Source organism: Ralstonia sp. Ralssp110 (assembly GCF_047325135.1).
GTDB lineage: Bacteria > Pseudomonadota > Gammaproteobacteria > Burkholderiales > Burkholderiaceae > Ralstonia > Ralstonia mojiangensis.
This window is the reverse complement of the sequence record NZ_CP168609.1, coordinates 515,334-572,324: the sequence shown is the minus strand read 5'-3', so window position 1 is coordinate 572,324 and position 56,991 is coordinate 515,334. Positions and strand designations below refer to the sequence as shown.

At 62.7% G+C, this 56,991-nt stretch carries 47 protein-coding genes, 2 tRNA genes and 3 rRNA genes (1 of these 52 cut by a window edge); 38 read left to right on the top strand and 14 right to left on the bottom strand.

Going from position 1 to position 56,991, the window contains the following annotated elements; all coding sequences use genetic code 11:
* Positions 1–83: 83 nt before the first annotated feature.
* From ACEN9T_RS03190 to ACEN9T_RS03180, 3 genes are read right to left on the bottom strand one after another with little or no spacing between them, the layout of a single operon-like run.
* Complete coding sequence (locus tag ACEN9T_RS03190; RefSeq protein ID WP_045206515.1) at positions 84–293, bottom strand: DUF2783 domain-containing protein; 210 nt, start codon at positions 291–293, stop codon at positions 84–86.
* 17 nt (positions 294–310) lie between these two features.
* Entirely contained in the window at positions 311–1,990 is a 1,680-nt protein-coding gene (locus ACEN9T_RS03185; RefSeq protein ID WP_413706408.1) for an FAD-dependent oxidoreductase, read from the bottom strand.
* 2 nt (positions 1,991–1,992) lie between these two features.
* Positions 1,993–2,952 carry an MBL fold metallo-hydrolase gene (locus ACEN9T_RS03180; RefSeq protein WP_092971290.1) on the bottom strand — a complete coding sequence of 320 codons (960 nt, stop codon included), beginning with the start codon at positions 2,950–2,952 and terminating at the stop codon, positions 1,993–1,995.
* 278 nt (positions 2,953–3,230) lie between these two features.
* Here ACEN9T_RS03180 and ACEN9T_RS03175 point away from each other — a divergent pair, with 278 nt between their 5' ends.
* The 4 genes from ACEN9T_RS03175 (at position 3,231) to ACEN9T_RS03160 (ending at position 7,868) form a co-directional block, all read left to right on the top strand.
* Positions 3,231–4,115 (top strand): IclR family transcriptional regulator, encoded by an 885-nt coding sequence (locus tag ACEN9T_RS03175; RefSeq protein WP_413706407.1) that lies wholly within the window; start codon positions 3,231–3,233, stop codon positions 4,113–4,115.
* A 114-nt stretch (positions 4,116–4,229) separates the two neighbouring features.
* Complete coding sequence (locus tag ACEN9T_RS03170) at positions 4,230–5,282, top strand: branched-chain amino acid ABC transporter permease (RefSeq protein ID WP_413706406.1); 1,053 nt, start codon at positions 4,230–4,232, stop codon at positions 5,280–5,282.
* A 4-nt stretch (positions 5,283–5,286) separates the two neighbouring features.
* Positions 5,287–7,113, top strand: coding sequence for an ABC transporter permease subunit (locus ACEN9T_RS03165; RefSeq protein WP_413706405.1), 1,827 nt, complete (start codon positions 5,287–5,289; stop codon positions 7,111–7,113).
* Positions 7,114–7,124: 11 nt separating this feature from the next.
* Positions 7,125–7,868 (top strand): ABC transporter ATP-binding protein, encoded by a 744-nt coding sequence (locus ACEN9T_RS03160; RefSeq protein ID WP_413706404.1) that lies wholly within the window; start codon positions 7,125–7,127, stop codon positions 7,866–7,868.
* Between the two features lie 18 nt (positions 7,869–7,886).
* Here the strand turns inward: ACEN9T_RS03160 and ACEN9T_RS03155 are convergent, their stop codons facing one another.
* Positions 7,887–8,228, bottom strand: a complete 342-nt coding sequence (locus ACEN9T_RS03155; protein ID WP_092971295.1) for a hypothetical protein — start codon at positions 8,226–8,228, stop codon at positions 7,887–7,889.
* 104 nt (positions 8,229–8,332) lie between these two features.
* Complete coding sequence (locus ACEN9T_RS03150) at positions 8,333–8,842, bottom strand: GNAT family N-acetyltransferase (RefSeq protein WP_413706403.1); 510 nt, start codon at positions 8,840–8,842, stop codon at positions 8,333–8,335.
* A gap of 165 nt (positions 8,843–9,007) precedes the next feature.
* Here ACEN9T_RS03150 and ACEN9T_RS03145 point away from each other — a divergent pair, with 165 nt between their 5' ends.
* On the top strand, positions 9,008–9,880 hold the full coding sequence (locus ACEN9T_RS03145) for a D-amino-acid transaminase (RefSeq protein WP_092971297.1): 873 nt from the start codon (positions 9,008–9,010) through the stop codon (positions 9,878–9,880).
* A gap of 65 nt (positions 9,881–9,945) precedes the next feature.
* On the top strand, positions 9,946–10,500 hold the full coding sequence (locus ACEN9T_RS03140) for a surface-adhesin E family protein (protein ID WP_413706402.1): 555 nt from the start codon (positions 9,946–9,948) through the stop codon (positions 10,498–10,500).
* A gap of 41 nt (positions 10,501–10,541) precedes the next feature.
* Here ACEN9T_RS03140 and ACEN9T_RS03135 read toward each other — a convergent pair whose 3' ends face one another.
* From ACEN9T_RS03135 to ACEN9T_RS03125, 3 genes are all read right to left on the bottom strand, one after another.
* A complete protein-coding gene (locus ACEN9T_RS03135; protein WP_413706401.1) occupies positions 10,542–10,850 on the bottom strand; it encodes a hypothetical protein in 309 nt (102 codons plus the stop codon).
* A gap of 87 nt (positions 10,851–10,937) precedes the next feature.
* Complete coding sequence (locus ACEN9T_RS03130) at positions 10,938–11,888, bottom strand: alpha/beta fold hydrolase (protein WP_413706400.1); 951 nt, start codon at positions 11,886–11,888, stop codon at positions 10,938–10,940.
* An 81-nt stretch (positions 11,889–11,969) separates the two neighbouring features.
* Positions 11,970–12,890, bottom strand: a complete 921-nt coding sequence (locus ACEN9T_RS03125) for a LysR family transcriptional regulator (protein WP_413706399.1) — start codon at positions 12,888–12,890, stop codon at positions 11,970–11,972.
* 106 nt (positions 12,891–12,996) lie between these two features.
* Here ACEN9T_RS03125 and ACEN9T_RS03120 point away from each other — a divergent pair, with 106 nt between their 5' ends.
* The 4 genes from ACEN9T_RS03120 to ACEN9T_RS03105 all read left to right on the top strand — a co-directional run bounded on the left by ACEN9T_RS03120 (position 12,997) and on the right by ACEN9T_RS03105 (position 20,739).
* A complete protein-coding gene (locus ACEN9T_RS03120) occupies positions 12,997–13,248 on the top strand; it encodes a DUF2798 domain-containing protein (protein ID WP_092971301.1) in 252 nt (83 codons plus the stop codon).
* Between the two features lie 401 nt (positions 13,249–13,649).
* Positions 13,650–14,633: a hypothetical protein gene (locus ACEN9T_RS03115; RefSeq protein WP_413706398.1), complete on the top strand. Its 984-nt coding sequence runs from the start codon at positions 13,650–13,652 to the stop codon at positions 14,631–14,633.
* A 79-nt stretch (positions 14,634–14,712) separates the two neighbouring features.
* Positions 14,713–15,180 (top strand): N-acetyltransferase family protein, encoded by a 468-nt coding sequence (locus ACEN9T_RS03110; RefSeq protein ID WP_413706397.1) that lies wholly within the window; start codon positions 14,713–14,715, stop codon positions 15,178–15,180.
* 150 nt (positions 15,181–15,330) lie between these two features.
* On the top strand, positions 15,331–20,739 hold the full coding sequence (locus tag ACEN9T_RS03105) for a PIG-L family deacetylase (protein WP_413706396.1): 5,409 nt from the start codon (positions 15,331–15,333) through the stop codon (positions 20,737–20,739).
* Between the two features lie 31 nt (positions 20,740–20,770).
* Here the strand turns inward: ACEN9T_RS03105 and ACEN9T_RS03100 are convergent, their stop codons facing one another.
* Positions 20,771–21,307, bottom strand: coding sequence for a hypothetical protein (locus tag ACEN9T_RS03100; protein WP_092971305.1), 537 nt, complete (start codon positions 21,305–21,307; stop codon positions 20,771–20,773).
* A 293-nt stretch (positions 21,308–21,600) separates the two neighbouring features.
* Between ACEN9T_RS03100 and ACEN9T_RS03095 the strand changes: the two genes are divergently transcribed.
* The 14 genes from ACEN9T_RS03095 (at position 21,601) to ACEN9T_RS03030 (ending at position 35,852) form a co-directional block, all read left to right on the top strand.
* On the top strand, positions 21,601–21,906 hold the full coding sequence (locus tag ACEN9T_RS03095; RefSeq protein WP_316874325.1) for a recombinase-like helix-turn-helix domain-containing protein: 306 nt from the start codon (positions 21,601–21,603) through the stop codon (positions 21,904–21,906).
* A 79-nt stretch (positions 21,907–21,985) separates the two neighbouring features.
* Positions 21,986–23,053, top strand: a complete 1,068-nt coding sequence (locus tag ACEN9T_RS03090; RefSeq protein ID WP_413706395.1) for a Rieske 2Fe-2S domain-containing protein — start codon at positions 21,986–21,988, stop codon at positions 23,051–23,053.
* Positions 23,046–23,819, top strand: a complete 774-nt coding sequence (locus ACEN9T_RS03085) for an SDR family oxidoreductase (RefSeq protein WP_413706394.1) — start codon at positions 23,046–23,048, stop codon at positions 23,817–23,819. The genes ACEN9T_RS03090 and ACEN9T_RS03085 overlap by 8 nt, the downstream gene beginning before the upstream one ends.
* A gap of 32 nt (positions 23,820–23,851) precedes the next feature.
* Positions 23,852–24,388: a cupin domain-containing protein gene (locus ACEN9T_RS03080; protein WP_004634817.1), complete on the top strand. Its 537-nt coding sequence runs from the start codon at positions 23,852–23,854 to the stop codon at positions 24,386–24,388.
* A gap of 4 nt (positions 24,389–24,392) precedes the next feature.
* Positions 24,393–25,295 carry an alpha/beta fold hydrolase gene (locus ACEN9T_RS03075; RefSeq protein WP_413706393.1) on the top strand — a complete coding sequence of 301 codons (903 nt, stop codon included), beginning with the start codon at positions 24,393–24,395 and terminating at the stop codon, positions 25,293–25,295.
* A gap of 12 nt (positions 25,296–25,307) precedes the next feature.
* On the top strand, positions 25,308–26,135 hold the full coding sequence (locus ACEN9T_RS03070) for an IclR family transcriptional regulator (protein WP_092971309.1): 828 nt from the start codon (positions 25,308–25,310) through the stop codon (positions 26,133–26,135).
* 2 nt (positions 26,136–26,137) lie between these two features.
* Positions 26,138–26,941, top strand: coding sequence for an SDR family oxidoreductase (locus ACEN9T_RS03065; protein WP_413706392.1), 804 nt, complete (start codon positions 26,138–26,140; stop codon positions 26,939–26,941).
* Positions 26,934–28,661 carry a thiamine pyrophosphate-binding protein gene (locus ACEN9T_RS03060; protein WP_413706391.1) on the top strand — a complete coding sequence of 576 codons (1,728 nt, stop codon included), beginning with the start codon at positions 26,934–26,936 and terminating at the stop codon, positions 28,659–28,661. Before ACEN9T_RS03065 ends, ACEN9T_RS03060 begins: the two co-directional genes overlap by 8 nt.
* A 32-nt stretch (positions 28,662–28,693) precedes the next feature.
* Entirely contained in the window at positions 28,694–29,497 is an 804-nt protein-coding gene (locus ACEN9T_RS03055; protein ID WP_092971312.1) for an aspartate dehydrogenase, read from the top strand.
* Between the two features lie 16 nt (positions 29,498–29,513).
* Complete coding sequence (locus ACEN9T_RS03050) at positions 29,514–31,016, top strand: aldehyde dehydrogenase (RefSeq protein WP_092971313.1); 1,503 nt, start codon at positions 29,514–29,516, stop codon at positions 31,014–31,016.
* Between the two features lie 149 nt (positions 31,017–31,165).
* The gene (locus tag ACEN9T_RS03045) at positions 31,166–32,128 is read left to right on the top strand and encodes a VOC family protein (protein ID WP_413706390.1); all 963 of its coding nucleotides are present in this window, start codon (positions 31,166–31,168) and stop codon (positions 32,126–32,128) included.
* 21 nt (positions 32,129–32,149) lie between these two features.
* Positions 32,150–33,100: a PDR/VanB family oxidoreductase gene (locus tag ACEN9T_RS03040; protein WP_413706389.1), complete on the top strand. Its 951-nt coding sequence runs from the start codon at positions 32,150–32,152 to the stop codon at positions 33,098–33,100.
* A gap of 176 nt (positions 33,101–33,276) precedes the next feature.
* Positions 33,277–34,377 carry a porin gene (locus tag ACEN9T_RS03035; RefSeq protein ID WP_413706388.1) on the top strand — a complete coding sequence of 367 codons (1,101 nt, stop codon included), beginning with the start codon at positions 33,277–33,279 and terminating at the stop codon, positions 34,375–34,377.
* 71 nt (positions 34,378–34,448) lie between these two features.
* Complete coding sequence (locus ACEN9T_RS03030; RefSeq protein ID WP_413706387.1) at positions 34,449–35,852, top strand: MFS transporter; 1,404 nt, start codon at positions 34,449–34,451, stop codon at positions 35,850–35,852.
* Positions 35,853–35,919: 67 nt separating this feature from the next.
* Here ACEN9T_RS03030 and ACEN9T_RS03025 read toward each other — a convergent pair whose 3' ends face one another.
* Positions 35,920–36,798, bottom strand: coding sequence for a 2-hydroxy-3-oxopropionate reductase (locus ACEN9T_RS03025; RefSeq protein ID WP_413706386.1), 879 nt, complete (start codon positions 36,796–36,798; stop codon positions 35,920–35,922).
* A gap of 301 nt (positions 36,799–37,099) precedes the next feature.
* Between ACEN9T_RS03025 and ACEN9T_RS03020 the strand changes: the two genes are divergently transcribed.
* The gene (locus ACEN9T_RS03020) at positions 37,100–37,231 is read left to right on the top strand and encodes a hypothetical protein (RefSeq protein WP_302848162.1); all 132 of its coding nucleotides are present in this window, start codon (positions 37,100–37,102) and stop codon (positions 37,229–37,231) included.
* Here the strand turns inward: ACEN9T_RS03020 and ACEN9T_RS03015 are convergent, their stop codons facing one another.
* A complete protein-coding gene (locus ACEN9T_RS03015; protein ID WP_092971319.1) occupies positions 37,232–37,750 on the bottom strand; it encodes a cupin domain-containing protein in 519 nt (172 codons plus the stop codon). It lies immediately after the preceding gene.
* A 17-nt stretch (positions 37,751–37,767) separates the two neighbouring features.
* Complete coding sequence (locus ACEN9T_RS03010) at positions 37,768–38,973, bottom strand: sterol desaturase family protein (protein ID WP_092971320.1); 1,206 nt, start codon at positions 38,971–38,973, stop codon at positions 37,768–37,770.
* A 300-nt stretch (positions 38,974–39,273) separates the two neighbouring features.
* Between ACEN9T_RS03010 and ACEN9T_RS03005 the strand changes: the two genes are divergently transcribed.
* The 12 genes from ACEN9T_RS03005 to ACEN9T_RS02950 all read left to right on the top strand — a co-directional run bounded on the left by ACEN9T_RS03005 (position 39,274) and on the right by ACEN9T_RS02950 (position 54,886).
* A complete protein-coding gene (locus ACEN9T_RS03005; RefSeq protein WP_092971321.1) occupies positions 39,274–39,846 on the top strand; it encodes a DUF4337 domain-containing protein in 573 nt (190 codons plus the stop codon).
* Positions 39,847–39,973: 127 nt separating this feature from the next.
* Complete coding sequence (locus ACEN9T_RS03000) at positions 39,974–40,675, top strand: hypothetical protein (RefSeq protein ID WP_413706592.1); 702 nt, start codon at positions 39,974–39,976, stop codon at positions 40,673–40,675.
* A gap of 631 nt (positions 40,676–41,306) precedes the next feature.
* A 16S ribosomal RNA gene (locus tag ACEN9T_RS02995) occupies positions 41,307–42,844 on the top strand.
* Between the two features lie 60 nt (positions 42,845–42,904).
* Positions 42,905–42,981, top strand: a tRNA-Ile gene (locus tag ACEN9T_RS02990).
* A 36-nt stretch (positions 42,982–43,017) separates the two neighbouring features.
* Positions 43,018–43,093 (top strand) — tRNA-Ala (locus tag ACEN9T_RS02985).
* 264 nt (positions 43,094–43,357) lie between these two features.
* Positions 43,358–46,236, top strand: a 23S ribosomal RNA gene (locus tag ACEN9T_RS02980).
* Positions 46,237–46,353: 117 nt separating this feature from the next.
* A 5S ribosomal RNA gene (rrf, locus tag ACEN9T_RS02975) occupies positions 46,354–46,466 on the top strand.
* Together the 16S, 23S and 5S rRNA genes with 2 tRNA genes alongside form the textbook arrangement of a ribosomal RNA operon.
* Before the next feature lie 326 nt (positions 46,467–46,792).
* The gene (imuA, locus tag ACEN9T_RS02970) at positions 46,793–47,749 is read left to right on the top strand and encodes a translesion DNA synthesis-associated protein ImuA (RefSeq protein ID WP_413706385.1); all 957 of its coding nucleotides are present in this window, start codon (positions 46,793–46,795) and stop codon (positions 47,747–47,749) included.
* Positions 47,682–49,277 carry a Y-family DNA polymerase gene (locus ACEN9T_RS02965; protein WP_413706384.1) on the top strand — a complete coding sequence of 532 codons (1,596 nt, stop codon included), beginning with the start codon at positions 47,682–47,684 and terminating at the stop codon, positions 49,275–49,277. Before imuA ends, ACEN9T_RS02965 begins: the two co-directional genes overlap by 68 nt.
* A 7-nt stretch (positions 49,278–49,284) precedes the next feature.
* The gene (locus ACEN9T_RS02960; protein ID WP_413706383.1) at positions 49,285–52,524 is read left to right on the top strand and encodes an error-prone DNA polymerase; all 3,240 of its coding nucleotides are present in this window, start codon (positions 49,285–49,287) and stop codon (positions 52,522–52,524) included.
* A gap of 525 nt (positions 52,525–53,049) precedes the next feature.
* Complete coding sequence (locus tag ACEN9T_RS02955; RefSeq protein ID WP_413706382.1) at positions 53,050–53,583, top strand: helix-turn-helix domain-containing protein; 534 nt, start codon at positions 53,050–53,052, stop codon at positions 53,581–53,583.
* Between the two features lie 145 nt (positions 53,584–53,728).
* On the top strand, positions 53,729–54,886 hold the full coding sequence (locus ACEN9T_RS02950) for an SLC13 family permease (protein ID WP_413706381.1): 1,158 nt from the start codon (positions 53,729–53,731) through the stop codon (positions 54,884–54,886).
* Here ACEN9T_RS02950 and ACEN9T_RS02945 read toward each other — a convergent pair.
* The gene (locus tag ACEN9T_RS02945) at positions 54,883–55,716 is read right to left on the bottom strand and encodes an aldo/keto reductase (RefSeq protein ID WP_413706380.1); all 834 of its coding nucleotides are present in this window, start codon (positions 55,714–55,716) and stop codon (positions 54,883–54,885) included. The genes ACEN9T_RS02950 and ACEN9T_RS02945 overlap by 4 nt on opposite strands.
* Before the next feature lie 131 nt (positions 55,717–55,847).
* Between ACEN9T_RS02945 and ACEN9T_RS02940 the strand changes: the two genes are divergently transcribed.
* On the top strand, positions 55,848–56,753 hold the full coding sequence (locus ACEN9T_RS02940; protein WP_092975535.1) for a LysR family transcriptional regulator: 906 nt from the start codon (positions 55,848–55,850) through the stop codon (positions 56,751–56,753).
* Between the two features lie 56 nt (positions 56,754–56,809).
* On the opposite strand, the gene fusA is transcribed toward ACEN9T_RS02940, so the two are convergent.
* Positions 56,810–56,991: the 3' portion of an elongation factor G gene (fusA, locus tag ACEN9T_RS02935; protein ID WP_092975533.1), read on the bottom strand. 1,921 nt of this gene lie beyond the right edge of the window; only the last 182 of its 2,103 coding nucleotides appear in the window; its start codon lies beyond the right edge, outside the window; it ends in the stop codon at positions 56,810–56,812.

Sequence of the window (56,991 nt, the reverse complement as noted above, 5' to 3'; positions counted from 1 at the left end):
GCGGGGCGGATACTAGCACCGCGCTTTGCGCACTCGCAAGTACGATCAAACGTAAGTGTTGGATTGTTGAAACGCGATGGCGCTCAGGTTGCTGTTGCCGCCGGCAATGCAAGTCGCGCCGCCGCCAGCGCTTCACGCAATACCGCCATGTCGCCGATATGGTTTGCGAGCAGCAGGATGAGCTGTGCATTGAGCATCGCGCTGTGCTCGTCGTCCAGGTTGCGATGCGCGTCGATCAGCGCTTCGTAAAAATCATCGGGGCGCGGCAGATTGGGTTGCGTGTTCAGCGGCATGGCGGTCGGTATTCAGCTCAGGCGGAGACAGTGGCGTGCGGCGTTGCCGCAGGCGCGGTTTGCCCGGTGGCACGAAGCAACGCAGCGGCCAGCTTGGCAGGCTCAAGCGTGCGCCAGCGTGCGCAGACGTGCTGATCTGGGCGGATCAGGTAGGTGGTGCCGGGGCGCGCGTCATAGCGTTGCGCGACCAGGCCGTCGATGTCTTCCAGCGCGGTCACGTTGGCAGAGACCATGCCCATGCCGCCAACCGGGAAGATTGCCAGCGTGGGCAGCGGCAGCGCATCGACGTGCTCTCCCGCACCGCAGAAACGTAGCGCCATGAAGCCGCCGTGCAGATGACTGAGGAGCCAATCGGCGCGGCCATCGGCATTGCGCACCGGCGCGTCAAGTGCGACCGCGCCGGGCACGAGTGCGCAGGCGAAGGGCGCTTCATCTTCTGTCAGCAATTCAGAGCCTTCCAGCACGGTCGGCATGGACAGCCGACCGCTGTTGACCAGCGTCCGCGCAAACGGATAGTGCTTGGCCAAGCGCAGCGTGGCATCGCGAAAAAGCCGGCTCACTGCGCTCTTGGGTGTGATGAAGTCGGTCGAGCGGGTGGAGTGACGGATGTTGTCGTCGGCGGCGAACTCGCGCTCGCTCGCGTAGGTGTCGAGCAGCGCGTCGGGCGCATCGCCGTCGAGCACCATGCGCAACTTCCACGCGAGGTTCTCGGCATCCTGCAAGCCGCTGTTGGCGCCGCGCGCGCCGAACGGCGACACTCGATGTGCCGCGTCGCCGATGAAGAGCACGCGGCCGTGGCGGAAGCGGTCCATGCGTTCGCACGAGAACGTATAGACGCTGACCCATTCCAGCTCGAAATCGACGCCTTCCCCCAACAGCGCGCGCACGCGCGGGATGACGCGCTCGGGTTGCTTCTCGGCCACGGGGTCGGCGTCCCATCCGAGCTGGAAATCGATGCGCCAGACGTTGTCGGGCTGATGGTGCAGCAACACCGATTGATTCGGATGGAACGGCGGATCAAACCAGAACCAGCGCTCGCTCGGGAAGGACGCATCCATGCGCACGTCGGCGATCAGGAAGCGGTCTTTGAACGTCTGGCCGCGGGCTTCGAGGCCCATCATGTGCCGCACTGGGCTGCGCGAGCCGTCGGCGGCGACCACGTATTGCGCGCGCTGCTCATACGTGCCGTCGGGCGTCTCGATGCTGAGCGTCACGCCATCGGCATCCTGCGTGAGGCCCGTCACCTTGTTCTTCCAGCGTAGCTCGATGTTCGGCAAGGCTTGCGCGCGTTCGACAAGAAAGCCTTCCACGTAGTACTGCTGCAGGTTGATGAATGCCGGCCGGCGGTGTCCGGTTTCGGGCAGCAGGTCAAAGCTGTAGAGCAGCTCGTTCTTCAGGTAGACCTTGCCGACGTTCCAACTCACGCCTTTGTCGACCATGCAATCGCCGCAGCCGAGTCGATCAAAAATCTCCAATGAACGCTTGGAGAAGCAGATCGCGCGCGAGCCGGTAGACAGCGTGCAATCGTCGTCGACAACGACCACGGCCACGTCCTGCTGTGCGAGATCGATGGCCGTGGCCAACCCCACCGGCCCTGCGCCGACGATAACGACGGGGCGAGCTTCAGTTGCCGCTCCGGGTTGCTGTTCGGCGCACGGCGTGTACGGGAAGACGCGGTTCTGGAAGTCGGGGTTCATGTTCAGCCTTGCAGGGCGGCCCACATTTCCTTGTCGCGCTCGGCTGTCCAGATGCGCGGGTGCTTGATGCCGCTGGCCTCATCAAAGGCGCGCGTCACGTCAAACGGCAGGCAGTGCTCGTAGATGAAGACGCTGCCGAATTTCGGGTCCATGGCCGCGCGGGTGTGCGCCATGGCGGCTTTCAGGTCCATCTTCTGCGCGACAGCTTCCTTGCCGCGCTGGAGCAAGGTAGACACGAAATCGCGTGTATAGGCGAGACCCTTGTCGACTTCGACCGGATTGAGCAGCGCCGGCCCGCGTCCGGGCACAAGCTTGTCGGCGCCGAGCGCGCGCAGCGCGTCGAGTGTGGCGGGCCATTCTTCGAGCTGGGCATCGCCGCAGTAGCAGGCGGCGTCGTATTCGACGAGATCGCCGGAGAAGAGCACTTTCTGTGAGGGAATCCACACCACGGTGTCGCCCTTCGTGTGGCCGGGGCCGAGGTGCAGGATCTTCACTTCCAGCTTGCCCAGGAACAGTGTCAGCTCGCGCTCGAACACCAGCGTGGGCCACGTCAGGCCCGGCACGGTTTCCACGCCCGCGAACAGGCGCGGAAAGCGTTCGATTTCAGACTTCATATCCGCTTCACCGCGCTCGACGATCATCTCGTACGTGCCGCGGCTGGCAATGACGTTCTGCGCGCCTTCGGCAAAGTAGGCCGACGCGCCGAGCACGCGCACGGCGTGATAGTGCGAAAGCACCACGTGCTTGATCGGCTTGTCGGTGATGGCGCGGATGCGTGCGATCAGGTCTTGCGCCATTGCCGGCGTGGCGGTGGTGTCGACGATCAGCACCGAGTCGTCGCCGATGATGACGCCGGAGTTGGGGTCGCCCTCGGCGGTGTAGGCGTACGCGTTGGGGGAGAGCTGGGTGAAGGTGACTTGTTTGGCCTCGAGGTCGGCTTGCGAGGCGAAGGCTTTGGCCATTCTGTCACTCCTGGTGTAGTGAGTTACGGTTGGGGAAATTTTTATTGAGCGTGCTCAGGCTGAAAAGCTTGGGCTGGGGCGTGCTGATACCAAGCCATGCCGAACGCTGGCAATCATAGACCGCAGGGTCTGGGGATGCGCCTAGGGTATACGTGAATTATGATTAGAAGCATTGTTTCTACAATGCATAAAAATCAAAAACTGGCCGTCGAGGCGAAGCTGCGTGCTACGCTCGCAGCACTTTGTCGGCTCAGCCCCAGCCAATGCGCCCCCAAGACATGGAGACTCCGGAAGTCGAAGACGACCTGCCACCCGACGGCGATGCAGAAGACGCGCGTGCAAGCCGTGACCGCTCGGGCATCCAATCCATCGAAGTCGGCTCTCAATTACTGGTGGCGCTGACGCGTGCCATGCGGGCGATGGCGCTGGGTGATTTGGCGCGTGCGGCGGGCATGCATCCGTCCAAGGCGCATCGCTACCTGGTGAGCCTGCAGCGCGTGGGCGCGGTCTCTCAAGACCCGCTGACCGGGCGTTACGAATTGGGCCCGTTTGCGCTGCGCCTGGGTCTGGCCAGCCTCAACCGTTCCGATGCCATTGTCCGCACGCGGCCGTTGCTTGCCGGCTTGCGAGACCAGACCGGTCACACGATTGGCATTGCCGTCTGGAGCGATCGTGGCCCGACCGTTGTGCATTGGGAGAAGGCCGGTGGTGCGCCTGGCGTGAACCTGCGCATTGGCGACGTCTTGCCGATGCTCAATTCCGCCACTGGCCGCCTGTTCGGCGCCTATCAACCGATGGAGCAGACGCTGCCGCTCGTTGAACGCGAACTGCACGAGCGTGCCAGCGACGACCTGCCCGGCCTGCCGCGTTCCCTTACCGATTACTACCGTCTGTGTGAAGACGTCCGGACCGAAGGCGCATCGTGGGTCACGGGTAGCCTGCTGCCGGGGGTGAATGCCCTGTCGCTGCCGGTGTTCGGTGCGCGCGGGCAGCTTGTGCTGGTGTTGATCGCGCTGAACTTGCAACCGCTGTTTCACGCGCAGCGCGGTGGCGAGCTGGAGCACACGCTGCGCACGTTCGTGATGCGCCTGTCTGCCATGTTGCAGGCGCCCGCGATCAGCCCCGCCAAGGCCAGCAACCGGCGGAGCAGGGCGACGCGTTAGGGTTGTCGCCAATTTCATCCTGTCGTAAGAAATTTACTATCTCGTAACTCGTGGCGCCCCCTCGCCCGGTTCACATCCGGCGCGAACTCCACGACTACAAGAACGAGGAGCTTCATGGACTTGTCGATTGCCGCCATCCTGGCGCAAGACGGCGTGACATCGGGCGCGATCTACGCGCTGCTGGCACTGGCGCTCGTGCTGGTGTTTTCTGTCACGCGCGTGATCTTCATCCCGCAGGGCGAATTCGTCGCGTATGGCGCGCTCACGCTGGCGGCCATCCAGGCCAACAAGGCGCCGCTCTCGGCCAGCATGCTCGTCGCGCTGGGCGTGCTGACGTTCCTCGTCGAGATGGGACGCACGTTGCTGCAACCTGAACTGCGTCTGCATGCGCTGCGCACGGGTGCCATCTATGCGGGCAAATACCTTGTCTTTCCGGTTGCCGTGTACATCGCCGCCCGCATGCTCGCCCCGATGACGCTGCCGATGATTGCGCAGGTCGCGTTGACGCTGCTGATCGTCATTCCCATGGGCCCGATGATCTACCGCCTGGCCTATGAGCCGTTGGCCGAAGCCACTACGCTGGTGCTGCTGATCGTTTCGGTGGGCGTGCACTTTGCGATGGTGGGCCTCGGTCTTGTGATGTTCGGCGCGGAAGGCTCGCGTACGGATGCGTTTTCCGATGCGCGCTTTGACCTGGGCGCGCTCAGCGTGTCAGGCCAGAGCCTGTGGGTGGTGGCCGTGTCCGTGTTGATGATCGTGGCGCTGTACTTCTACTTTGGCCGTACGGTGTCGGGCAAGGCGCTGCGTGCAACGGCGGTGAACCGGTTGGGTGCGCGGCTTGTTGGCATCGGGACCACGCAGGCGGGGCGATTGGCTTTCACGCTGGCGGCGGCGTTGGGCGCGCTGTGCGGCATCCTGATTGCGCCGCTCACCACGGTCTACTACGAGTCCGGTTTCCTGATCGGCCTGAAGGGCTTCGTGGGCGCGATCGTGGGCGGGCTCGTGAGCTATCCGGTGGCGGCGCTGGGTGCACTGCTGGTGGGGCTGCTGGAGTCGTATTCGTCGTTCTGGGCGTCGGCGTTCAAGGAGGTGATCGTGTTCACGCTCATCATTCCCGTGCTGCTGTGGCGATCGCTCACCACCAAGCATGTCGAGGAAGAGGAATAAGCCGATGAACACGCTGACCAAATCTTCCGAGGGCACGGCGCAGCGCAGCTGGCTTTCGCGCAATCGCGTGCTGACCGCCTTGTTTGTGGTTGTGCTTGCATTGATTCCGATCGTGCCCACGCCCGAGTTCTGGATCACGCTGCTGAACTACATCGGGCTCTATAGCCTCGTCGCGCTGGGGCTGGTGCTGCTGACGGGGGTGGGTGGGCTGACCTCGTTCGGGCAAGCGGCGTTCGTTGGGCTGGGCGCGTACAGCACTGCGTACCTGACGACGCAGTACGGTGTTTCGCCGTGGATCGGCTTGCTGGCCGGGCTGGTGATCACGGTGGTCAGTGCCTATGTGATCGGCCTGATCACGATGCGCATGTCGGGCCACTACCTGCCGCTGGCGACGATTGCGTGGGGCCTCTCGTTGTTCTTCCTGTTTGGCAACCTTGAATTTCTGGGCAAGTACGACGGGCTGAACGGCATTCCTGTGCTGAACGTGCTCGGTAAATCGCTGCAGACCGGGCGCGAGATGTTCTACCTGATCTGGGCCGTCGTCGTCGTGGCTGTGCTGGCCGTGCAGAACCTGCTGAATTCGCGCCCGGGCCGCGCCATCCGCGCGCTCAAGGGCGGCGGCACGATGGCCGAGGCGATGGGCGTGAACACGGCGTGGATGAAGGTGGTGATCTTCGTGTTTGCGGCGGTGCTGGCGTGCATTTCGGGCTTTCTCTATGCGCATCTGCAGCGCGCTGTGAACCCGACGCCGTTCGGCCTGAACTACGGCATCGAATACCTGTTCATGGCGGTGGTCGGTGGTGTGGGCCACGTGTGGGGCGCGGTGCTTGGCGCGGGTTTGCTGACCATCCTGAAAGACAGCCTGCAGAGCATCCTGCCGAAGTTGCTGGGCTCCAATGGCAACTTCGAGATCATCGTGTTCGGCGTGCTGCTGGTGCTGTTGCTGCAGTACGCGCGTGATGGCGTCTGGCCGTTCATCCGCAAGCTGTTTCCGTCGGCCCCGACGGCGCGTGCTCCCGACGACGCACCGGCACTCAAGCAGCGCGAGAAGCCGCAAGCTGGCGAGCTGATCCTCGACGTACGCTCCGCGCGCAAGGAGTTTGGTGGCCTTGTTGCCGTGAATGACGTCAGCTTTCAAGTGAAAGCCGGCGAGATCATCGGCCTGATCGGCCCCAATGGCGCGGGCAAGTCGACCACCTTCAACCTCGTGACAGGCGTGCTGCCAGTCACGCGTGGTGAGGTGCTCTACCGTGGCGAGCACATCAGCGGCAAGCCGTCGCGTGAGATCGTCAAACGCGGTATCGGCCGCACCTTCCAGCATGTGCAATTGCTGTCGGGCATGACCGTGCTGGAAAACGTAGCGCTCGGCGCCCACCTGCGCGGCGACTTCGCGGCGCAGGGCGGCGTGCTTGCCAGCGTGGTGCGCATGAACCAAGCCGAAGAGCAGAAGCTGCTGTTTGAAGCGCGCCGCCAACTGGAGCGCGTGGGCTTGGCCGATTGCATGTACCAGGAAGCCGGCAGCCTGGCACTGGGCCAGCAACGCATTTTGGAAATCGCCCGTGCGCTGTGTTGCGACCCGGCGCTGCTGCTGCTCGATGAGCCGGCCGCCGGCCTGCGCTACAAGGAAAAGCAGGCGCTTGCAGCGCTGCTCACCAAGTTGAAAGCCGAAGGCATGAGCGTGCTGCTGGTGGAGCACGACATGGACTTCGTCATGAACCTCACCGATCGGCTGGTCGTCATGGAATTCGGCACGAAGATCGCCGAAGGGCTGCCGCAGGAAGTGCAGCAGAATCCCGCGGTGCTGGAAGCCTACCTTGGCGGCGTGGAATAAGGAGAGCGCGCATGTCGATCATCCTCGAAGTGAAGGACCTGCACGTCCGCTACGGCAAGGTGGAGGCGCTGCACGGCGCCAACCTGAAGGTGGGGGCGGGCCAGATCGTGACCGTCATCGGCCCGAACGGCGCGGGCAAATCGACCATGCTGGGCGCCATCATGGGCGCGCTGCCGACCATCGGGTCGGCCAGCGGCGTGGTCTCATACCTCGGTCACAACCTGACCGGTCTGCCGGTGGAAAAGCGCGTGGCACGCGGCATGTGCCTAGTGCCGGAAAAGCGCGAGCTGTTTGCCACCATGAGCGTGGAAGACAACCTCGTGCTTGGCGCGTACCGCCGCAAGCGGGCGGGTGAGCGCAACTACCTCGATCAGATGGAGGTGGTATACGACCTGTTCCCGCGCCTGAAAGAGCGTCGTGCGCAGGAAGCCGGCACGCTTTCCGGCGGCGAGCGCCAGATGCTCGCCGTGGGCCGCGCGTTGATGGCCAAGCCCCAGTTGCTGATGCTGGATGAGCCGAGCCTGGGTCTCGCGCCGCTCATCGTCAAAGAGATCTTCCACATCATCAGCGACCTGCGCAAAACCGGCGTGGCAACGCTGCTGATCGAGCAGAACGCACGTGCCGCTCTGCAAGTGGCCGACTATGGTTACGTGCTGGAGACCGGCGATATGACGCTCGAAGGCCCCGCGCAGGAGTTGGCCGTCAACCCGCGTGTGATCGAGACCTATCTGGGCCTGGCAAAAAAGGCCGCGTGAGCGCAGCCGGGTGCAAGATCAATCGTCGTAGTCGTGACGATGGTGCCTGCGCCATTCACGCTCACGCCAGCGCTGTTCGCGCCATTGGCGTTCCTGCCACTCGCGGCCGCGGCCATCGTCGTAGTAGCCAGGCGCAACGATGACCGGCTGCGGCGCGACATAGACCGGTGGCGGCGCGTAGTAGGCCGGCGGCGGGGGCGGTGCGTACACGGGAGCGGGGGCATAGACCGGCGCCGGCTCGACATAAACGGGCGCGACAGGCACGCCGATTCCAATGTCGACATTGACGCGGGCGAGGGCCGCCTGCGACGACAGCGCCGCTACGGCTGCCAGCACGTACAGCGCGAAGTTCTTATGCATGTGGAAATTCCTCAAGACGACGCACTGTAGTTGAACGGGGCGCGCGCAGTCTTACAGAAGATATACGGGTGTTGCAAATTGTAACGGAGTGACGCGATGGCCGCTCACGGCAATGCACGTTCCATCAATTCAGCATCCTCGCCGTAGATGGCGCGCAGGGCTCCCAACGCGGCGCTATCCATGTCAACGGACTGATAACCCAGGCGGCGCCAGAAGACATCCGCGCCTTGCACCGCTACCAGCCGGGATTGGTCCAGCCCTTGCGTCTGGGCGCGGGCGCACGCCATGGCGTAAAGCCGCTCGCCCAAACGCTGGCCGCGGCCCTCCGGCGCGATAGCCATGTCGTGCACGAACCAGAGAACATCGACTGCATCCGTGTCGGGCAGCGGCACGTGCAATTTGGGCGGCGTCCATGCGTGCCACGCATGCGAGAGCAGGTACCCCACTACTTCAGACCCACGCAGTGCGACCAGGCACATGGCCGGGCTGCGCGCCCAGCGGCTGGCAAGCGCATCGCCCGGTTCCAGGAACCCGCCGCCGTAGCACGCCTGCTGCACGGCGAGGATGCCGGGCAGGTCGTCTGCAACGATCGGACGGATGGTGAGTTCGGACATAGGCGCGCGACTGGCCGAGAAACGACAGAGTTTACCGGACGTGTCCCGCGCATCATGCTGTTTTCGCATAATGTGGGCACACATCGGTATTCGCGGCATGGCGCACGTATCCTGTAAATTCGTTGGCGGGGCAGTCCCGCCCGCACCTGAATTCCTTCTCTCAGCATGTCCCGAATCATCTTCCTGAACGGCCAATACGTGCCGGCCGCCGAAGCCACCGTCTCCGTCATGGATCGTGGCTTTACCTTTGCCGATGGCATCTATGAAGTGACCGCCGTGGCGCGCGGCAAGCTTGTCGACAACGATGCGCACCTCGCCCGCTTGACCCGCTCGCTTTCGGAGATCAGCATCGACAACCCATACACCGCTGCCGAATGGACGCGTGTGTGCGAAGAGCTGGTGGCGCGCAATGGGTTGGAAGAGGGCGTGGTCTACATGCAGGTCACGCGGGGCGTGGCCGAGCGTGATTTCGGCATCCCGGCAGACATCACGCCGACGGCCGTGGCCTTCACGCAGGTCAAGTCCATCGTCAACAGCCCGCTCGCAAAGAAGGGCGCAGCCGTGGTGACGGTGCCCGATCTGCGCTGGAAGCGTTGCGATATCAAAAGCGTGGGCCTATTGCCGCAGGTGATGGCCAAGCAGATCGCCGCCCGCGCTGGCGCGCACGAAGCCTGGATGACCGATGGCGACCGCGTGACCGAAGGCGCGTCGTCAACCGCGTTCATCATCACCGCCGATAAACGCTTGATTACGCGTCCGCTGTCGAACGCTGTGCTGCCAGGCATCACGCGCGTGTCGATCCTGGCGCTGGCGCGCGAACATGGCCTGACGCTGGAGGAGCGCACCTTTACCGTGGCCGAAGCCCAGCAAGCGGCCGAAGCGTTCTACACGAGCGCGTCGACGTTCGTGATGCCGGTGGTGTCGATTGACGGCGAGCAGATCGGCAACGGTCAGCCGGGCCCGCTCACGCAGGCACTGCGCACCTTGTATCTGCGCTTTGCCGGCGTGGACGTTGCCGAGCCCGTCGGCCAGATGTGATGTAAGCGGTTGCGCCAGCACGGTAGAATCGCCCGCTGAGTTTTTGTAGCAAGGCGAGACATCCCATGAAAACAGGAGGCTGGCGCTGGCAAAGCGCCATCGCGGCGACCGCTCTGGTCGCCGCGCAGTGGGCAGCGATTCCCGTATCCGCACAAACCGTGTCTGCGTCGGCCGCTGTGCCGACAGCGTCCGCGCAAGCCGTTACGGGCGGCGCGGCGCCCGCGCTCGAATCGGCCAGCGCCGATTCCCGCTGGCGCCGGTTCGAGAGCATCAACGGCATCGTGTCGTATATCGATCGGCAATCGGTCAAGCCAGAGCCAAGTGCTGAGGCGGATGCCGATTCGCATACCGTGCACTTCCGGCTGCTGCGCAACGTGCTGCCCGACTTCACGATCAAAACGGCAGATGGCCAGCCGATCCGCTCTTCGGTCAAGCAGGTGGTGCTCGATTGCGCGCGACATAGCTACACGGTGATTGCGCAAACGCTCTATCGCGCGCGCAATGCCAGCGGCAAGCCGCTCTACCAGATCCACTACGGCGACGAGGCGCAAAGCCGCTCGCTGCGCGAAGGCAGCGTGTTCGAATGGATTGCCGGCCGCTTTTGCGGGGCAGGCCGTTAGCGCAGTATCTGCAAGGGCGGCTTAGATGCCGCCCGGCATATTCAGATCGGCGCAGTTTCCCGGCTGTCGCTTCCGTCCTCGCTTTCTTCGCGGCCTCGCGCGTAAGGCTGCCGCTCCTGCTCAAGCTCCGGATATCGGCGTGAAGCGAAACCCATGGCGGCTTCGTACGAGCCAAACTGGTTGGATTCGGCGGCCACACCGTCGTTGACCAGGATTGCGTACCACTTCCCGTAGAGCGGGCCGTACACCACGACCTTGCTTTTCATTGTCTTGTCCCTGTTTCTTGTATCGATGGCCGGCGACGCGGTTTGCGCGAAGCGGCGGCTCGAGCCGTCCGGGCGCCAGGTCATGGCGCGCCGTCAGCGTTGTGGCGGACGATGATTACAGTGTGTTACACGCGCGTCAACGTTTGCGTTGGGCGCAATGCTCTAGTTGCGTCAGGTCGTTGCCAGGGTGCCGGCCACGCGGGCCTGCTGCAATTCGGCAGGTTCGTGGCCGGATTCGACATAGTCGGCAAAGCGGCGGATGCGGTCCGCAACCCAGTCGGGGCGACGCAAGGGCAGCCAGTGGCCGGCGTCGACCTCGTGGCGCCAGTAGTGCGATACCCAAGCTTCCACAGCGTGCGTAACGGCGGGGCTGACGTACCGGTCGCGCGTTGGCACGATCAGTTGCACGGGTGCATGCGGTGCACGTGCCTGGGGGCGCGTGAGGCGGTCGCGAAAATTTGCGCGATACATGCGCACGCCATTGCAGGCATCGCGCACAAGCGTCGGTCGCTGGGCTTCGATGCGGATGCCTTCCGTTTTGTGCAGCCACCATGGCCAGGCGCGCGCGACCCACAGCCGCCACGACCATTCCGGCACCAGCGGCAGGTGGAAATAGCCCACATACCAGGATTGCAGCCGCTGCTTCCACACCGCACGTTTGGCGGTCCATGTGCCGGCATCGAGCTGCGCGCGCATCCAGTGGCCGACGTGGTCCAGGCATGGGCCCGAGATCGACGTGTATGACGCGATGCGCCCGCGCAGCCGATCGGTCGTCACCGATTCCCAACTGTGGATGGAGCCCCAGTCGTGCCCGACCAGATGAAAGCGTTCGCCCGGCAGCAGCGCGTCGACCACGGCGGCAAGGTCGTCGACAAATTGGGGGATGCGGTAACCGGTGGTGTCCGCGGGCGCATCTGACAGGCCGGCACCGCGCACGTCGAAGGTGAGCACCCGGCGGTCGCGCGCCAGGGAATCGCGCACGCCGTGCCAGACGGAACTGTCGTCCGGATAGCCATGCACAAGCACGATGGCAGGGCGCTGCCGTGCAGATACGTCGGCGGGCAGGGTCATGCGAGCATGCAGGCGAAGGTTGCCGGAGCGCACCAGGTGGCTGCTGTGCATCGGGCCTCCAGTGAAATCGGCGAGGGAATCTCCAGCCTACGGGGTGATCGGCTGATGCGGCAACGCGTGTTTTTACCCGTTTCAAGCAGTGTGGGAAGCACTCGGTACGACATCGGCCTGCAGCAAGGGCGTGGCCGCGGCGAAGGCCGCCAGATGCTCCAGCAACGTACGCACCTTGCGTGGCAGCTGTTGCTGCGGCCACACCGCGTAGATGGGCCGCTGCGGTGTCCGCCATTCCGGCAGCAGGCGCACCAGCCTGCCTGCCTCCAGCGCCGGATGGCAGAGCGTGTGCGGACAGTACAGCAGGCCGAGGCCTGTTTCGGCCAGCGTCACGCCAAGTTCGATATCGTTCAGGTCGCAGCGTCCTCGAGGCTGCAACTCGATGGTTTCCTCGCCATCGGGTGAGGTGAAGCGCCATGTCGAGAGTGGCGACGACACCAACAACTGGTGCGCCTGAAGCTCATGCGGATGTGTCGGCGCGCCATGCTCGGCCACGTACGCGGGCGACGCCACCAGCACCATCCCGATGACACCCAGCCGGCGTTGTCGCAACTTCGGGTCGTCCTGCTGGCCGACGCGGATGGCAAGATCGGCGCCATGCCGCCACACGTCTTCATTGCGGTTGCTCAGCGATAGCTCCAGGCGAATCTCGGGCCACGTCGCCATGAAGCTTGCGTACGCAGGTGCGAGAAGCCCGCGCGACAGATTCAGTGGCGCCAGCACGCGCAGGGTGCCCTTCACCTGGTTGAGATCGTCGTCGAGTGTGGCCGTGGTTTGCGCAAGCGCGGTCAGCAGCGGGCGGCATTGCTCGTAGTAAAGCTGGCCTTCCGGCGTCGGCTTCAGGCTGCGGGCGCTGCGCAGCAGAAGCTGGCAACCAAGCGACGTCTCGAGCTTCTGCAGGCGCCGTGTCAGCGTGGCGGGCGGCAGATTGGCATGACGGGCTGCGGCCTGCAGGCTGCCGTGGTCCACGATGGAAACAAAGAGGGCAAGATCGTCGAGCATGATTCCATTTTTGGAATTTAAGTTTCAATAAACGTCTATAGTTTCTTGAAACGCGGTTGTCTAGCATACCGTCAATCACATTTGATGGCTTGCAAGGAGAACCGCCATGTCGATGCCCGTCTCTACTCCCACACGTCTTCGTGTCATTTTTGCGTGGCTGATGTCTGGCCTGATGTCGCTGCTCATGACTGGCTGGATCGGTTGGATCAACGCCGGTATCAGCCCTGACTTTCTCGCCCGCTGGGCGCATGCCTTTGTGCTGGCCTGGCCGGCTGCGTTCACCATCGTACTGATCGCCGCGCCGACGGTGCAGCGGTTGACGCAGCGCCTGGTGTTGCCCACCCCGGCGCAACCCTGAAAAGAAAATAGCCCACCGGGAGGACGGTGGGCCGCAAGGTTGACAGCAGGAAAGACCGATTGAAGCGGACGCCGGACTGACATCCCGTTGGGTCCGGCGATATGGCTGGTACAACACCCGACCCTTATCGTGGTGACGCTGATGTGCGTGGAGATCGCACTGCCCGATACTGGGTCGTGACCGGGCCATGGAGCGCACTGTAGAGGGTCGATGCTTTCATCAAACTTTCTTTCCCCTGCGGTTCTGCTGCGGACAATCCCTAGGGTATGAGCGCGCACGGACGTTCCAATGGCGTGGGCAGCACATGGCAGCGGACAAGGCGCGCAGGCACGAGTTGGCGTAGTCAACATCAGCGCGCGGTGCCTTTACGCTGATCTGATTCTCAACGCTAAGGAAACAGCATGACGATGATGATCGACGGCCACGGCCCTGGGTATCAGGCAGTGCAAACGCGGCCCAGCATCCAGGATTGCCTGGAGACGCTAAAGAAATTTGTGAATGAAGCTGCTTCGCCAACGGTGAGGGTGCAGGATCTGGTCGTGGCCAGCCGGGCCACCAAAGACAGCAACGCGCAATGGTGGGATCAGGATCGCCTTAATCTACCGGCTGATCCGAGCGACACCGATATTGATGCAGCTCGCACGCGAGTGGGCCACGCAATGGTCGACGAGCAGGACGCCACGGTCGCGCTACGTAACCTTGACTCGTATCTCGAGGACGGTGCGCTGGGTGATGTTGGCAAGAGCGGCGTCAAAGCTCTCGTGGATGATGTCACGACGAAGATCGGCGCTACCAGCCGCACGGTACAGGATGCCAATATTGAGGTGTTTTCGGGCGACTCTTCTCAGACTGACTGGGGCCAGTATCTGGAGTACCACCAGAGCGAGGCGGCTGCGGCGCAGAAAATTGCCGACCCGGTTAAGCAAGCGTTTGACCGGGGCGGCAACCCCGGATTGGACGCTGACCGCGCTGCACAGACAATCAGCGTCGTGACCGGGCAGTTCATCGATGCCGCCGCCGCGGCACAGGCATTGCGCGAGGCTGGCTTCCCGGTCAATGCGCCACAGCGACAGGCGAATGCACAACAACTGCAGACGGAACTGGTCGGCGGCATGAACCGCGTTAGCGACGCTGCACGCGTCCTGGACACCGCGGACGACACGTCGACGGCACTGCTCAATGGCGACCGTGATTTCTCTTACTTGTACAAGACCAGCGTGTTGGACGCAGCGGACAAGCACACGCAGGAGTTTGTGCAGCAGCACATACCACCGGGGCTTCACACCATCTTCGGGTACGGCTCACCCAACGACGCGGCCCAGCACAAGGTCCAGGACGAGTTGGTGCAAGACGGGGTCGATCTTTCGGCGCTCGGCCCGCGCTAAGCCATCAGTAGGAAAGCCGGCTGCATGTGGAGCAGCCGGCTGGCAGAATGCCGGAGCGTTGCCACCCATTCAGCCCACCATGCCCACGCCCGACGACCTGCTGATCCGCCACATCCACCAAGACGACTTTGCCGCCTGGAAACCCCTCTGGGATGGCTACAACGCCTTTTACGGCCGTGCGGGCGAGACCGCCTTGCCCGACATCGTCACGCAGACGACATGGCAGCGCTTCTTCGACGAAGCGGAGCCTGTCTACGCGCTGGTGGCCGAGCGTGGCGGCGAGCTGCTCGGCATCGTGCACTTCCTCTACCACCGCAGCACCACGCAAATCGGCATGAGCTGCTATTTGCAGGATCTGTTTACGGCGCAGGCCGCGCGCGGGCAGGGCGTGGGCCGGGCCTTGATCGAAGCGGTGTACCGTCGCGCGCAGGCCGACGGCTTGCCACGCGTCTATTGGCAGACGCACGAAACCAACGCGACCGCCATGCGGTTGTATGACACGTTGGCGGACAAGTCGGGCTTCGTGGTTTATCGCAAATTGTTCTGAGCGGCTACGGCATCCAGTAAGGCCTGAAGTGCGCGTGCGGCACCGGCCCGCGCGCAACTGGCATATGTGCTCGCTGCATTAGCAAAATCCGGAACACCGCATGTGCGGGCGGCACGTAAGGTCGCAGCATCTGACCTTACGTGCTGCTGTATGCCTGTCACCTTGCCTGCGTTGGTGGACGCGTCCACTGCGTCGTCTTCTCTCATTTTTTCTTCGGATCAGCAGGCGCGTCTGCGCGACCTCGCAACACAGATTCACGACGCGCAGCGCGCGGTGACAGCGGCGCAGCCTGCTCAGTCCATCGACCCCGAGACGACCGACCCCGCACGGCAACTGGCGCAGGCGGCTTACCTGGCCGCGCAGTTCGCCTTGCAGGCGCTGCAGGCCGAGCGCGCGGCATTGATCGCGCAGTCACGTGGCCAACACGCCGAAGAAGCGGCCGCCCAAGCAGCGTGTCAGCAGGCGCAACGCAATGGGCAACTGGCGAACGACATGGCCGCCGCTGCCCGAACGCATCTGCAGGCCGCTGTGGTGGCCGCGGCACAGCCCGGCGGCCATGTTCAGACGGTGATGACGGTGCAGCAGAAGCAGCGCCAGGAGGCTGCGGTGCCCGCGCTGGTGCTCGCGCGGGCACAGGCCGACGAGGCCGACGCACGCGTTGCACGGGACATGGCGCAGCGCCAGCTCGACGATGCGCGGCAAGTGCTGGATTCAGCCGAGGCCAGTGACCGCGCAGCACGGGCGCCGGTGCGCAACCTACCCGACGAGGCCTCACAGGCCACGTTGGATGCGCGCACGCAATGGAGCGACGCTCAGGCAACTGCCCGCAATGCCACGCTCGTCCTTAACCACACGCACGACGCGGTACATGCCGACGCATTGGCCGTGCTTTCTGACGCTGCCAACCGCGGCGACTGGCAGACGTACCACGATGCCGTGGTCGCCGGCCGCGCCAGCGGCGCCATCCCCGACGGCGAAGCGCAGAACCTCCAGCAGGCCGGCGACGATGCGCTCGTCAAGGCGCAAGCCGACGTCGCTCCGGAGCAGCGCGTTGCCGACGCACAGTATGCTGATCAGCAAGCCCGGCAGCAGCAGATTCTGCAGTGCCAGCCGCGCACGCAAGCGCTGCCCACTACGGCGGCGCTTGCGCAGGCGCGTCAGGATGCGGTGCCGACGTGGACGGCCGCCTTCCTGGCTGCCGACAACGCCAAGACGCTCACCGGCAAGTTGGCGGGCGACGCGCAGCGACAGGCTGCGCACTCCCAGGCCACAGCCGACCGTGCACAGGCGGAGCTGACGCGGCAGACTGCACAGCGCACGCTGCATGGCGCCGAGCAGGACTTGCGCATGGCTCAAGCCACCGGCGCCGATGCGAAGACGCTTGCCGGACTGCGCGCGAAGGTCGACAGCGCCCGACAAGGCACGCAAGACGCCACCCGCGCGCGTCTGCAAGCCCAGACCGACGAGGCCGGCGCGCACGCACAGGATCTGCTTGCTGCCCTGTCACCAGCCCGGCATGACGACGCGGCCGCGCGTTTCGAGCTGTTCCGAACGCACGGCGAGGAGTTGGCCCGACCGTATCTCCAGCAGTTTTTCCTGCAGTTTGGCGATCAGGCCATCACGGTGTCGTCGGCCGATCAATTGACGAATCTCGCGGGCCTGGCGTTCGGCATCCTGCCCGTGACCGATCTGGATGCACCCACGCCGCAGGCACTTGTCGAGGCTGCCCGGCAGGGGCGCTGGTTTGCCGAGGCACCGGCCGATGTGCGGGCGCAGCTTCAGCGAATCGTTGATCGCGCATATGGCGATGCCGATCGCACGCGGCCGCTGCAGGTGAACTTCCTGCCGTTTGTCACGGCCATCAAGCCTGGCTCCGAACTGATACCTGCCGACAGCGTGATCCAGGACGGCGCGCTGATGCAGTTCACGCGCGCCGATGGCACGACCGGCTGGGTGGATGCCGGCGCCAACCGCACCTACGATTCGCTCGACGATTTCCGCCACGCGTGCGACTTGCCCGTTGGTGGCGAGGCCGCATTGATGGTGGCGCCGGACTGCGCCCCGCAAGGCGCCGATCGCTTCGATGCCGATGGGCAACTGCGTCTGTTCATGGGCGAGGCGCGCATCGAGAGTGTGTTCGAAGCGGCGAACCGTACCTTCCATCTGGACGCCGTGCTGGCGGGCGGTTTGTTGGCCGCGGGCGTGCTGACCGACGGCATCGTGCCGTTGCTGGCCGGTGCGGCGGGCCTTGTGTATGGCGCCGCGCGCTCGGACCTGCCGCAGATGATCTCGCACGACGAAGACCTCAACCCGCTGACGAGTGGCCACGCGCGTCAGGTGTGGGGCACCGTGCTGGCTGAAGGCCTTGGCGGCGCCGCGACGGTTGCGCTCGGTCGCGCGCTCGTGCTCGGTGCGCGGGCGGCGGCGGAGGGTGCGGAACTGGAGGCGTCGGCCGCATTGGCGCTGAACACGTCGCTTGCCCGTACGACCACCGTGGCCCGGGCGCTCGGCAGGGCCGCGGGCGTGGCTGGTGGCGTCAACCTGGCGGATGGCGTGGCCGAAGCCTTGCCGCATCTCGACGAGATGAGCGAGCACGATCGCGATGATTTGTGGGCACAGCTCGTTCCGGACGTGGCGACCATGCTGCTGACGCATGCAGTCGACTACGTGGCGCCGGCGCAGTACACAACGCCGGCAGCGTGGTTGCATCCGGGTTTCGGGACGACGCGCGTACCGCGCAGCGGGACCGGCGCCACGGAAATGGGCGTGGCGATGACAGCCGCCGAGTGGAGCGCAGGCGGCATGCCGCGTACCAAGCGCCAGCGTGCGGAGACGCAGTCGTCCGGTGTGAATAAGATGTTGGTGGTGCTGGCACACCCCGACGACGACACCATCATGGCCGGCATGCTGCGGCGGGCCATCGCGGCAGGCACAGAGATCCACGTGGTGTACATCACGCGTGGCAACGGCGGGACGATCGTCAGCACGGAGTCCGGCATTCCCCTGCCCGTGTACGGCGGCGACGGTGCGGAATTTGCCGAACCCGGCGCACTGGGCCAACTGCGCGAAGAGGAGTTGCGAGCGTTCTATGCACGGCTGGGTGGCGGCGCGCGCGTGAAGGTGACGGTGCTGCATGGCAATGCCGACATCAACCCGTGGCGCCGGCCCGGCGAGCGCGTCCTGCGCTACAGCATTGTTGCCAGATGGAACACGCGATTCATCGTGCGCTACCTGGCCGAACGCATGCGTACGGAGCAATACGATCTGGCGGTCGGGCTGCGCATCAACCGCAACGTGCATCCGGCCCACGCCGAAAGCAGCCGCCTGATGCGCCAGGCCGCGCGTGCGTACCAACGTTCCACAGGCCAGGCGATGCCGTTGATGTGGGCCAACGAGATCGGCTGGTATCCGACCTCCGTGCTGAATCTGCGCGGGCGTACCTGGACGCTGCAGTTGAACGATGCGGAGCGCAGGCTCAAGGCCGATGCCATCGCTGCCTACGCCTCGCAGCCACCCGCACATGCCCACCACTTCGGCAACGAGCGGCCTTACGAACAATTCACCTTTGCCGCCGGAACACCGGCCCAGGCGCGGATCGACATTCAACGGTATTTCCTGCGTCGAGCGGCCGATCGCGATGCCGCGCCGGGAACAGCCCCCGCCTTCGAAACCGTGACCACGCCGCCTTTGCGATACCGGAAGGACTGGGGTTTCGTGCGCGTGGAAACCGTCGAACCGCCGTTGCCGCTACTCAAGCCGGCGCTGCCCAATCCGTCCGTCGATGCCGATGCCGCCGTGGAGCGCGCCACTGCATTTGCGCTGCGCGGCGAGGGCGTTGACCCCGAGCACATTTCCGACGAGCAGGAAGCGTGGCGCATGTTCTTGAGCAACCTTCAGCCGCGGCCGCTGGAGTGGCAGCCGCTTTGGCGCCGTCTGCTCAATGGCTTCTCGAACGAGCCCGGGCGTTTCTGGGCTTCCCGTCAGCCGGAGACCGCGGTATTCGTGACAACCTCGCGGCCGCCGCAAACTGTTTTTGGCGAGCAGGGCATCGGCCTGGCGCTGGACGCTTCCGACACGCAGGTGTGGTCGTCGATCACGGCGGCGCGCGGCGATGCGGCGCGCCAGATCGCGCAGGCTCCGGGCGGGCGAGGCGTGCGGTTTACGTACCCCGTCGTGATGGGTGCGCGCGATCTGGGCCACATGCTCAAGGTGGGCTGGCTGCCGCCCGAGGCACCGCAGGGGGCCATCGTGACGGTAGACGCCAACAGCCGGCGTCATCACGAGAGCATTCCCAACCCGCGCAACGCCTACGGACCCAAGCCCGGTGAGCCCTACACGCCGCCGACCGTTTCCGGCGGCATGAAGATCCGTGGTCCGGTGTTCCGCGCGTTGACGTCGACGGCCACGATCGCGTCCGCCACTTACGCCGGCGTGCGTTACGGTCTGCCGACTTTCACGCTGGCGGACTGGAACGCTTTGGGGCTCGGCATGCTTGGCCTGCGGTCGACGTTGGGGATGGTGTCGGATGGCGTGCGCGTGCGCATCGCGCGTCAGGCCGATGCCTCGCCGGCTTCTACGTGGCGCCTCATGACCGGCTGGCGCGGCACGTTGCGCGGTGTATCGAAAGCCGACCGGGACCGCTACCGCACGCTCGGCATGTTGCTCAAGGTAAATCCACGCGACAGCGATGCCCTGCGGCAGGTGGACGCCGCGCCCGGGCAGGTTCTGTCGGCCCGCAGCGAGCTTGGCTGGCTGCTTGAGACCATCCGCATATGGAGCTACGGCCCGAACGATGTTTCCAACCTGTTGCACCTGATGCATCCGGGCTTTTTCGACCCGTCGTTCGCGTCGTTGCGGGCGGCAGGCGATACGCTGGCGAACCTCGCGACGCTGATCTTTTCTGCTGTGCATCCGATGGCCAGCATCAGTGCTCGGCTGGGCCGCACGTTGAGCCTGCGGGCGGATCGGTTGCAGCAGGACCCGACCGTGCGGCCGGCGGGCGCAAGACTGCCCTCGATGTTCGGCGGAACAGAGCATCTGCCCCGGCCGCTGCAATGGCTGGTCGCCCTCGGGCATCGTCCGCTCGTCGTGTATCCGTTCCTGCCGGAGGTGGGAACGCCTACCGGCAAGCCGGTGCCTGTGACGTTGCTGCAGGAGTGGTCCAACAAGCTGGCCACGCTCGGCGTCTTGCCATTTGCCGGCGCCGACGCCGCCCATCTGCTGTTGGCAGCCGGCAGCAACCAATGGTCATCAGCACTCGTCGAACTTGGAAAGGTATCGGCGGACTGGTGGTTCTTCCGCGCGTTTCAGCAGATGCATGTCGATGCCTACCGCGCCCGGCGTGATCTGGGCCGGGTGGTGCGCCACAACAGCTTGCTGCCGTGGTGGCGCATGCCGGCCGGCGGTGCGGTCAAGGGGCCGAACGTGCCTGCAGCGGACGACTTTCTACTCGACAAGGGCGGGCTGTCGACGTTCCAGCCGGCGCTCGTGCTGGGCGTCGGCATTGGCGCGCGGGCGCTGCTCGGCCTGTTGGTCCCCTGGACTGACGGCAATGGCTAGCCGTCTTGCTGCGTCCGCGCGGTGAGCAACCTCAGCAATCGAATTTCGGCACGTCGAAATGGCTCCAATCGCTACCTCCCTCGGCGCCGTAGCTGATGTGCTCATCATTCGGACCCGTAAGCTCGACGCTGGTCGTATACGTCGGTGGATTGTTGCCGAACATCGACAGCAACTGATGTTCGTCGATGGTCTTGTCGATCTTGACGGAATAGCCGTCGCCGAGGTCCAGCGAGGTTGATGTACCGTGTCCTAAAACGTCGAACCACGACGTGTGCGAGTCGATCCTCAAGTCTTTGGCATCCGTGCCACCCACGATCTTGAGGGCGTCTTCGACACCGCCGAGATCCAAGTCGGCCACAGTGGTCTGCTGGCCGTCAGGCCCGACCTTGTCGACCTTGATGTGGTGGCCATCCTGCTGAATGACGGCAATCTTCTGGGCTTGATCCGTTCTCACCTCCATCGTGGCCTGGTTGGCCAGGGTGGGGGCGTTGATGGGTTCGCGGCCGTTGCTGTATGCGATATAGAAATTGGTTGGCGGTGTGCAGGCCAGGGCGTTCACGCTGTTCATGGTCGGACAAGTGCGGGTTGAAGGAACGTCGATCGTAAGACGACATTGCCGCAACAGCGGCCACGCAGCTTCGTAGGTCCGTCGTCGCACCGCAGCGCGGGCGCGGTACCAAGACCGTTGTCCAGTGCGCGATCCGGCGGAGGCGCCGTCCACCGCCGACGCATTTTTCCGCAAACCATAGGGTAATCCCGCATCTGCGATTTCGAAGACGCGGTCTATAGTTGCACCTGTGTTCCAGATATTAACAGACGTTTCATAGGTAAAACAAGTGAAACGTGATGGAGTCGACAGAAATGCAATCGCAATACAACCCCGACCTCGCTCCGTGGGAGCCGATTTCTCCGAACAACGTCGCCGGCAAGGGCCGTGTCGAGCGCCCCGGTCACGTCGCCAATCTGGTGTGGCAAACACGCGCCGCCGAGCCGACAGCCTATGAGAACCAATTGGCCGATTCGCTGGAAGCGGCATTCCTGGGCGGTGCGCAAACGCCGGCCGACATCGTGGCTGTGCTGAATGAGCGCGGCCCGCGCAATGCCGCTGGCGGAGAGGCCTGGACGGAAGACACCTTCCTGGCCGAGATGCGCCGCCTGGGCGCCTGAGACGAGGCCGGTTCCAACACGATTCGACGCCGCATTGCCCGCAGAGGCGCACGGCTCAACCCATCAGAAGAGGCAAGCAATGGAAGGCAACAAGGAAGCGCAGAAGGAAGCGCGCATCAACACCGGTCTGCGCAACTACTGGTATCCGGTGGCGGCGTCGTGGAATGTGAAAAACGCGCCGGTGGGCATCACGCGTTTGAGCCAGAACATCGTGTTGTGGCGTGACACCGCCGGCCAGGTCCATGCGCTGGAAGATCGCTGCCCGCATCGTGGCGCGCGCCTGTCGATGGGCTGGAACCTGGGCGACCACGTGGCTTGCTGGTACCACGGCGTTGAAGTGAACGGCCAAGGTACGGTGACCAGCGTGCCGGCTGTTGACGCTTGCCCGATGGAAGGCAAGACCTGCGTGCGCAGCTACCCGGTGCAGGAACGCGCCGGCGCCATCTTCGTGTGGTTTGGCGACAAGGCTCCGTCAGAGTTTGACGACGCGGTCGGCACGCTGCGCTTGCCTGAAGAGCTGACCAGCGACGAGCACAGTCACTTCCTTTGCTTCGCGCATTGGAACGTCAACTACCGCTACGCCATCGACAACGTCATGGACCCGATGCACGGCGCCTACCTGCACGCCGTATCGCACTCGATGGCCAGCGGCGAGAAGAAGGCCGTGATGGAAGTGGTTGAAACCGACCACGGGATCATGTTCCAGAAGACCGGCCAGCGCGGCGTGAACTTCGATTGGACCGAGTTTGGCGAGACCGGCACGATGTGGCTGCGCTTGTCGATTCCGTATCAACCGAAGGTCGGCCCGGGCGGCCCGTTCACCATCATCGGCATCGTGACGCCGGTGGACGAGGAGCACTGCATCGTCTACTTCTGGCGCACGCGCCACGTGCAGGGCTGGCAGCGCGACGTGTGGCGCTTCCTGTATCGCAATCGCCTCGAAGGCCTGCACTGGGATGTGCTGGAACAGGACCGCGTCGTGCTTGAGTCGATGGCACCCGAAGCGCGCGAGCACGAGACGCTGTATCAGCACGACATCGGCATCACGCGTATCCGCCGTGTGCTTGCACGCCGCGCCGCCGCTGAACTGGCCGACGCGCCCGTCGCCATGCTCAAGCCGGTTCCCACGGAAGCCCAACATGCCTGAGCGCAATTCAACCGCCGGGCTGCTGGCTGGCCGCAAGGTGCTCGTGACGGGCGCCGCGCGCGGTCTGGGTCTGGCCTTTGCCAAGTCGATTGCCGAAGCCGGTGGCGCCGTTGCGCTGGCCGACATTCTTGGCGAGCGCGTGCAGGAAGAGGCCGCAGCGCTGCGTGCGGCAGGCTTTGATGCGCATGGCTTCGCGCTTGATCTTGGCGATCCGGCTTCCATTCAGGCATGCGCTGCTGCGGCTGCACAGGCACTGGGTGGGCTCGATGGGCTTGTCAACAACGCGGCCATCACGAACTCGGGCGGGCGCGATGCATCGTCAATCGACATCGAGACCTGGGACCGCGTGATGAACGTGAACGTGCGCGGCACATGGTTGATGACGACGGCTTGCCTGCCGGCACTCAAGGCATCGGGCCGCGGCGCCATCGTCAATTTGTCGTCGGACACACCGCTGTGGGGCGCACCGAACCTGCTGGCTTATGTGGCCAGCAAGAGCGCTGTCATCGGCATGACCAAGTCTCTGGCGCGTGAATGCGGCGCTGACGGCATCACCGTCAACGCCATCGCGCCGGGCCTGACGCTGGTGGAAGCCACCGAATACGTGCCGGCGCACCGTCGTGCTTTGTACCGCGACCAGCGCGCCATCTCGCGCGATCAACTGCCCGACGACGTGTGCGGCGCCGTGCTGTTCGCGCTGTCCGACCTTTCCCGATTCGTGACAGGCCAGACGCTGGCCGTCAACGGCGGTTTTGTCATGCAGTAACGCATCCACACACCATTCAGAAGAGGTATTCAATGAGCGATCTCTCCGAACAACAGCAAGTGCAACGCACGTGGGACCGCCCGGAAGGCGCGTCGTTTGAAGACTGGATGAACAGCCGGGTCGCGCGTTTTTCCACCCGCCGCTACGACTGGGACGCCCTCAAGTTCCAGGCCGACTTCGACCCGAAATACCGCCGTGCGCAAATGCGTTACCTCGGCACGGGCGGCACGGGCGTGGCGGCTGACACCAACACGGTGCCGGCCGAGCACTTCACGTTTTCGACGATGGTCATTCCGGCCGGCCACGAAGGCCCGTCGCACCTGCACACCGATGTGGAAGAGGTGTTCTTCATCATTCGCGGCAAGCTCAAGCTGGTGCTGGAGAAGGACGGCGAACGCTACGAAACCATCCTGACCGATCGCGATCTCGTGTCGGTGCCGCCCGGCGTGTACCGCGAAGAAATCAACATCGGCGATGAAGACGCGCTGATGTGCGTGATGCTCGGCGCCAAGAAGCCGATCACACCGACGTATCCGCCCGAGCACCCGCTCGCCAAGATCAAGCGTTGATGCCATGAGCGCGCAGGCTGTCATATCCTCCCATCCGTTCCGCGTTGCCGACGCGCTTGCCGCGCTGGGCGCCGGGTTTGCCGAACGCACCGTCGCCATCAACGCCCACGGCGACCGCATCGGCTATCGGCAATGGGGCGAGCGCGGGCCGGTGGTGGTGCTGTTGCACGGCATCAGCTCCAGCGCTGCGTCATGGCTGCCTTGCGTGCAGGTGCTTTCGCACAACATGCGCGTGCTGGCATGGGATGCGCCGGGCTACGGCAATTCCACGCCGCTCGAACAGGCTGTACCGCGCGCCGCGGACTACGCGGTGCGGTTGGAGGCATGGCTGGCTGCGCTGCATGTGACGCCGGATGCGATCGTCGGCCACTCGCTGGGGGCGTTGATGGCATCGGCATATGTGGCCCATGCGCCAACGGCGATGCAGCCCAAGTGCCTGCTGCTTCTGAACCCTGCACAGGGCTACGGCCAGCCGGGGCAGGAAGACAAGTCGCTGGCCGTGCAAGCGCAGCGTCTTGCAACGCTGGACCAGCTCGGCATCGACGGCATGGCGGAGTCGCGCCACGCGCACCTGTTGCGCCCGAATGCCACCGATGAAGAGCGTGCCTGGGTGCGCTGGAACATGAAGCGCCTCAACGATGGCGGTTACCGCCAGGCAGTGGCGATGCTCAGCGGCGACGACATCAGCGCCTATCTGAGCAAGCGCCCCGCATCGACGCCGGCACAAGTCGCTTGCGGCGATGTGGACGGCATCACGCCGCCGCAAGGCTGCGAAGCGCTGGCCAAGACGTTCGGTCTGCCATTTGCGCTTGTACCGTCTGCAGGGCATGCCTCCTATATCGATGCGCCTGATGCTGTCGCAGGCTGGATCGAACAAGCCGTTCTCTCCCAATCTCAAAACGCCTAAGCGCCAAGACGTATGAGCAACGACCTCATTTCAGAAGACGTGCAGGAAAAGTACATCGTGCCGGGCCTCGAACGCGGCCTGCGCCTCCTGTGCGAATTCAGCCACAAAGACCGCGTTCTGTCGGCGCCGGAGCTGGCACGCCGGCTGAAGGTGCCGCGTTCGACTGTATTCCGCCTGCTCACGACGCTCGAAGTGATGGGCTTCATCGAGCGCGTGGACGGCGGTCGCGATTTCCGTCTCGGCATGGCGGTGCTGCGCCTGGGCTTTGAGTATCTCGCCTCGCTGGAACTGACCGAGCTGGGCCGTCCGCTGCTCGATCGCTTGCGCGATGACATTCATTACCCATGCAACCTCGTCGTGCGCGATGGCCGCTCTATCGTTTATGTGGCGAAGTCGGTTGCTCCCACGCCGTTCACCAGCTCGGTGAATGTTGGCACGCGCCTGCCGGCACATGCCACGGTGCTGGGTCGTGTGCTGCTGGCTGACCTGTCGCTGGCGGAATTGCGCCAGCTTTATCCGGAGCCGCAGCTGGAGGTGTTCTCCGCCAACACGCCGCGCACGGTGGAAGAACTGTTCGAGATGGTCCAGCGCGACCGCGAACATGGCTACGTGCTGCAGGAAGGCTTCTTTGAAGCCAACATCTCGACGATTGCTGCACCGGTGCTGGACCGCGCAGGCAAGGTGGTGGCAGCGCTGGGCACGACCATTCCGTCGCCGCGCATTGAGCCCGCACAACTCGATCTGATGATCGACAAGGTGCGCGCCGCTGCCGGTGAGCTGTCTTACCTGCTGGACTACCGCCCCGCCAGCGGAAAGGTCGTCAACCTGTTCCGGGAATGACCATGCCGATGATCGACCTGACCGGCAAGACCGCCGTTGTGACCGGAGGCTCCTCCGGCATCGGCCTGGCCACCGTTGAACTGCTGCTGGAAGCCGGCGCCGCCGTGGCGCTGTGCGGCCGCAATGCCGAACGTCTCGCGCAAGCCGAACAAGGCCTGCGCAGCCGCTTCCCGAACGCTAGGCTGTTTGCCGCAACGTGCGACGTGCTCGACGCCGCGCAGATGGCAGCGTTTGCCGATGCGGTGGAGCAAGCGCTCGGCCCCGTCGACATGCTGGTCAACAACGCGGGCCAAGGCCGTGTCTCGACGTTTGCCGATACCGACGACGCTGCCTGGACGCAGGAGCTGCATCTCAAGTTCTTCTCCGTGATTCATCCCACGCGCGCTTTCATGCCGCAACTCGAGCGCACGGCGCACGGCGCGATCGTCTGCGTGAATTCGCTGCTCGCGCAGCAGCCCGAGCCGCACATGGTGGCCACCTCTGCCGCGCGTGCGGGTGTGCTCAATCTTGTGCGTTCGATGGCAACCGAATTTGCACCGAAGGGCGTGCGCGTCAACGGCATCCTGATCGGCCTGGTGGAGTCCGGCCAATGGCGCCGCCGCTTCGAGGCTCGACCCGAAGAAGATCGCCATCTCGACTGGGCCGCGTGGACGCGCCGCTTGGCCGCACAAAAACATATTCCCCTTGGACGCCTGGGTCTGCCCGAAGAAGCAGCCCGCGCCATTCTGTTCCTTGCCTCGCCGTTGTCTTCGTACACCACGGGCAGCCACATCGATATCTCCGGAGGACACTCCCGTCATGCTTAATAGACAACAACAGGAACAACAGCTGGTCACGGTGGGCCACGCGATTGCAGCCTTCCTGGAGGCTTGCGAGGTCAAGGCCGCCTTTGGCGTTATCTCGATCCACAACATGCCCATCCTCGATGCGATGGGCGAGCGCGGCAAGATTCGCTTCGTCATGGCGCGCGGTGAAGCCGGCGGCGCCAACATGGCCGACGCTTATGCCCGTACCACAGGTGGCCTGGGCGTCTGCCTGACCAGCACCGGCACCGCGGCCGGCAACGCGGCGGGCGCAATGGTCGAAGCCCTGACCGCCGGCACGCCGCTGCTGCACATCACGGGCCAGATCGAAACGCCGTACCTGGACCAGAGCCTTGCCTACATCCACGAAGCGCCGGATCAGCTCACGATGCTCAAGGCCGTTTCCAAGGCGGCCTTCCGCGTGCGCAGTGCCGACACGGCCATCAGTACGATGAAGCTGGCCGTGCAGACCGCGCTGACTGCACCGGCTGGCCCGGTGAGCGTGGAGATCCCCATCGATATTCAAGCCGCGCTGATCCCGATGCCGGACGATCTGCGCCCGCTGCAGGTGCCGCAGCATGTGCCGTCGGCCCACGCGCTGGACGAACTCGCTGAGCGCCTGTCGCGCGCGCGCCGTCCGATGCTGTGGCTCGGAGGTGGTGCCCGCCACGCTGCGAAGCAGGTCACGCGCCTGATGGATCTGGGCTTTGGCGTGGTCACCAGCACGCAGGGCCGCGGCATCGTGCCGGAGGATGATCCGCGTTCGCTGGGCGCCTTCAACCTGCACAAGCCGGTCGAAGCGTTCTATCAGACGTGCGATGCGATGGTCGTGGTCGGCTCGCGCCTGCGCGGCAACGAAACGCTTAAGTACGAACTGAAACTGCCGCGCCCGCTGTACCGCATTGATGCAGATGCATCAGCAGAAGGCCGTTGCTACGCCAGCGACTATTTCGTGTGCGGCGATTCGGCCCTCGCACTGGATGGCCTGGCGGATCGGCTGGAAAAGAAGATGCAGATCGATGCGGCATTCGCCGGCGACCTGCGCGCCGCCCACGAGACGGCGGTGCACGGGCTGATTGACGGCCTCGGCCCGTACGCAAAGCTGGTGGATGCGTTGCAAGCCGCGGTGGGTCGTGAGTTCAACTGGGTGCGCGACGTTACGGTGTCGAACAGCACGTGGGGCAATCGTCAGCTGCGTATTTTTGATTCGCGTGCTGGCGTGCATGCGTTGGGTGGCGGCATCGGCCAAGGTTTGGCAATGGGCATTGGCGCGGCCATTGGTGCGGCTGCAACCGGATCGGGCAAGACCACGTTCTGCCTGGCCGGCGATGGCGGCTTCATCCTGAACCTTGGTGAATTGGCGACTGCGGTGCAGGAGCGCGCCAACCTCGTCATCGTGCTGATGAACGACAAGGGCTACGGCGTCATCAAGAACATTCAGGACGCGCAGTACGGCGGCCGCCGCCATTACGTGGATCTGCACACGCCGGACTACACGGCGCTCGCGCAGTCGCTGCAACTGCGTCATCGCCGCGTGTCGGATCTGACTGACGTGGGCAGCGCGTTGAACGAGGCCACCAGCGGCGAGGGCCCGTTCCTGATGGAGATCGACATGCTTTCCATCGGCAGCTTCAAGACGATCTTTGCAGGCCCGCCGGTCAACCAGCAGGCCAAGGACGGCCAGGGCGAGCGCGCAGCCGAGCGCACGACGGTGGTGGCGTGAACCTGCAACCGAGCCAATTGAAGGAGCCGGACATGCTGCATGTATCGATGGTCGGGTGCGGAGCGATCGGGCGGGGCGTGCTGGAACTGCTCAAGAGCGATCCGGATGTGTGCTTTGACGCCGTGATCGTGCCCGAGCACGCGATGGACAAGGCGCGCGAGGCCATCGCCCCGTTCGCACCGAATGCGCGCGTCACGACGCATCTGTCGGCCGACGCGCATCCTGATCTGCTCGTCGAATGCGCTGGCCATGATGCGCTTGAAGAGCATGTGTTGCCGGCGTTGGAGCAGGGCATTGATTGCCTGGTGGTATCGGTGGGTGCGTTGTCCGAACCTGGTGTAGCCGAACGGCTCGAGGCAGCGGCCCGGCGTGGCAACGCGCAAGTGCAGTTGCTGTCGGGCGCCATTGGCGCCATCGATGCACTGGCCGCTGCGCGTGTCGGGGGGCTGGATGCCGTGATCTACACCGGCCGCAAACCGCCGCGTGCCTGGAAGGACACGCCGGCCGAGCAGCAGTTCGACCTCGATGCGCTGCGCGAGCCGACCGTGATCTTCGAAGGCAACGCCCGTGAAGCTGCGCGTCTGTTCCCGAAAAACGCCAACGTGGCGGCCACGCTGTCGCTGGCGGGCCTCGGGCTTGAGCACACGCACGTCAAGCTGCTGGCCGATCCAACGGTGGACGAGAACATCCATCACGTCGAAGCGCGCGGTGCCTTTGGCGGCTTCGAGCTGACGATGCGCGGCAAGCCGCTTGCGGCCAATCCCAAGACTTCTGCGCTGACGGTGTTCAGCGTGGTGCGTGCGCTGGGCAACCGCGCGCACGCCGTTTCGATTTGAGCGAGGCCATTGCGCCATGACTGTTTCCAACCCGAACGCAACCGCAACGTCCGTGTTGCCCATCTGCATTGCCGGCGATTGGCGCCTCGGCACGGGCGAGCGCTATGCCACGCGCTACCCGGCCACGGGTGAAGTCGTTGCAGAACTCAATGCCGCCAGCGTCGCCGATGTGGAAGAGGCCGTGGCGGGCGCCTACCGCGCCTTCCTTTCCAGCGGCTGGGCGCAGCGCAAACCGCACGAGCGCGCCGCCGTTCTGTATCGCGTGGCCGAGCTGATCCGCTCGCGCAGCGAGGCGCTGGCCCAACGCCAGCGCCTGGACAATGGCAAGCCGATCAACGAAACGCGCGCCCTGGTGGCAAGCGCTGCGGCCACGTTCCAGTTCTTCGGTGCCGCATGCGAGACGCTGGAAGAGTCGCTCACGCCTGCGCGTGGTGATTGCCTGACGATGAGCGTGCATGAGCCCATGGGCGTGGTGGCGGCTATCACGCCATGGAATTCGCCAATTGCCAGCGAAGCGCAAAAGATGGCGCCCGCGCTGGCCGCAGGTAACGCCGTCGTCGTCAAGCCGGCCGAAGTCACGCCGCTGATGGCGCTGGAACTTGCCGCCATTTGCGAAGAGGCGGGCGTGCCCAAGGGCATGATCAGCGTGCTGCCCGGCAAGGGCTCTGTCATTGGCGATGCGATCACGAAGCATCCGCTGGTGCGTCGCGTGTCGTTCACGGGCGGCACGAACACCGGCCGCCATATCGCGCACATTGCCGCCGACAAGATGATGCCGGTGTCGCTCGAACTCGGCGGAAAGTCTCCGACGATGGTGTTTGAGGATGCCGACCTCGACCACGCGGTCAACGGGGTGCTGTACGGCATCTTCAGCTCGTCGGGCGAGTCGTGCATCGCAGGGTCGCGCTTGTTTGTGGCGCGTTCCTTGTACGAGCCGTTCATGGATCGCCTGGCCGCTGCCGCAGCACGGCTGCGCGTCGGCAATCCGGCCGATGAATCCACGCAGATGGGCCCGCTGATCACCGATCGCCACCGCGAGACGATTGAGTCGTACGTCGCGATGGGCGTGGAAGACGGTGGCCACCTGCGCACAGGCGGTTTGCGCCCGGCAATCGCCGGCTGCGAGTCGGGCTACTTCTATACGCCGACCATCATCGAAGGCCTCACCAACAGCGCCCGCATTTGCCAGGAAGAAATCTTCGGCCCCGTGCTCGTTGCCATGCCGTTCGACGATGAAGACGAACTGATCGAACAAGCCAACGACAGCGTGTACGCACTGGCCGCCGGCATCTGGACGCGCGACTACAAGCGCGCATGGCGCGTCGGCCGCGCGGTGCAGGCCGGCAACGTGTGGATCAACACATACAAGCAGTTCTCGATCTCGACGCCGTTTGGCGGCTGGCGCGACAGCGGCCTAGGCCGCGAGAAGGGCCGTCTCGGCATCCTGCAATACATGGAGCAAAAGAGCCTCTACTGGGGCTTGAACGAACAACCGCTGGCCTGGGCCAACGCCAACTAAGAGCCGCTAACAAAACCCTCCTGGCGTCGTTGTGCCGCCTTGCCGTACTCAAGTACTGTCTGCGGCAGCACGCCTAGCCAGGACCGCTTCGCTGGGCCTTGTTAGCGGCTCTAACGCCGAAGCAAACGCCTGGACCACAGGAGATGAAGATGAACACGATTCGAGGCATCGACGAAATCGTCTACGGTGCCGACGACCTCGCCGCTTGCAAGCAGTTCTTCCTGGATTGGGGCCTCGCCCTGCAATCGGAAGACGCCAGCGGCCTGCTGTTCGAAACACTCAACGGCTGCCGCGTACGCGTCAAGCGCAGCGACGATGCCACGCTGCCACCCGCCATGGAAGCCGGCCCGACGCTGCGCGAAGTGATCTGGGGCGCCGATTCGCAAACTGTACTCGACCGTCTGATCGACAAGCTGGCCGACCAGCCCGGCTACGTCCACGCCGACGGCCGCGTTGGTTGCACCGACCCGAACGGCTTGGCAGTGCGTGTGCAACTGACCACCAAGCGCGATGTCGACGTGCAATGCGCTGCCATGAACACGTGGACGGACAAACCGCGCCGCAACCAACCGAGCCCGATCTACGAGCGTGCTACGCCCATCGAAGTCGGCCACGTGGTCTTCTTCGTCAAGGACGTGGCGGCCACGGAGCGCTTCTATGTCGAGAAGCTCGGCTTTGTACCGTCCGACTACTACCCGGGCCGTGGGGCGTTCCTGCGCTGCGAGCCCGAAGGCGGCCATCACGACCTGTTCCTGCTGCAGACGCCGCAGGCCAAGAGCGGGCTCAACCACGTGGCTTTCACCGTGCGCGACATCCATGAAGTGTTCGGTGGCGGCATGCATGTGTCGCGCTGTGGGTGGGATACGCAGCTGGGCCCGGGCCGTCACCCGATTTCGTCGGCGTACTTCTGGTACTTCAAAAACCCGGCGGGCGGCCTGATCGAGTACTACGCCGATGAAGACCAGCTCGACGCCGACTGGCAGCCGCGCGATTTCGAGCCCGGCCCGACCGTGTTCGCCGAATGGGCCATCGACGGCGGCATTGACGGCAACACACGCCGGCAGAAGAACGTCGCCGGCCCCGAAGGCAAGTTCCTGACGGAAAAGCGCTGAAACGTTGCAGAGAGACGTGCTATGAATTCCCCCCTCAACCTGCGCGTGCATGCCATGCGCTACGAAGCCCAAGGCATCGTGAGCGTGGAGCTGCGCGATGTCGACGGCAAGCCTTTGCCCGAGTACGCACCGGGCGCGCATATCGAACTGCATCTCGGCAACGGGCTGGTGCGCAGTTATTCGTTATGCGGCGCGCCAGAGGTGCGTGACCGTTACGTAGTCGGCGTGCTGCTCGACCGCAACAGTCGCGGCGGCTCGCGCTATGTGCACGAGCAGTTACGCGTCGGTTCGACGCTCAAGATCGGCGGCCCGCGCAATCACTTCGAGCTGGACGAAACTGCGCCGCGCACTGTGCTGGTTGCAGGTGGCATTGGGGTGACGCCCATCGTCTGCATGGCGCGTCGCTTGGCTGAGCAAGGCAAGACGTTCTCGATGCTGTACTGCGCCCGCTCGCGTGCTGAAGCAGCCTTTGCCGATGAGCTGGCCGCGCATGGCGATGCGGTGCGCTTCCACTTGGATGCTGAAGCAGGCGGCCCGCCCGATCTGAAAGCACTGCTTGCAGGGCATCCGGCCGATACGCATTTCTATTGCTGTGGCCCAGGCCCGATGCTGCAGGCATTCGAGGCGGCCTGTGAGGCGCTGGGCTACACCAACGTCCATATCGAACGCTTTGCGGCCGACCCCGGTGTGGAATCGGTGCAGGAGGGCGAATACCAGGTCAAGCTCGCGCGCAATGGTGCTGAACTGTGTGTGCCGGCAGGCAAGTCGCTGCTCGACGCGCTGTTGGAGATTGGCGTCGAGGTGGAACACAGCTGCAAGGAAGGCGTGTGCGGCTCGTGCGAAACGCGCGTGCTCGAAGGCGAGCCCGACCACCGTGACAGCGTGCTTTCCAAGAGCGAGCGTGCATCCAACCAGACGATGATGGTTTGCGTATCCGGCTGTAAGGGCAAGCGCCTGGTGATCGATCTGTAAGCGCAGGATGGTTTAGGCGTCGGCCTGACCAGCCGCGCCGTCTTTTTTTGCGCCCTGTTTTTCTTTTAAACGACGTTTCGCATACGAAACAAAGCAAGAGCCACAACCAGCTCGTCCACCAAGACGGCGATAACAACTGGCGGGGCGGACACCTTGTCCAGTGGAGGAAACTGCAAATGAAGACAACTTTGTTCGCCCTTGCGGCGATGAGCCTGGCCGGCACGGCGGCGGCCCAGAGCAACGTGACGCTGTACGGCAGCATTGATGAAGGCGTGGCCTACATCAACAGCCTCAAGAGCGGCGCGTCTAGCGGCTCGGCGCTGCGCATGGACCCCGGCACGATGCAGCCGGACCGTTTCGGCCTGCGCGGCTCGGAAGATCTCGGCGGCGGTACGCAGGCCATCTTCCAGTTGGAATCGGGGTTTCTGGGCGACACCGGCAGCAGCGTGGTTGCGGGCAAGCTGTTCAACCGCACGGCGTGGGTCGGCCTGACGAACGACCGCCTGGGCAACATCCAGCTTGGCCATCAGGCGGACTTCATGTTCGATTACCTCGGCCGCCTGAGCAACGGTTTCCAGCTCACCAACTTCTACCTGTTCCACCCCGGCAACTTCGATAACCTAGCCAACCAGTTCCAGATCGACAACGCTTTGCGTTACGTCTCGCCCATCTTCGGCGGGCTGCAGCTGGGCGGCATGTACGGTTTTGGCGAGGTGCCGGGTTCGCCGTCGAAGAGCCGCAGTTACAGCCTCGGGGCGTACTACACCAATGGCGGTTTCCGAGCCGCCGCGGCCTATACCGCGTCCAATGATCGCGCGCTGGATATTGCTGGTCGCCTGGGGATCACCAACACGCTGGGCACGACGCTGGTGCCGGGCGTGATGACGCCGATGAGTTCGGTCAAGTCGTTCGGTACCGGCGCGCTGTATCAGTTTAGCGGCCTGCCGGTCCAGATCAACGCGGTCTATACGCAAACGCGCATCACCCTGGGCGGCGCCAACGCCCGGGCACAGAACGTCGACCTGGGCACTGCATGGCATTACAGCGCCGCCAACACGCTCAACGTGGGCTATATCTTCAGCAAGTACGAGGGGGCGCGTTGGAACCAGTTCAGCCTGGGCAACGTGTATGCGTTTTCCAAGCGCACGCAGGTGTATGTACAAGGCACGTATCAGCGTGCGTCCGGCGATGCGCGATCTGCCGCTATCAACGGCGTGGGTGTGGCAGCGCAGCGCAACCAGTTGGTTGTCAGCACCGGGGTGCATCACTCGTTCTGACGTCCTGACCCAACGCGCGCCGCTGGGCAGCGACCCGGTGGCGCATCAACTTCCTCCGGAAGGAGCTTCACATGAAGCCAGGTGTTTTGATTGATAGCGGAATTGACCACGATGCGTCGCGGGGCGCGATGAGCCTGGGCAAGATCGTTGCCCGCATCGAGCGGCTCAAGAGCAACGGCATGCATGTGCGTGCGCGTCTGTTGATCGGGCTCGCGACGTTCTTCGATGGTTTTGACGTGATCGTCATCGCGGCCACGCTGCCGCTGCTGATTGCACAGTGGCATCTGACGCCGGCGCAGATTGCGTTTGTGATCGGTGCCCCCGGCATCGGCCAATTGATCGGCGCGTTGGTGTTTCCCATGCTCGCCGAGCGATTCGGCCGGGTACGCATGATCGGCTATAGCGCGGGCATCATCGGCTTGATGAGCCTGTTGTGTGGCGTGGCGCCCAGTTTTGCCGTGTTTGCAGCGCTGCGTATCGTGCAAGGCGTCGGATTGGGCGGCGAGCTGCCGGTGGCGGCCACGTACATCAACGAAGTCACGCGTGCGCACGGACGCGGGCGCTTCGTGCTGCTCTATGAGGTGGTGTTCCCGATTGGGCTGCTGGTGTCCAACGCGCTGGGCGCATGGCTGGTGCCGCATTTCGGGTGGGAGGTGATGTACTTCCTCGGCGGTATTCCGCTGGTGCTGTTCTTCACGCTGCCCAAGGCCGTGCCGGAGTCGCCGCGCTGGCTGGCGACCAATGGCCGCCTGGCCGAGGCCGACGCCGCGCAGGCTCGCTTTGAAGCCAAATCGAAGGAACCGTTGCCTCCGCTGGGCGATACCTCGGCCTTCGAGCAGATGTCGCACCGCCACCCGAAGCGCGGCATGCGCGATCTGTTCGGCCCGGTGTACATCAAGCGCACGGTGGTGGTGGCCATGCTGTGGGCAACGTGCGGTTTCATCCAGTACGGTTTGTCGACATGGCTGCCGACGGTCTACAAGACGATCTATCACGCACCGCTGCAACTGGCGCTCAACCTGGCGGCGCTGGCTTCGGTGCTGGGAGTGGTCGGCTCACTGATCTGCGCGATGATCGTTGACAAGGTGGGCCGCAAGCCTGTGATGGTGGTGTCGTTCGTACTGTGCGGCGTCTCGTTGGCGCTGGCTGGGTTGTTGCACGAGCAGTCGCTCTATGTGGTGGCAGGGTTGTGCTCGTTGGCGTTGGGGTTGATGGCGTGCGGCTTCATCACCGCATATGTCTATACGCCGGAGCTTTATCCGACCAACATCCGCGCGATCGGTTGCGGCATGGGCGGCGCGTGGCTGAAGATTGCGGCCATCTTTTCACCGATGCTGATCGGTTCGACCATCGGCTCGGGCAACGTCAGCAATGCGTTCCTGCTGCTGGCATTGGTCCCCATACTGGCCGCGATCACCATCTACTTCCTCGGCATCGAGACCAAAGGGAAAGTGCTCGAACAACTTGAGCTGTAAGCCGATGCCGTCGACGGTCGTAAAACGGGTGGGTTGCGCGCGCGTCGGCACGCCCCCCCCGTTTGCTTCAGGCAATGGTGTGATCCGCCATCAGTTCCAGTGCGCGAACCATGGCAGAGTGGTCCCATGCCTTGCCGCCGTTAGCGGCGCACACGTTGAAAAGCTGCTGTGCAGCGGCGGTGTTCGGCAGGGCGATGCCGAGCTTGCGAGCGCCGTCCAGCGCCAGGTTCAGATCCTTCTGGTGCAGTTCGATGCGAAAGCCCGGGTCAAACGTCCGCTTGATCATGCGTTCGCCATGCACTTCGAGAATGCGCGAGGAGGCAAAGCCCCCCATCAACGCCTCGCGCACCCGTGCCGGATCGGCCCCTGCCTTGGATGCGAACAGCAGCGCTTCGCCTACCGCCTCGATGGTCAATGCCACGATGATCTGGTTGGCCACCTTGCATGTTTGCCCAGCACCGGAGTCGCCCACGTGCGTGATGTTTTTGCCCATCAAGGCGAACAGCGGTCTGGCACGCTCGAACGCGGCTTCTTTTCCGCCAACCATGATCGTGAGCGTCGCATCGCGCGCGCCGACTTCACCGCCTGAAACGGGCGCATCGAGGTAATCCGCGCCCAGCGCCTCGACGCGCTTGGCAAAGGCCTGCGTTTCAATCGGCGAGATCGAACTCATGTCGATGAAGAGCTTGCCTGCAGCCAAGCCCTGCGCAACACCCTCTTCGCCAAACAGCACATCGGCTACGTCCGGCGTGTCCGGCACCATGGCGATGACGATGTCCGCGGCTTGCGCCACCGCCGTTGAGCTGGCGACAACCGTGGTGCGCGACCGCAGATCTTCCGGCACAGAATGCTTGCCGCTGACGATCAGTGTGTGGTCGCCCTTGAGCAGGTTGCGCGCCAGGTGAGCGCCCATGATGCCAAGACCGATGAATCCGATGGTAGCCATGATGTTCTTCCGAAGGCGTCTGTGTGATGTGGATGGGGAGCGTGCGTCACGCCACAGCGCGTCTCACAAGCGTAGATCGACGGACCGGTGAAGACTAGCCGGCGCCGTCATGCTGTGCGCTCCAAGATGCATTAGAGCTGCGCCCAACGGGCGTTTGCGAAGCGCGATACCCATACGGAGACGAGATCCGGAAATAAGGGCCGAGAAGCGTCATTGCTCGTGCAATGGTTTGGGGGCCCCCTCTCATAGACTGAAAACGTGCCGATAAGACAGCTATCGGGCAGGCAGAGAGGGAGGGAATATGTCCACCACAGCCACCACAGCAGCCAACTGGATCGTCGTCCTGACATGCGCGTACATGGAGTACAGCACGTGGCGGGGTGTAAACGTCTACCGCCGCACGGTCGGCTATGAAAGCGTGGTGTGGTGCTGACTAACCTACCGCAGGCTTGGGCAGCAACCTTCGGATGAGATCGCCATGTGCCGAGTACTTTGCCAGCAGCGCGCCATCGTCGGCCAGTTCGAACTCGCTGAACTCGAACCCCGGCGCAACGGTGCAGCCGACCAGCGCATAGCCATGTTCACCCGGCACGCGCTCGGCCGCAAACCAGCAGCCCGCCGGAACCACCGCCTGGTACACCGCCATCGCGTCGTGGGCCGCATGGCCCAGACGATGCGTGCTCACCGTACCGTCGTTCTCCAACACATGCACATTGAGTGAGTCCCCCGCATGGAAGTGCCACAACTCGTCCGACTGGATCCGATGCCAGGCGGAATATGCATCATCCGCCAAGAGGTAATAGATGGCGGTGGCAGCCGCACGTTCGACGGGCGGGATGCCTCGCTGGATGCGTTCCTCACTGCGATAGGTTTCGCGATAGAAGCCGCCTTCCGGGTGCGGTTCGAGACCGAGGCGGGCAATGAGGTGCTGAGCAGCGGCGGTGAGCGGCATGATGAAAAACCTTCGACTCAGTTCTGCTGACGGCGGAACGGAAAGCGCTGCTGGTTGACGAAGCCGTCGGGCATGTAATCACCCACTACGCCGTACTTCTCCGGGAAGGCCTTCTTCGATTTCACTGCGGTACCGAACAGGTAGTCGATGAAGGCGAAGTGCGCGGCGTAGTTCTTGTCGATCGCTTCGTCTTCCGACGAGTGATGCCAATGATGGAAATCCGGCGTCACGAAGATGTACTTCAACGGCCCCCACGGCAAATGCACATTGGCGTGATTGAACACCGCCTGGAAGCCCACGATGATGATGTAGACATCGACCACGGCCTTGTCGAAACCCAGCACGAACAGCGGCCCTAGCACTGCCACCCGGGTGACGACCAGTTCAAGAATGTGCTGACGCGAGCCGGCCAGCCAATCCATTGTCTTCACGCTGTGATGCACCGCATGGAAGCGCCAGAGGAACGGCACCTCGTGATACGCGCGGTGCGTGACGTACTCCATCAGGTCTGCCACCAGCATGCACAGCAGCAACTGCGGAATGAACCAGATGTGCTGCACCATTTGCTGGAAGTCCGCATGCACCATCCACCCGAACACGCGGTGGATCAGGAAGTTCACCACCAGCAGCACCAGCCCCACGATGAAGTGGTTCACCGCAAAGTGGACCATGTCGGTCTGCCATTCGGCGCGGAACACCGGCTGCTTCTTGTAGAGCGGGAATAGCTTCTCAAGCAGCACAAAGATCGCCGTCGAGCCGAGCAGGTCGAGAATGAACCAGTCCATGCCGATGTACGGCGTGTGATCCGGAAAATCACCCACCGGCACGCGCGAGCCGCCCAGCGCAACGGCAATCACCACAAACAGGAATGCCAGGCCGTTCAGGCGACGGCGGTTATCCAGCACGATATTCGCCAGCGATAACCCGCCTGATATCAACAGAGAGACAAACAGAATCTGCCGAATTACGTCCACCGAATACGCACGCCGTAATTCGGGTGTTGTCAGATATTGCGGAAAGTGAAACGCCAACACGCCCAGCAAGCACAGAAAGCCCAGCACCAACGCCAGGATGGTGCCGATCATACCCCGGCCGAACTTCAGGCCGCCGTTGGCATGCAGCAGCGCATTGGCATCGCGGATCGTCGCGTCGGCCACGCGGACGATGGCGGGGTGGTGTTCCTCTTCGGGCAATGGCGCCAAAGGCTTTTGGGACGCATCCATGGGTGTGACTCGCAGTATTGTTTTGTTTTATTAACAATGCAATTGCCGAACCGAATATTGGCTCGGGTTCGCATTGCAGCGCGATTATACGGACCGGTTTCACGTATTCAACGGTGCAATTCTTCTGCGTATAAATGATTTGCTATTGCTGCTCGCGTGCCCATTGTGTGACCGCGTCAGCAAGCTGCATCTGCACGTTGGATGTGCGCCGCAAGGCGTTGCCTTTCCGCGCAAGGCCATGCATTGTGAGGCCCGCGCCTGAAGGGCGATCGACGATATAAGACTAGAAGGGGAGCAACCATGTCAGAAGGATTTCACGTGCACGGCGCGCATGATCACGCGCTCGAGCACGCAGCAGAAAGCGGCCACGCCGACAGCTTTGCCGGGCGTATCGCCGTCATGACGGCGATTCTTTCGACGGCCGGCGCCATCTTCGGTTACCAAGGCGGTGCCACGCAAAACGCGGCGCTACTTGCCAAGAACGAAGCCGCCATCCACAAGACCGAGGCCGCCAACCGCTGGGCGTACTACCAAGCCAAAGGTCAGAAGCAAGCCATTGCCGAGCTGACCGCCCAGTTGCCCGGCACCGATCAGGCCGCCGCCAAGCGCGAAGCCCAGCGCTACGCCGCCGAGAAGGAAGACATTCGCCGTCAGGCTGAAGACCAGGAGCGCCTGGCCAAAGAGGCCGACGATGCCAGTGAGCTTGCCGTGCACCATCACCACCGGTGGGCGCAAGCCGTGGCCGCCATCCAGGTGTCGATCGCCCTGGCAGCCATTACGCTGCTTTCCCGCCGGCGCTGGATGCAGGTGCTTTCGTACGGGGTAGGCGCTGTCGGCGGTGTCGTGGCCGTGCTGGCGCTGTTTCACATCTGATTGCGCTACGGCGCCGTCCGTCAGGACGGTGGCGTGTCGATATATACCCAGCCGCCAGAATGGCGCGCTTGCAGGAGGCATCCCGCCTCCATGAATCAGGAATGAACAGATGACACGTGGAATGTGGATGCGGCACACATTGATGATCGCAGGCTTGTTGGTCAGCGCATGGGCCATGGCGGCCGGCTCGGCCGTCGAGTCGGGCGAGTACGTCTACATCCTGGGCGGCAGCGCGAGCGGCACGATGACGGTCAAGGGCAGCAGCTTCAACATCACGACGATTGGCGGCAACTGCCACACGTGCGCGATCGAAGGCACATTCCGTGGCCGCGTTGGCGTCGACAAGGATGAAGGCACGTGCCGCATCGCCGTGTCAGGTAATAAGGATGCGCTCAAGCTGGATTCCTCCACCACCGCCGAGGCCTGCCGAGGTTTCTGCGGCATGCGCGCCATGTTTGATGGCGACTACCGCCGCGCGCCCGCCGCCTGCACCGACCGCCAGCGACAAGCCCGCATCGGCCAGGCCCACAAGCAATATGCCGCCAAGGACTACGACGCAGCACGCACAACGCTGCGTTCGCTGCTTTCCGAGTGCGATCTCTTCATGGACTGGATTGAGCGCGACAAGGCCCGCAGTGATCTTGCCGTAACTGAATACCATCGTGGTGACAACGCCCAATGCCTAGCCGTGCTGTCCGAGACGATTGCCGTCAAAGCTCAGAAGGACGCATCACTGTTCCTGCCGCCGTGCGACGCTGACAACTACGCATCGACCAGCAAGGCGATTCTCTACAACCAGGGGCTATGCAAGGCGCCGATCAAGCATTGATGCCAATGGCTTCTCTATAAGTAAGAAGGGCGTTCCGGGACCAATGGCCTGCATCCCTGTCGCTGGCAGGCCGGGTGAGGCGTGCAGCACCGCTCCAACCTCGCCGTAACAGGGCCTCATCGCGCAGTAGGCGGGTGCTCAACAAGTTTTTTTTGCGAGCAGCTCACAAAAAGCTTGCCAGTCGCGCATCCGCACATTAGTATTCGCCCCTCGCTGCAAACGACGGCGCCGAAACGAAAGCGACGGCGGGGTGGTTGAGGCGGTGGAGAAGTAGTGGTGGAGCGGGTTTGCGGTCGATTGAGTGGTTGGTGATTGGCTGGAAATTCAGGAGTAGTTGGCGGCGAGTTGATGATAAAAATTCTTCGACGAGTTGTTGACAGCGACGAAAAAGCTCTGCATAATCTCGTTTCTCTGCTGCAGACAACGCAGCGACGCGGTGAACAAAGTTAATCGCGAAGTTCTTTAACAAGCAAACAGCCGATAAGTGTGGGCGCTTAATACTGGGTGCGGCGGATTTCGATCCGCTAGCTAACAAGTAATGAAGTGCTCGCACAGAAGTAAGGTTTGAACGAAAGTTCAAGTCAGATTCTGAGAGTGAGCGACCGCTCGTAAAGAGCGAAAACAGCAGATTGAACTGAAGAGTTTGATCCTGGCTCAGATTGAACGCTGGCGGCATGCCTTACACATGCAAGTCGAACGGCAGCGGGGGAAAGCTTGCTTTCCTGCCGGCGAGTGGCGAACGGGTGAGTAATACATCGGAACGTGCCCTGTAGTGGGGGATAACTAGTCGAAAGATTAGCTAATACCGCATACGACCTGAGGGTGAAAGTGGGGGACCGCAAGGCCTCATGCTATAGGAGCGGCCGATGTCTGATTAGCTAGTTGGTGGGGTAAAGGCCCACCAAGGCGACGATCAGTAGCTGGTCTGAGAGGACGATCAGCCACACTGGGACTGAGACACGGCCCAGACTCCTACGGGAGGCAGCAGTGGGGAATTTTGGACAATGGGCGAAAGCCTGATCCAGCAATGCCGCGTGTGTGAAGAAGGCCTTCGGGTTGTAAAGCACTTTTGTCCGGAAAGAAATGGCTCTGGTTAATACCTGGGGTCGATGACGGTACCGGAAGAATAAGGACCGGCTAACTACGTGCCAGCAGCCGCGGTAATACGTAGGGTCCAAGCGTTAATCGGAATTACTGGGCGTAAAGCGTGCGCAGGCGGTTGTGCAAGACCGATGTGAAATCCCCGAGCTTAACTTGGGAATTGCATTGGTGACTGCACGGCTAGAGTGTGTCAGAGGGGGGTAGAATTCCACGTGTAGCAGTGAAATGCGTAGAGATGTGGAGGAATACCGATGGCGAAGGCAGCCCCCTGGGATAACACTGACGCTCATGCACGAAAGCGTGGGGAGCAAACAGGATTAGATACCCTGGTAGTCCACGCCCTAAACGATGTCAACTAGTTGTTGGGGATTCATTTCCTTAGTAACGTAGCTAACGCGTGAAGTTGACCGCCTGGGGAGTACGGTCGCAAGATTAAAACTCAAAGGAATTGACGGGGACCCGCACAAGCGGTGGATGATGTGGATTAATTCGATGCAACGCGAAAAACCTTACCTACCCTTGACATGCCACTAACGAAGCAGAGATGCATTAGGTGCTCGAAAGAGAAAGTGGACACAGGTGCTGCATGGCTGTCGTCAGCTCGTGTCGTGAGATGTTGGGTTAAGTCCCGCAACGAGCGCAACCCTTGTCTCTAGTTGCTACGAAAGGGCACTCTAGAGAGACTGCCGGTGACAAACCGGAGGAAGGTGGGGATGACGTCAAGTCCTCATGGCCCTTATGGGTAGGGCTTCACACGTCATACAATGGTGCATACAGAGGGTTGCCAAGCCGCGAGGTGGAGCTAATCCCAGAAAATGCATCGTAGTCCGGATCGTAGTCTGCAACTCGACTACGTGAAGCTGGAATCGCTAGTAATCGCGGATCAGCATGCCGCGGTGAATACGTTCCCGGGTCTTGTACACACCGCCCGTCACACCATGGGAGTGGGCTTTACCAGAAGTAGTTAGCCTAACCGCAAGGAGGGCGATTACCACGGTAGGGTTCATGACTGGGGTGAAGTCGTAACAAGGTAGCCGTATCGGAAGGTGCGGCTGGATCACCTCCTTTAAGAGCGTGCATCCGACGTTAGGCGTCCACACTTATCGGTTTGTTTGATGTTACAGCCAAGGGTCTGTAGCTCAGGTGGTTAGAGCACCGTCTTGATAAGGCGGGGGTCGTAGGTTCAAGTCCTACCAGACCCACCAAGTTACGGACGGTGGAAGTTGTTCTCTGCCGTGACTGGGGGATTAGCTCAGCTGGGAGAGCACCTGCTTTGCAAGCAGGGGGTCGTCGGTTCGATCCCGTCATCCTCCACCATTACCTTTTGGTTACCAAACGCAAGCATCGACGCTATGTCGATGGTGTTTGCGTTTGGCCTAGCCAAGACGAGCGTAAAAGTTCGGCTGTTCTTTAACAATATGGAATGTAGTAAAGGTGTCGCGGTGCGTTGATGAGACGCACACTAAAACGCGACACTGGGTTGTGATTGTATCAACCAGTATTACCAGAGCAATCGAAAGATTGTCTTGGAATACGGCACAACGCGAGAACTCAGCCTATAGCGAGACATACTCGTTATAGGGTCAAGCGAATAAGTGCATGTGGTGGATGCCTTGGCGATTACAGGCGATGAAGGACGTAGTAGCCTGCGAAAAGCTGCGGGGAGCTGGCAAACAAGCTTTGATCCGCAGATATCCGAATGGGGAAACCCGGCCCGAATGGGTCATCTGTTACTGAATACATAGGTAACAGAAGCGAACGCAGTGAACTGAAACATCTAAGTAGCTGCAGGAACAGAAATCAACCGAGATTCCCAAAGTAGTGGCGAGCGAAATGGGATCAGCCTTGTACTCTTTAGCAGTATTGTTAGCAAAGCGGAATGGAAAGTCCGGCCATAGTGGGTGATAGCCCCGTATGCGAAAACAGTATTGTGGAACTAGGTGTACGACAAGTAGGGCGGGACACGTGAAATCCTGTCTGAAGATGGGGGGACCATCCTCCAAGGCTAAATACTCGTAATCGACCGATAGTGAACCAGTACCGTGAGGGAAAGGCGAAAAGAACCCCGGGAGGGGAGTGAAATAGATCCTGAAACCGCATGCATACAAACAGTCGGAGCCTGGAAACGGGTGACGGCGTACCTTTTGTATAATGGGTCAGCGACTTACATTCAGTGGCAAGCTTAACCGATTAGGGAAGGCGTAGCGAAAGCGAGTCCGAATAGGGCGTTCAGTCGCTGGGTGTAGACCCGAAACCAAGTGATCTATCCATGGCCAGGTTGAAGGTGCGGTAACACGTACTGGAGGACCGAACCCACTAACGTTGAAAAGTTAGGGGATGAGCTGTGGATAGGGGTGAAAGGCTAAACAAACTTGGAAATAGCTGGTTCTCTCCGAAAACTATTTAGGTAGTGCCTCGTGTCTCACCTTCGGGGGTAGAGCACTGTCATGGTTGGGGGGTCTATTGCTGATTACCCCGCCATAGCAAACTCCGAATACCGAAGAGTGCAATCACGGGAGACAGACATCGGGTGCTAACGTCCGGTGTCAAGAGGGAAACAACCCAGACCGCCAGCTAAGGTCCCTAAATATTGCTAAGTGGGAAACGAAGTGGGAAGGCTAAAACAGTCAGGAGGTTGGCTTAGAAGCAGCCACCCTTTAAAGAAAGCGTAATAGCTCACTGATCGAGTCGTCCTGCGCGGAAGATGTAACGGGGCTAAGCAATATACCGAAGCTGCGGATGCACGTAAGTGCATGGTAGGAGAGCGTTCTGTAAGCCTGTGAAGGTGTCTTGTAAAGGATGCTGGAGGTATCAGAAGTGCGAATGCTGACATGAGTAGCGATAAAGGGGGTGAAAGGCCCCCTCGCCGTAAGCCCAAGGTTTCCTACGCAACGTTCATCGGCGTAGGGTGAGTCGGCCCCTAAGGCGAGGCAGAGATGCGTAGCTGATGGGAAGCAGGTTAATATTCCTGCACCGTCGTATGATGCGATGGGGGGACGGATCGCGGAAGGTTGTCCGGGTGTTGGATGTCCCGGTCCCTACATTGGAGATGGCACTTAGGCAAATCCGGGTGCGTGATTCAAGGGTGTGGGGCGAGCGACTTTAGGTCGCGAAGCAATTGGAAGTGGTTCCAAGAAAAGCCTCTAAGCTTCAGTCATACGAGACCGTACCGCAAACCGACACAGGTGGGCGAGATGAGTATTCTAAGGCGCTTGAGAGAACTCGGGAGAAGGAACTCGGCAAATTGGTACCGTAACTTCGGGATAAGGTACGCCCTTGTAGTTTGACTGGCTCGCGCCAGAAGGACGAAGGGGTTGCAATAAAATGGTGGCTGCGACTGTTTAATAAAAACACAGCACTCTGCAAACACGAAAGTGGACGTATAGGGTGTGACGCCTGCCCGGTGCCGGAAGATTAAATGATGGGGTGCAAGCTCTTGATTGAAGTCCCGGTAAACGGCGGCCGTAACTATAACGGTCCTAAGGTAGCGAAATTCCTTGTCGGGTAAGTTCCGACCTGCACGAATGGCGTAACGATGGCCACACTGTCTCCTCCCGAGACTCAGCGAAGTTGAAGTGTTTGTGATGATGCAATCTCCCCGCGGCTAGACGGAAAGACCCCATGAACCTTTACTGTAGCTTTGCATTGGACTTTGAACCGATCTGTGTAGGATAGGTGGGAGGCTTTGAAACCGGGACGCTAGTTTCGGTGGAGCCGTCCTTGAAATACCACCCTGGTTTGTTTGAGGTTCTAACCTTGGCCCGTGAATCCGGGTCGGGGACAGTGCATGGTAGGCAGTTTGACTGGGGCGGTCTCCTCCCAAAGTGTAACGGAGGAGTTCGAAGGTACGCTTGGTACGGTCGGACATCGTACCTAAAGTGCAATGGCAAAAGCGTGCTTAACTGCGAGACCGACAAGTCGAGCAGGTGCGAAAGCAGGACATAGTGATCCGGTGGTTCTGTATGGAAGGGCCATCGCTCAACGGATAAAAGGTACTCTGGGGATAACAGGCTGATACCGCCCAAGAGTTCATATCGACGGCGGTGTTTGGCACCTCGATGTCGGCTCATCTCATCCTGGGGCTGTAGCCGGTCCCAAGGGTATGGCTGTTCGCCATTTAAAGAGGTACGTGAGCTGGGTTTAAAACGTCGTGAGACAGTTTGGTCCCTATCTGCCGTGGGCGTTGGAATCTTGACGGGGGCTGCTCCTAGTACGAGAGGACCGGAGTGGACGTACCGCTGGTGTACCTGTTGTCTCGCCAGAGGCATCGCAGGGTAGCTATGTACGGAAGAGATAACCGCTGAAAGCATCTAAGCGGGAAACTTGCCTGAAGATGAGGATTCCCTGGAGACTTGATCTCCCTGAAGGGTCGTTCGAGACCAGGACGTTGATAGGCTGGGTGTGGAAGCGCAGTAATGCGTTCAGCTAACCAGTACTAATTGCCCGTGCGGCTTGATCCTATAACCGGTATGTTTCCGGCTGGGTCCGCCTTGTGCCTGATACACACAAATCACAACCCCAAATCTACATTCCCATATTGGTCGCGTTGACCTCGTCAACGTGGCGACAAGTCATAGCCTGGTGACCATAGCGAGTCGGTACCACCCCTTCCCATCCCGAACAGGACCGTGAAACGACTCCGCGCCGATGATAGTGCGGATTCCCGTGTGAAAGTAGGTCATCGCCAGGCTCTCCCATCTACACCCCAGCTCTCACACAGAGCTGGGGTGTTTGCCTTTGCGCGAACGCTTCGCGATCGCAACCATCCCTCCAGCCAAACCCCCCCCACTCCTCACCTCCTGATCTCTCGCCAAAAGCATAAAGTGATTTATGTATCTCTTTATTGACCTGGCCGCCCTTAGTATTTGGGCGATGCCTACTTCAAAGCTCTTCTAATTCGGGCTTTGAGGTTGCTATCGCCGTCTTGCAACGCACATGTAAAACTGGGCTCGTGTTGAAGGAAAGCTGTGATACTGTATATTCATACAGTATTCATTGGCTTGCTTTGGCGTTTCCATGTTTGCATTGTCTCCGTCTCTTTCCATCGCCGAAGGTGTGGCGGAATATCCCGTCGCCGCTGGGCACACGGCGCCTGCCTCTCGTCCGGCTGCACGGAAAGCTCCGGCGGTGTTGTTGCCAGAAACGCTGCATCCGGCGTTGTGGAATGCAGGCCATCTGGCGCGAGGCGACGGACGCGTTCTGACCACTGGATATGACGCGTTGGATGCTGAGCTACCTGGCGGTGGTTGGCCTCTCGGTGGATTGACCGAGCTGCTGTGCCCGCAATCCGGTATTGGTGAGTGCCGATTGCTGCGTCCGGCGTTGTCTACGCTCAGCGCGAACGCCCGGCGCATCGCGCTGGTCGCGCCGCCGCATCTGCCGAATGCAGTGAGGCTGGTGGGTTGGGATTTTTCTCCTGAACAAATCGTCTGGGTGCGTGCTGGCGAGTCGGCCGATCTTCTATGGGCAGCCGAGCAGCTTCTATGCAGCAAGGCTTTCGATGGTGTGCTGATCTGGTTGGGCCGGGCACGTCCAGGGGCGTTGCGCAGGCTGCAAGTGTTGGCACAGGCCGGCGAGAGCGCCATTTGGGTGTTTCGGCCGACTCATGCGCAACGAGAGTCGTCGCCGGCGGTGCTGCGGCTGGGGCTGGAGCCGGCTGGCGCCGATGCCCTGTCCATCCTTTTTCATAAGCGGCGCGGGCCGTTGCGTGAATCTCCGTTGCTGTTGCCATTGGCGGATCCGCTTCGGGCCGGTCGCGCCTCCGTGCGTCCGTTGCCTGTTCCGCCCGTCGAGCCATTCATCATGGATCCGGCCACGGCGAAATTGCTGGCCGCACTTTCGTCTCCTTCGTCTTCTGTGGCGTTCGACGCTTTGTCGGACGTTTCCGATCCAAACACTCCCGATCATGCCGTTCTGGATCGCGGTGCATCTGCCCCGTCTCCCTCTCGACGCGCTTCGACCCCGGTGGTCTGATCCGGCCGCGCTGCCGTTGCCGTTGCCGTTGCCGGTGGTGGTGCTGGAGCAGGAGCGCGTGGTGTCGGCCAACCGTTTGGCGATGTGCGAAGGCGTACACGCGGGCCTGCGTCGGGCGGGTGCCCAGGCGCTGGTGCCGCACGCTATACAGCTTGATCGCGACGTAGCGGCCGAGACGCGGTTGCTGCAATCGCTGGCGCTGGCGCTGCTGGCATTCACGCCGCATGTCACGTTGGACGTGGCGGATGAGGCGACCGTGTTGTTGGAGGTGGAAGCCAGCTTGCGCCTGTTCGGTGGACATCGCGCGCTGTGTCGGGCAGTGAAGTATTGCGCGGTTCGGTTGGGCGCCATGCCGCAGCTTGGCACCGGGCCGACGGCACGCGGCGCGGCATGGCTTGCCAGTGCGCGGCCGGCGCCGATGCGTGGCCGTCGTCGCACGGCAGGGCGTCACGGGCGAGCGAGGAGGGCGGTTCGGCAGAAGCGGCTGTCGGCGTTGCTTGATCAATTGCCGATCGATGCGGTGGCGCGACTCACGCGGCCCGATTGGCTTGAAGGCCTCGGCTGCCGCACGCTGGCCGATTTGCGGGAGTTACCACGTAGCGGCCTGCGGCGGCGCTGCGGGCCGTTGCTCGTAGATACGCTCGACGCGGCGTATGGCAACGGGCACGAAAGCTTCACCTGGTTTACCGCGCCGTTGCGCTTTGATGTGCCGTTGGAATTGTCTGGCCGCATCGATAACGCGGAAGGTGTGTTGGCCGCCGCGGAGCAGTTGTTGTTGCAGCTGGTCGGTTGGCTGTCGGCGCTTCAACTGGGCGCCAAGACGTACCGACTCATCCTGGAGCACGAACGCCGGCGCGGCCGGAGCAGTGAGGATGCCGCCTCCTCCACGCCGGTGGAGATCGCGCTGGCGCAGCCGGTTCGCACGCTGGCGCACTTGTCGCGGGTGCTGCACGAGCGCGTGCATCGGCTCACGCTGATCGCTCCGGTGGTCGAACTGCGTCTGACGGTGACCGACGCTACGCCGCTCGCGCCGCCTACGGAATCGCTGTTTCCCGAGCCCGGTGGTCGCGCTGAAGACGCTGCACGCCTGATCGACACGCTGATCGCTCGGCTGGGTGCCGAGAACGTACTTCACCCGCAGCCGTGTGCCGACCATCGCCCCGAGCGCGCCAACCACTGGGTCGAGGTGAATGCCGCGACCACCGCGCAGAGCCGTGCCGCCGCGCGTCAAGCATTGGCGCAATGGCATGCGCAGCAGCCGGAGCGGCCGTTGTGGTTGCTGGAGAAGCCGATCCCGCTGCTGACACGTCAGAATTATCCGTATTACCGCGGGCCGTTGCGGCTGGTGTCGATGCCCGAACGCATCGAATCCGGCTGGTGGGACGACGATCTAATCAAACGCGATTACTTCATCGCCGCAGGAGAAAAAGGCGAGCGTTACTGGGTGTATCGCGAGCGCGTTTCCGCAGGCAAGGCCAACGCGGCAGAAGAGGAAGCACGCTGGTATCTGCACGGTTTGTTCGGCTAGGTACATCATGACTTCGCCCACGCCACTTCCCGTTCTGCCCGACTATGCCGAGCTGCATTGCATCAGCAATTTCACGTTCCTGACCGGAGCGTCGCATCCGCATGAACTGGTGGAGCGCGCCAAGCTGTATGGTTATCAAGCGCTGGCGTTGACCGATGAATGCTCTGTAGCCGGCACCGCGCGAGCGCTTGTGGCCTCCAAGGAATACGAACTGAAGCTCATCATCGGCAGCCGCTTTACGGTGCGCAATGCCGATGGCGAACCCTGGCTGCGGCTGGTGCTGCTGGCACAGAACATCGAGGGTTACGGCAACCTGAGCGAGATCATCACGCACGCGCGGCTGGCAGCCCCCAAGGGTGAGTACCGCTTGCTGGCTGACGATTTGGCTATGCCCCAAGGTGAACTCGCTCATCTGCGCGGCGTGCCCGATTGCCTGGCGATTCTGCTGCCTGATTACGATCCCGACCCGCAGCAACTGCTGGCTCAGGCGTGGTGGTGCCAGCGCGTGTTCGGTGAGCGGCTATCGATTGCGCTGGAGTTGCCGCTACGGCATGCAGATGACCGCCATCGCGGCACGGTCTCGGCGGTGTCGGAACAAATCGATGTGCCCATGGTCGCGACCGGCGGCGTGCAGATGCACACGCGCCAACGCAAGCCGCTGCACGACGTGCTGACCGCCATCCGTTTGTCCAAGCCGCTTGCTGAATGCGGGCTGGAACTTGCCCCCAGCGCTGAACAAGCGATGCGCACGCGCATGCAGTTCGCGTTTCTCTATCAAGGGGAGCGCGGTGCCAAGATCCTGCGTCGGACGGTGGAATTGGCGGCGTTGTGCAATTTTTCCCTTGACGAGATCGAATACGAATATCCGAGCGAAGTCGTGCCGGAAGGCATGACGCCGGCCGAATACCTGCTTGCTGAAACGTTGGCCGGTGCCGCAAAGCGTTATCCAGACGGCGTGCCGAAGAAGGTGCGTGCGCAGATCCAGGAAGAACTCGGACTGATTGCCGAACTGGGTTACGAACCGTTCTTCCTGACCGTCTATGACGTGGTGAAGTTCGCGCGCAGCCAGGGGATTCTCTGCCAGGGGCGAGGCTCGGCGGCCAATTCGGCGGTGTGCTATTGCCTGCAGATTACCGAGGTGAACCCGGACAGCGGCAACACGCTGTTCGCGCGCTTTCTTTCGCGTGCACGCAATGAGCCGCCCGACATCGATGTCGATTTCGAGCACCAGCGCCGCGAAGAGGTCATCCAGTACATCTACAACAAGTACGGCGTGACACGTACCGCGCTGGCGGCCGCACTCATCACGTATCGCACGCGTAGCGCGCTGCGTGACGTCGGCCGGGCGTTGGGCATTGATCTCGGGATCATCGAGCAGGTGGCCAAGGGGCAGGCGTGGTGGGATAGTCGCAAGGAATTTGCCCAGCGCGCAGGCCAGCAGGGTCTCGATCCGGAATCGCCGTTGGTGCTGCGCTGGGCGCAACTGGTGGATCAGTTGCGTGGTTTTCCGCGCCATCTGTCGCAACACGTGGGTGGGTTCGTGATTGCGCAGGGCAAGCTTTCACGCCTGGTGCCAATCGAGAATGCGGCGATGGAAAACCGCCGTGTCATCCAGTGGGATAAAGATGATCTCGAATCGCTACGCTTGCTGAAGGTGGACGTGCTGGCGCTGGGCATGCTGACGGCCATTCGCCGCACGCTCGATATGGTGGACGCGTTGCCCGGACGGCGCGAGCACTACGGCGCAACCGGCAAGCTCGCCATGCAGCACTTGCAGGATGACGACGAGGAAACCTACGACATGATCTGCCGCGCCGAAACCATCGGCGTGTTCCAGATCGAATCGCGCGCGCAGCAATCGATGCTGCCGCGTCTGCGTCCGCGCGAGTATTACGACCTTGTGATCCAGGTGGCCATCGTACGGCCCGGGCCGATCCAGGGCGGCATGGTGCACCCGTATCTGCAGCGGCGCGAGGCAAAGCGCAATGGCAACACCGATTGCGTGACCTACCCCGGCCCCGAGGTAAAAGCCGTGCTCGAACGCACGCTGGGTGTGCCGATCTTCCAGGAGCAGGTGATGGAGATTGCCATGAAGGCCGGCGATTTCACTGCGGATGATGCTGACCAATTACGTCGCGACATGGCCGCCTGGAAGCGCAAGGGCAATCTCACACAGCATCAGGAGCGCTTGGTGCATGCGATGGTCGAGAAGAGGCGCTACGACCCTGCTTTTGTCGAAGCGCTGTGCAAACAAATGGAAGGTTTTGCCGAATACGGCTTCCCAGAAAGCCACGCGGCAGGCTTTGCCAAGCTGGCTTACGTCAGCAGCTTCCTGAAGTGCCACGAGCCGGCGGCGTTCTTTGCGGCGTTGCTCAACAGTCAGCCCATGGGGTTCTATTCACCGTCGCAACTGGTGCAGGAAGCCCGGCGTAACCATGTGCGCGTGCTGCCGGCGGACGTGACGGCCAGCGTATGGGATAGCACGCTGCATCCCCGCGCCGATGGCGAGGTCGGTGAGAATGGCGTGGTGCAGCCCGACATCCGCCTCGGGTTGAATCGCATTCGAGGCATGCGCAAGCCGGCTGCCGAGCGCATCGAAGCGGCTCGCGCCCAGGCGCCATTTACCAGTGTGGAGGATCTCGCCCATCGTGCCGCGCTCGACCGTCACGACCTGAACGTGCTGGCCGCAGCCAATGCGCTGAAGTCGCTGGCCGGCCACCGTCGTCAGGCGCTCTGGCAAACGCTCGCCCTGCAGGAGCCCGGCCACGATCACGCGCTGCTGCGCCAGGCCCGTCCGGTGGAGGCGCCGCTCGAGCTACCCGCGCCGCCCATTGGTGAAGAGGTGATGGCTGATTACGGCAGCCTGGGGTTGTCGCTGCAGAGTCATCCGGTAGGGCTGCTGCGCGCACGGCTCGAACGCATGCGTTTTGCCACCGCTGCCACGCTGGCCGGCTATCGCAACGGGCAACTGGCGCGCGCTTGCGGCATTGTCACGGTGCGGCAGCGACCGGGCACCGCCAACGGCACCATCTTCGTTTCCATTGAAGACGAGACGGGCGCCATCAACGTCATCCTCTGGCCGCACTTGATCGAGCGTCAGCGACGCGAAGTGCTGAACGCGCAGTTGCTGGGCGTCTACGGCAAATGGCAATGTGAGCGCGAGACCCGGCACCTTGTCGCTCAGCATCTGGTGGATCTGACCCCACTTCTGGGGCGCCTCGCCACTTCCAGCCGCGATTTCCATTAATCCCTCCCTACCCACAACTGCCCGTCGCGTCACCTCCGGCACGGCAATTGCGTGACGAGTGGCGCGCGCAGTCGCCCGACGACGGCACAGGAGGCTCAGGCGGTTCTCTCCCGCAGAGCACCCTCCGATTGGTGGATAGGGCAAGCGCGGATCGACGAAGTGTGGTGCGGGTGCAAGGATTTGAGCTTGAGGCGTCACAAAAAGAGCCTGACAAGCGAAGTAAACGGCATCTACGAGGGAACCGACCCTCGGGATGTCTTGTCACCATAAACAGGGTTGATGAGATGCGCTTTCATCACGCGTCGATATTGGGTGCAGTCGAAATTACGTCTACTCTGTAGAAAACACATCACGGAGGCCGCCCCAAAAAACGTGTGCAACGGCGTGCATAGATGAACCGCCGCTGTTGCCGTGTTGTGCATGACCGCGGATGAAGGTGCAGCCACCGGACCCGCATATTTTCAGCCCATCGTTCGGGTCCAGACCCGGCGGTGTTTCCCATCTCTCAGGTGCAGGAGCGAACAGATGGAACAGCCTTTCAAGCAGTTACACAGTCTGCGCAAGTCGCGCAAGCTCAAACAGGAAGATGTCGCCAAGATGGCCGGTATCTCTCGCGAAGCGTATTTGCGCGCGGAATCCGGTCGTGCCGATCCCCGCCTGTCGACGCTGATGGCCGTGGCCGGCGCGCTGGGGCTGGAGGTCGTTCTGGCGCCGCGCGAAGCCGTGGCCGAGATCGAGCGCGTGATCGCCAATCACCCGGCGCAGCCGACGCAAGGCGGCGGAGCGGAAGCCAGCCACGAACGTTCAGAGCACGGCTCGATGGGCGGCACCGGTGGCGGTCATGGCCTGGCAGGCCAGTATCGCGGGCCGGAGCGCCATCCGCAGTCGGCCTATCATCCGGGCGCGTCGCATAGCCAAGCGGGCCAGCAAGGTGCGCCGCATGCCGGCAGCAGCGCAGAAGACCGCTCGCGCATGACGTCTTCTTCGGACCGGCCGGGTGCTGGCGGTTCGTCGGGAGGCTCAGATCGTCCGGGCGGTTCGGGTTCGCGCGAATCGTAAGCTGAACCTTCTCTGGTATAGGCCGGGCACGTAAGTGTGCCCGGCTTGCGATTGAGCGCAGGAAGCCGTCGCACTACAATCGGCCGGGCAAACCGCGCCCGGCTGGTTTGTGCGCGTTTGCGCTAACGTTTCCTTTCCCTTTTGTATGAACGGCGATCCGCCACGCACGCATATGGCGCAAGCCGTGTCGCAACACCCGCCGTTCTGGCACAGCCTTAAACAAGACGTTTTTTTCTGGTCGCTGCTGGCCATCTGCGGCGCGCTGACGCTCGCGGCACCCCGGCGCATCATTGAATATCCGGCACTCATTGATTGGCACACCATTGCCGCGTTGGCCGGTTTGCTCATCTTGACAAAGGCGGTTGAGGCCAGCGGCATGCTGCAGCTGCTCGGCCGGCGCCTCGTCGAAGTAGCCAGCAGCCAGCGTGTGCTGGCACTCAGCCTGGTAGCGGCTTCGGCAGCGCTGTCGACCGTGTTGACCAACGATGTGGCGTTGTTCGTGATCGTGCCGCTCACCGTCGGCTTGCGGCAGGTGGCCAGTCTGCCGGTGGCGCGGCTGGTGATATTCGAGGCGCTGGCGGTCAATGCGGGCTCCGCGCTCACGCCGATCGGCAACCCGCAGAACCTCTTCCTGTGGCATCAATCGGGGCTGTCGTTTGGTGCGTTTGTCTGGCAGATGACGCCGATGATCGTGCTGCTGATGGCCTTGCTGCTGGTGGTAACGTGGCTGGCGTTTGCCTCGCACGAAATCCATCTGCACAGTGAAACCGGCGACGTGGAGTTACACAAGCGCCTGCTTGTGCCGGCGCTCGTGCTGTACGTGCCGTTTCTGGTGCTGACCGATCTGGGCCATCCGCTGATGGCGGCGGCCGGGTTGATCGTGCTGTACCTGATCGGCGCACGCTATGTGCTGGCCCGAGTGGACTGGGGCCTGCTGCTCGTGTTCATGCTGATGTTCATTGACCTGCGGCTGGTGGCGCAGCTTGGCATCGTGCGGCAGGCGCTGGATGCGCTGGCGTTGAGCAATCCCATGCATCTGTATTGGGCGGGCATTGGCGTGTCGCAAATCATCAGCAACGTGCCGGCGGCGATCCTGCTGGCCGAGTATTCGCACGACTGGCCGATGATTGCCTTCGCGGTCAGCGTGGGCGGATTTGGCACGCTGATCGGGTCATTGGCCAACCTGATTGCGTTACGCATGCTGGGTGACCGTCGTGCCTGGTGGGTATTTCACGTGTACTCGATGCCGTTTCTCTTGGCTGCGGCGGGCATCGTGTACGCGTGGCTGATGTGGCTGCGTTAGGCTGGCACGGTATCCCAATCGGGCGCGAAGGCTGGCTGTACGTAACGCAGCGTCTTCGGCAAGGCGGCAATGGCGACACGGTCTGCGTCGTCCAAGCGCAAGCGCAGCGCGTCAAGGTTCGCCTGCTGGCTTTCACGCCGCTGGGCCTTGGGGATGGCGATCACGTCAGGTTGCTCCAGCAACCATGCAATGGCCACCTGTGATGCCGAAGCGCCATGCTTGCGGCCAATCGCCTGCAGCGTAGCATCTTCGGCCGCGCGCCCTTGCGCCAGCGGCGCGTAGGCGGTAAGCGGAATGCCCTTGCCGCGCAGGTAGTGCAGCAGCGCCGATTGGTCCAAAAACGGGTGGTATTCCACCTGCACGCACGCGAGGGGTGCGCCGATCGTGTCGATGGCGGTTTTGAGCATCGGCAGGTTGAAATTACACACGCCAATGGCCCGCACGCGGCCGCTTTCACGCAGCGCCATCATCGCTTCCATCGTCGCCGCCATGTCCATGCCGGGCGCGGGCCAGTGGACGAGATACAAGTCGACGTAATCGAGTTTCAGCTTGGCAAGGCTCTGCTCCAACGCCAGAGGAACGGCGCGCGGCGCAAGCTGGTCATGCCAGACCTTGGTGGTGACGAACATCTCTTCACGCGACAGGCCCGAGGCGGCGATGGCCGCGCCGACGGCATCTTCGTTGGCATACATCGCGGCGGTGTCGATGTGCCGATAGCCCAGCGCCAGCGCGCTCTCGACGACGGGCTGACAGACGTTGCTCGCCACGCGGAATGTGCCGAGGCCCAGCCTGGGAATGGAAACACCTTGCGTCTTCAATGCTTCTTGCATGTGCGGCTCCTTCGGTTTGCCATGAATGTTGGAGGGCCATGGTGCCGATTGCCGATCTTTGAATAAAGTGCGTACCATGCAAATCATTCGTGAAAAAATTCCCGCAATAGCCACGAAAGGGAAGGGATTGCATGACGTTCGATGGGCAATTGTTCTCCGGCATTACGCTGCTGGCGGCCGTCGTGGAAAGCGGCAGCTTCGTGCGCGCGGCCGATGCGCTCGGGTTGTCACCGTCCGGAGTGAGTCGCGCCGTCAGCCGGTTGGAAGCGCGCATCGGCGTGCGGCTGATTGAGCGGACGACGCGTTCGCTCACGCTCACCGACGAAGGCCGTCGCCTCTACGAACAGGTCAGCCCGCACCTGACGGGCATCGCCGACGCCGCAGCGATGGCCTCGGGTGCAGTTGGCACGGTGCAAGGGCGTTTGCGGGTGAATGTCGATCCGTTTTTCTCGCGGATGGCCCTCGCGACGCCGGTGGCCGGTTTTTTGGAGCGCCACCCGGACTTGTCGCTTGAACTGATCATGCGGGACGACGTCGGCGATCTGGTGGCCGACGGGTTTGATCTGGCGATTCGCTTCGGGCCGCCGCCCGTGGGTTCGTTCGTGGCGCGCAAGCTGGTCGAAACGCGCATCGTGACGGTGGCATCGCCGGATTACATCGCGCGGCGCGGCAAGCCGGCACACCCACGCGATGTGCCTTCACACGAGCGCATCCTGTTCTACAACCCGGTGACGGGGCGCCCCTACGAGTGGGAGTTCTGGCGCCAGAATGAACGCATCGAGATCCGGCCCGCCGGGCGGTTGATGGTGTCGGACGTGCGCACGATGCATGCGGCATGCGTTGCCGGCGCTGGTATTGCCCAGGTGATGGCGCTCGGTACAGAAGAGTTGCGGCGTAGCGGTCAGCTGGTCGACCTATTCCCTGATTGGCCGGACGAGCGCTTTGCGCTGTACGCGCTGTATCCGTCGCGCCGCTACCTGCCGGCGAAGGTGCATGCGTTTATCGATTTCTGCGTCGAGAACCTGCCTGCAGGCTAGCCCGTAAAGTACTGCGGCCGCACTAGGCGGCCGCAGGCAGATGAAGCTGGAAAGCGTCAGACCTTCTTGGCCGCCATCACGGCTTCCGACACGTTGCGCGGTGCCTCAGCGTAGTGCTTGAACTCCATCGTGTATGTCGCACGGCCCTGGCTGAGCGAACGCAGATTGGTGGAGTAGCCGAACATTTCGGCCAACGGCACCTCGGCGTGCACGACCTTGCCGCCGCCGCCCGGAATGT

What these genes read in the sequence shown, in the direction of transcription:
- ACEN9T_RS02965 (WP_413706384.1), top strand. Translation starts at nt 47,682, where the DNA reads ATGCCGTTCTGGATCGCGGTGCATCTGCCCCGTCTCCCTCTCGACGCG.
- ACEN9T_RS03120 (WP_092971301.1), top strand. Translation starts at nt 12,997, where the DNA reads ATGTCGATGCCCGTCTCTACTCCCACACGTCTTCGTGTCATTTTTGCG.
- ACEN9T_RS03135 (WP_413706401.1), bottom strand. Translation starts at nt 10,850, where the DNA reads ATGACCTGGCGCCCGGACGGCTCGAGCCGCCGCTTCGCGCAAACCGCG.
- ACEN9T_RS03175 (WP_413706407.1), top strand. Translation starts at nt 3,231, where the DNA reads ATGGAGACTCCGGAAGTCGAAGACGACCTGCCACCCGACGGCGATGCA.
- ACEN9T_RS03185 (WP_413706408.1), bottom strand. Translation starts at nt 1,990, where the DNA reads ATGAACCCCGACTTCCAGAACCGCGTCTTCCCGTACACGCCGTGCGCC.
- ACEN9T_RS03160 (WP_413706404.1), top strand. Translation starts at nt 7,125, where the DNA reads ATGTCGATCATCCTCGAAGTGAAGGACCTGCACGTCCGCTACGGCAAG.
- ACEN9T_RS03085 (WP_413706394.1), top strand. Translation starts at nt 23,046, where the DNA reads ATGCCTGAGCGCAATTCAACCGCCGGGCTGCTGGCTGGCCGCAAGGTG.
- ACEN9T_RS02960 (WP_413706383.1), top strand. Translation starts at nt 49,285, where the DNA reads ATGACTTCGCCCACGCCACTTCCCGTTCTGCCCGACTATGCCGAGCTG.
- ACEN9T_RS03070 (WP_092971309.1), top strand. Translation starts at nt 25,308, where the DNA reads ATGAGCAACGACCTCATTTCAGAAGACGTGCAGGAAAAGTACATCGTG.
- ACEN9T_RS03060 (WP_413706391.1), top strand. Translation starts at nt 26,934, where the DNA reads ATGCTTAATAGACAACAACAGGAACAACAGCTGGTCACGGTGGGCCAC.
- ACEN9T_RS03110 (WP_413706397.1), top strand. Translation starts at nt 14,713, where the DNA reads ATGCCCACGCCCGACGACCTGCTGATCCGCCACATCCACCAAGACGAC.
- ACEN9T_RS02950 (WP_413706381.1), top strand. Translation starts at nt 53,729, where the DNA reads ATGAACGGCGATCCGCCACGCACGCATATGGCGCAAGCCGTGTCGCAA.
- ACEN9T_RS03005 (WP_092971321.1), top strand. Translation starts at nt 39,274, where the DNA reads ATGTCAGAAGGATTTCACGTGCACGGCGCGCATGATCACGCGCTCGAG.
- ACEN9T_RS03140 (WP_413706402.1), top strand. Translation starts at nt 9,946, where the DNA reads ATGAAAACAGGAGGCTGGCGCTGGCAAAGCGCCATCGCGGCGACCGCT.
- ACEN9T_RS03035 (WP_413706388.1), top strand. Translation starts at nt 33,277, where the DNA reads ATGAAGACAACTTTGTTCGCCCTTGCGGCGATGAGCCTGGCCGGCACG.
- ACEN9T_RS03075 (WP_413706393.1), top strand. Translation starts at nt 24,393, where the DNA reads ATGAGCGCGCAGGCTGTCATATCCTCCCATCCGTTCCGCGTTGCCGAC.
- ACEN9T_RS03025 (WP_413706386.1), bottom strand. Translation starts at nt 36,798, where the DNA reads ATGGCTACCATCGGATTCATCGGTCTTGGCATCATGGGCGCTCACCTG.
- ACEN9T_RS03020 (WP_302848162.1), top strand. Translation starts at nt 37,100, where the DNA reads ATGTCCACCACAGCCACCACAGCAGCCAACTGGATCGTCGTCCTGACA.
- ACEN9T_RS03015 (WP_092971319.1), bottom strand. Translation starts at nt 37,750, where the DNA reads ATGCCGCTCACCGCCGCTGCTCAGCACCTCATTGCCCGCCTCGGTCTC.
- ACEN9T_RS03165 (WP_413706405.1), top strand. Translation starts at nt 5,287, where the DNA reads ATGAACACGCTGACCAAATCTTCCGAGGGCACGGCGCAGCGCAGCTGG.
- ACEN9T_RS03145 (WP_092971297.1), top strand. Translation starts at nt 9,008, where the DNA reads ATGTCCCGAATCATCTTCCTGAACGGCCAATACGTGCCGGCCGCCGAA.
- ACEN9T_RS03190 (WP_045206515.1), bottom strand. Translation starts at nt 293, where the DNA reads ATGCCGCTGAACACGCAACCCAATCTGCCGCGCCCCGATGATTTTTAC.
- ACEN9T_RS03125 (WP_413706399.1), bottom strand. Translation starts at nt 12,890, where the DNA reads ATGCTCGACGATCTTGCCCTCTTTGTTTCCATCGTGGACCACGGCAGC.
- ACEN9T_RS02955 (WP_413706382.1), top strand. Translation starts at nt 53,050, where the DNA reads ATGGAACAGCCTTTCAAGCAGTTACACAGTCTGCGCAAGTCGCGCAAG.
- ACEN9T_RS03105 (WP_413706396.1), top strand. Translation starts at nt 15,331, where the DNA reads ATGCCTGTCACCTTGCCTGCGTTGGTGGACGCGTCCACTGCGTCGTCT.
- ACEN9T_RS03045 (WP_413706390.1), top strand. Translation starts at nt 31,166, where the DNA reads ATGAACACGATTCGAGGCATCGACGAAATCGTCTACGGTGCCGACGAC.
- ACEN9T_RS02940 (WP_092975535.1), top strand. Translation starts at nt 55,848, where the DNA reads ATGACGTTCGATGGGCAATTGTTCTCCGGCATTACGCTGCTGGCGGCC.
- ACEN9T_RS03030 (WP_413706387.1), top strand. Translation starts at nt 34,449, where the DNA reads ATGAAGCCAGGTGTTTTGATTGATAGCGGAATTGACCACGATGCGTCG.
- ACEN9T_RS03065 (WP_413706392.1), top strand. Translation starts at nt 26,138, where the DNA reads ATGCCGATGATCGACCTGACCGGCAAGACCGCCGTTGTGACCGGAGGC.
- ACEN9T_RS03150 (WP_413706403.1), bottom strand. Translation starts at nt 8,842, where the DNA reads ATGTCCGAACTCACCATCCGTCCGATCGTTGCAGACGACCTGCCCGGC.
- ACEN9T_RS03115 (WP_413706398.1), top strand. Translation starts at nt 13,650, where the DNA reads ATGACGATGATGATCGACGGCCACGGCCCTGGGTATCAGGCAGTGCAA.
- ACEN9T_RS03080 (WP_004634817.1), top strand. Translation starts at nt 23,852, where the DNA reads ATGAGCGATCTCTCCGAACAACAGCAAGTGCAACGCACGTGGGACCGC.
- ACEN9T_RS03095 (WP_316874325.1), top strand. Translation starts at nt 21,601, where the DNA reads ATGCAATCGCAATACAACCCCGACCTCGCTCCGTGGGAGCCGATTTCT.
- ACEN9T_RS03000 (WP_413706592.1), top strand. Translation starts at nt 39,974, where the DNA reads ATGCGGCACACATTGATGATCGCAGGCTTGTTGGTCAGCGCATGGGCC.
- ACEN9T_RS03010 (WP_092971320.1), bottom strand. Translation starts at nt 38,973, where the DNA reads ATGGATGCGTCCCAAAAGCCTTTGGCGCCATTGCCCGAAGAGGAACAC.
- ACEN9T_RS03050 (WP_092971313.1), top strand. Translation starts at nt 29,514, where the DNA reads ATGACTGTTTCCAACCCGAACGCAACCGCAACGTCCGTGTTGCCCATC.
- ACEN9T_RS03180 (WP_092971290.1), bottom strand. Translation starts at nt 2,952, where the DNA reads ATGGCCAAAGCCTTCGCCTCGCAAGCCGACCTCGAGGCCAAACAAGTC.
- ACEN9T_RS03090 (WP_413706395.1), top strand. Translation starts at nt 21,986, where the DNA reads ATGGAAGGCAACAAGGAAGCGCAGAAGGAAGCGCGCATCAACACCGGT.
- ACEN9T_RS03155 (WP_092971295.1), bottom strand. Translation starts at nt 8,228, where the DNA reads ATGCATAAGAACTTCGCGCTGTACGTGCTGGCAGCCGTAGCGGCGCTG.
- ACEN9T_RS03040 (WP_413706389.1), top strand. Translation starts at nt 32,150, where the DNA reads ATGAATTCCCCCCTCAACCTGCGCGTGCATGCCATGCGCTACGAAGCC.
- ACEN9T_RS03170 (WP_413706406.1), top strand. Translation starts at nt 4,230, where the DNA reads ATGGACTTGTCGATTGCCGCCATCCTGGCGCAAGACGGCGTGACATCG.
- ACEN9T_RS02945 (WP_413706380.1), bottom strand. Translation starts at nt 55,716, where the DNA reads ATGCAAGAAGCATTGAAGACGCAAGGTGTTTCCATTCCCAGGCTGGGC.
- ACEN9T_RS03100 (WP_092971305.1), bottom strand. Translation starts at nt 21,307, where the DNA reads ATGAACAGCGTGAACGCCCTGGCCTGCACACCGCCAACCAATTTCTAT.
- ACEN9T_RS03130 (WP_413706400.1), bottom strand. Translation starts at nt 11,888, where the DNA reads ATGCACAGCAGCCACCTGGTGCGCTCCGGCAACCTTCGCCTGCATGCT.
- imuA (WP_413706385.1), top strand. Translation starts at nt 46,793, where the DNA reads ATGTTTGCATTGTCTCCGTCTCTTTCCATCGCCGAAGGTGTGGCGGAA.
- ACEN9T_RS03055 (WP_092971312.1), top strand. Translation starts at nt 28,694, where the DNA reads ATGCTGCATGTATCGATGGTCGGGTGCGGAGCGATCGGGCGGGGCGTG.